Here is a 56,935-nt window from a genome sequence, read left to right on the forward strand (position 1 = left end):
GACCACGTGACCGTCCGCGTAATCCCCTTCGAACTGGACGACTTCGCCGACATCACAGCCGCCATGGTGTACGCCGGTGGCCCTGTCCCGAAGCTCGACACAGTGGTGCGCGACGGCCCTCACGGAGCGCTCTTCATCGACTCCGAAGCACAACTCGACGTCTTCCGAACACTCTTCCGTAGAGTTGAGGCAGTGTCGCTCGACCCCAAGCGGTCGCGTGACCTCATCCACAGGTTGACCAAGGAACTGTGAGGCGCTCGGTGACCAGCTCCGACAACTGGCGGAAGTCGTCCTACTCCGGCAGCGGCGACGGCAACGCTTGCGTGGAAGTCGCGAACCGCCGCACCCGCATAGCCGTCCGCGACTCCAAAGCCCCGGCCAGAGCCACCCTCTCCTTCCCGACCGAAGCCTTCACCGCCTTCCTCCAATCCGTTAAGGCCGCTCCCTGGCGGTGACGCTTCCTCCTGATCTGTCAGTCCAGCCGCCCGCGTTGATGGCCGTCTGAGATCCTGGGCGCCGATCGAGAGGCGCCGCAGGTTCCGAGCGGTCGGGCGTCTCCCTCTCGCTCGTCCGCAAGCTGGAGCAAGGAGAACGCAGCGATACCCGGCTGGAGACCGCACGTCGACTCGCGAGCGCGCTGAAGGTTCCGACCACGCGACTGATCGCCGAGCACGCAGAATCCGCCGTCGACAAGGGCGACTTGGATCGCTGGTGGCCCGTACGCACCGCCCTCGCAGTCTCTCCCCGGCCGGACGAACTCTCCGAAGAGCCGACCCTCGGCGGCCTGCGAGACGCCCTCCAGGCGACTGTGCCCCTGTTCGCCAAGGACCGCTTCACCGAGCTCGGAACAGCCCTCCCGCCCCTCCTGCGTGACGTCGAAGTACTCACCGAGGCGGACCCTCGCGGCCGACCGCTCCGCGCACGCCTGCTGGAACTCACCGGCTGGCTCATGGTCCAGACGCGGCAGTTCGACGCCGCCGAGCTGGCTCTGGAGCGGGCTCTGGACGACGCGACCGACCCGATACAGAGCGCTGCGACCGTCAACACCCAGTGCTGGCTTCTGCTACGTCAAGGGAGACTGAGGGAGGCCCGAGAGCTGGCTGCCCACTGGGCCGACGAAGTCGAGCCACGCATGTCCCGTGCGACACAGGCCGAACTGAGCACCTGGGGGTGGCTCTTGCTGCGCCTGTCGGCCGCGGCGATCCGTGACAACCGACCCGGCGAAGCCAGGGACGCCTTGAGACTTGCCAACTCGGCCGCCGTAGCCCTTGGCACCGAATGCACGCCGGAGGGCGACTTCCTGCGGACCTTCGGGCCGATCACGGTGGCCCTGAAGCGCACGGAGAACGCCATGGTGGCGATGCGGCCGGACAAGGTGCTCGGCCTGGCCGCGAAGATCCCCACAGGCTGCCTGGAGCCGAACTCGAACAACCGGAACCGGCACCTGCTCGACGTCGCCGGCGCCCAAACAGAACTCAGGCAGTACGCGGAGGCCGTGGACACCTTCCAGAAGATCCGCGAGGGCTCCCCGCAGTGGCTGCCGAATCAAAGGTACGCCCGCGACATCCTGGGCCGGATCGTGAGCAAACGACGGACCCTGACGCCCGAGATGCGCGAGCTCGCCGACTTGGTGCGACTGCCCGTGTGACGCCGTGTGGCACTTCCGACCGCCGACCCGTCAAAGTGCCATCGACGCGGGCCAGCGCGGTTCGTAGCGTCGAAGCATGGCGAATGAACTGGTACGCGAGGACGGGAACGGCTGGGTGGGAACGCCGAGGCTGCTCCCTTGGACGAACGAGGGCAAGCCTTGCCGGCTGTCGGCCGCGAGCGAGGGCGGCGTGCTCTCCGGATCGGCGGACGCCATGGAAGCCGTGCAGATGCGTGACAGTCGCGAGGTACTGGCCCACGCGCGGGGCCTGCTGGAGGACTCCCACAAGCTCGGCGCCCACGAACTCAAGTTCATCTCGTCTCGGCTGGCGGAGAGCCTGACCGATGTTCTTCGCGTCGCCGAGTCACGCGGCATCCGCATCGGAATCGTCGACGCGGACCCGGACGACGATGCCGAGGAACGGACGGACGAGGCGCTGACGTTCGGCGAGTAACTGCCGTGCAGTCTGAGGAGGCTCGCGTCGGGAAGGGGGCGACATCACTGGAGTGGTTCACTCCATCTCGGACCGCTCCCGCCGAGGCCGTGTGCACGGCGGATCTCAAGATGGCCGTACAGTCTCCCCGCTTCCGCGTTCGAGGTGCTCGTTGATGTGGTGCAGGCGTTGCCAGGCGGCTGGGTCGGTGCCGTCGCCAAGTGGGTAGTGCAAGGCGGGGCGAGTGGTTGGGCCGAGTCGGGTGGGGGTGTTGTTCGGCAGGGCGTTGCGGGCTTGGCTGATGCCGAGTTCGGCGACGGTGTCGGGGCCCAGGGTGAGAGAGACCGGGATCGGCGGCGGCTCGTAGTGGGCCGGAGTGGTCAAGTCCGCGCGTGCCGCACGTAGTTCGCTGATCATCGTGGCGAGGTTGTGCCTGCCCGCGAGGGATTCGGCGAGTTCGGGCAGCAGGTTGATCGGGGCGGTCTCGTCGGCGCCGTAGCCGAGCGCCAGGGTGATGTGCTCCTCTACGCCCTTCGGGGTGTGGGCGATGTGCACGGTGGCGATCGCAGGGCGGTCGCAGGTGCCTACGGCGACAGCCCAGGTTGGTTGGGAGCGGCGGGCGCGACTGCGGGCCAGGTCGGTCAATTGCCTTTGTGACCAAGGGACGTTGACCGGCTCGGCGGTGGACCAGCCGCTGGGCGGCGCGCCGGTGAGGGTCCGCCACGCGTCTTCCATGGCGCCGCCGAGCTGGAGGTGCTCGTGGGCGGGGTGGATGGTGCGGATGGACAGCAGCAACTGCCGTTCACCCCTGGTGTCGAGCGTGGGTCGGTATGCGTCCGCGATCCGGAGGCCGTTGTCGGCAGCCGGGGTGAAGCGCCCCTTCTGCCAGCGCAGTACGGCTCCGGAGAGGCCGTCGTAGTAGCCGTTCTCGGGGTGACGTACGACCCAGCGTGCGGGTATACGCTCCAGCACGGTGCGGGTGGGCAGGGTGAGCCGGGTACGGGGCGAAGTGATGAGGCACAGTTCCCGTCGACTCTGCCCTGTGGTCCGCAGCACCTCGGTGAGCCATGTCGTGGCGGCGACGACCGGACGGTCATGGATGACGACGGCGGCCGTTTCGGTGAGTACGTCCAGGTCGGTGAGTACGTCCACGCCGACGGGCGAGACAGGCACGTTGTCTGTGGTGGGGACCGTCACCACGTCGGTGTGCGCGGCCTCGGGCGGCCATGTGGTGCCTCCGAGCAGCGCGGTCAACCGGCCCGCGACGGAGCCTGCGAGCCGCACGGCCTCCGCGATTCCGGTGGTTGCCCGCACCTCGGTCCACCACACGGGCCCGTCCGCCCGAACCCCCGGCCCCAGCAACCGAGTTGTCTCGCCCGGCACCTGGAGGTAACGGGGAGCCTCGACGGAGACCACGAGCCGCCCGTCATCCGTGCACAACTGGGCAACGGCTCCTCCACCTGCCCGGTTCACACGCAGATCGGGACCACCGGCATGCAGTGCGGCCAGCAGGGACTTGGTGTCCGGCATGCGCGGGGTGAGAGCTATGACGTCCTGGGTCATGTGCTGCTTTCCGGCAGGAGATTCCCGGTGGGGATGGAAGCGAGGGAGATGGGCTCGTCAGTATCGTCCCGACAGTTCCTCCAAGGCGTCCAGAGATTCGGCTTCCCGAGGGCTGCCCTCGGTGATCAGGCCGAGTTCCGGATGCGATGGTCCCTGAGCCAGCCAGTTCAGTGCGGCAAGCGGGGAGAGCCCTTGGCTGTAGGCCTGTCGTAGACACAGCAGCCATCCCGCTCCCACCTCGAATGCCTCGTCACCGACTGCCGTTCGAGGTACGTAACCGGCGGCGGCATCGTCGACGGACGCCCAGACGAAGCCGAGCGTCCTCCCTTCCCGCTGAACTGTGAAGTACCGCACCGGGTGCTCGGTGTACGACTCGTACTCGTCCTCACACGGCGGAATGCGGCCGCTCAGCAAGCTTGCCCGGTTGAGCCCCTCAAACGTCCCCCAGGAATCGACGTAAGCGGGGCCCTCGCTTCTCAGGTCCTTGAATCCGGTCGAGCTCGGCGCCGCGTAGCAGTTCTCGTCTCCCGGTGTGGGGGAAGCCCCCAGTACGGCCGAGATGCTGTCCAGCGCGGCCGCGAGCCGGGGCGCGTTCTCCGCGTACACCTCGGGCTGCTCGCGATCGCGGGTGTCCATCGTCAGCCAGGCGTCGGAGTACGTCTCCAGTGTCACGACGAGCTGGTTACCGTCCCAGACCTCCACCTGGATGCTGAACAGCTTCTCCGCTCGATGTCTGACTCCCGATTCCAGCCAGTACCCAGGGCATTCGATCCGGATGGTGAGGACGAAGTCTCCCTCGAGCGCCTCGGCCTCTGCCATCGCCTGAGCGAGATCCGACCCCGGAGCCAGGGGATCCGGCCCAAGGTGCAGCCCGCTCGCGTCGAAGCGGACGTCACGCAGCTTGGCCCCGCTCCGAACCAGAATTCTGGCCTTTCCCTCGGGCGCGGCCAGGTTCCGCTTCGCCAGTTCGTCCCAGACCGTCACCGAGGTCTGAACGGCACGGGCGGGCCTGATTTCACCGCTGTCCGTCGCGAGTTCCCACGTCCAGTCGCCGACACGGGTGGTGGTGATCACAAGGACCCTTCTGGTCGGTCTTGCTTCCTGGCGGGATCACAAGGTTTCCATCACGTACGACGAGCTGCATCGTCGGCAGAGGTCAAGAAATCCGCACATCAGCGATGTATCGCTCTCCCGTCGGGAATGCTGCGATTCCTTGACGCTCTCTCATTCGCCGTCACCATCCCATGGGGACAAGCCCAAGGTGAGTTCCGCGCTGGCCAGCATGCGGGTGATCTCGATGGGAAGGCTGGAGAATTCCTGTCTCACCACATCGGCAGGGTCAACCCGATGTGTCTGCCCGTCGCGTCCTGTCGCCTCAACGACAAAGCGGTACCCGCGTGGTGCAGTGGGATCGTCCACCACCTCCCATCGCGCACCGTGCTTCTGGATGAGATAGTCGGCGACGTAGGACATCAGATCGGCATGCAGCGTGATCCAGTCTGACTGCTCGAATTCATCGAGCGGCGCGCGGGAAACATAGTCCTGGAGCGCTGGAATGAGACTCATCGGATCACGGCTGTACACATGAGATGGAATTCCGAGCATATCCGACACGTCAATGATGTTACGGCGCCCTTCCTCGATCCAGCCCTGGAGGTCTGGTTCCCTCGCCATCGCCACGTTGCACACCTTTCATAAGTTACCGCTGTTTAGGGGCCGGCCCGTACTCGACGAATATGATGCGAGCCTGGATTAGATATTTCCTCAGAGCCTCGGATGGCGGCGCATGCAGGAATACCCATCGCGGATCGAACTTAGGATCCTGACGCCGAAGCGTCAGGTCCTTGTTGATTTCCTCAATGATTCTTTTATCCAGAGGGACTTCACCCCTCACATTCCGAGTGCTGCCGTCTTTGAGTGTGACCGTACGCCATTCAAGATAGTGCTTTACTTCAATGGCCAGAGTGCGACCGCCCGGCATATCCACCGGAACGTCGACATAACGACCCATCGGTGCTCGTACAGGGTAGTAGGGATGGTCATGGGTCGGCACGCGGTAGTGTCGCTCAGGAGCACCGCCCACCATCTCGCGGAGGTAGTCCTCCGCGCCCTTGTACCGTGCTCGTGAGTGGCGCATGGCCCGCATCTGGCGAAGGGTGCGCTCGGCTGTGCCTGGGGGAAGCTCACGGCGGGTGACATTGCCCTCGCCCTCACTGTGGTGTTCGTGCGTTTCAGCCGAACTGTCGTCTTTGGTAGGCGGGTCGTGAGCCTCATGCGTACCCGCGGCATCGTGATCAGCGGAGTCGTGGCCGGGGCCGGAACCATGAGCGTCATGGCCGTGCCCGACTCCCGTGGAACCGCTTCTTCCTGCCCCGCCGGCGCCTCCGGACCGCTCGACGGCTCCTCTTCCGGCGGGCCTCCCAGAGTGGCCTTCACCGGAAGCCGCGTGGCCACCGGCCTCTCTGACTGTCTGCCCCGGCGGCTGACTGCTGCTGTATGCGGCGCCAGTGGCATGTTCTGCACGGGCGCCTGCCTCGGCGGCCTCGTGGGGTCGACTCGAATGGAGGGAAGCTTCCGTAGCGCCGTGTGACGAATGTGGTGGCATGTGCCGTGATGCGCCGCTGCGGTCGGTGGCTTCCGTCGCTCGGCCTCCGACGCCCGCGAGCTCGCGATCACGTGGCTGGGCAATCGAGACTCGGTCACCGGCAGCAAGTTCATGCCGGGCCAGGCTGGTATCGGGAGTGCCATCGGGTTTGAGGGCGATGAAGTTGCCGTCCTTGTCGACCCGGTAGCGGTTGCTGAGGTCGTCCAGGGCGCCGTCGGGGAATTTCGTCTTCGGCAGTTTCAGGTGTTCGCTGACGCGGGCCAGTGTCTCGGAGATCTTCGGCAGGTCCGAGAGGGCTCTCGCCGCTCTCGCGGTGCCGGAGATCGGGTCCAGGAAGTCTGCGGCCCTGGCGACGGTGCCCGCAGCCTCGGCGACCCTGCTTCCCCTGCCCAGCCAGGTGAGCGCCCCGGCGGTTCCCCCGACCACGGTGATGAGGTTGAACGTGGTGAGGCCATGAGCGCGTGCCGGGTCCTCGTTCCACATGTCGTAGGCGACGAACTGCTTCCCGAACTCCTTCGTGTACGCCTCGCTGCCGCGCTGCCAGTCCGACAGGTGGTCACCCAGGCCGACCGCGTCCATGCCGTAGGCGTAGGTGCCGACGGCGGTGCGCTTGAGGCGGTCCCAGGTCTCGTGCTGGGCCACGGAGCCGTTGACGCCCAGGAGGTTGTCCTCGAGGATGCCCAGGCCGATGAAGCTGCCCCAGAGGCCGTCCTTGACGAAGCCGTCCCAGGCCCAGCTCTTGATGCCGTGGCCCCACCAGTCCAGGCTCCAGCGCTCGTAGGTGCGGCCCTCCGCGCTGCCCCACGGCAGTTCCTTCGCGTCCTTCATCGTGGAGGCGCTCAGGCCGTACATACCGGGTGCGTGGCTGCCGTCGTCGACCACCCAACCAGGTCGGCACAGCGCCGGGCTGATCGCGTTGATCTTGGTGGCGGCGGTGCGTTCCGCCTCCTGGAAACCCGCGACCGCCACCGCCACGCCGTCCATCAAGGCCTTTTGCGCGTCGACCTTGTCCTGGTCATCCGTCCAGTCGTCGTCGCCCTCCACGCTGCCGACGAAGGCGATCGCCTTCTCCTTCAGACGCTCCAGGCGTTTCGCGTACGGCTTCGCTTCGCTGATGAAGGTGTCCAAGGCGTCGGCGAGGGATTCGATGTCGGCGGCGAAGTCGTCGGCCGTGTCCATCACCGGCTGGGTGGAGGAGAAGAGTTGGTCCGCCTCCGGTGCCTTGTAGTACGCGGCCGTCGCCTGGAACCGGGAATGGACGTCCTGGCCCTTGTTGCGGATGCCGATCGCATGTGTGCGTAAGGCGGTGACCGCCGTGGACAACTTGTCGAAGTCGCCGGTGTACTGGGGTATCTCGCCAGGGTTGATCACGTCGGTTACTTCCCGCCCCCGTGGTGGCTCTTCTGTTCGCCCACGGCCCGCAGTTCGGCCGGGGTGGGCGCCTTGACGGCCTCACGCTGAGCTTGAGCGGCCATGTCCAAATCCCCCGCGACGTATGCGGTGGTGGCCTTGACCGTCCCGTCCATCGTCTTCTGGATACGGGCCACCATGAACCGGATACGGCCTTCGGTGTCGGTCACGAAGTTCGCCACCGCCGCGCCCACCGGGCCCACCGGTACGGCACCGCAGTACGGACCGCTGATCGTGCCCGCGAACTGCACTGCCTCCTCCACGCTCCCCGCGTAGCCCTTGACGTCCTTGCCCAGGTCGTCTGCCGCAAGCCCCACCAACGACAGAATCGACTCCACCCCGCCCGGACTGATGTCCCACTTCGTCACGCCAACCCCCCGTGGTTCCTCCGTCGAAAGCTTCCTTCAGCGGCGCTGAGTGTCTCCTACACCACTGACAGAAGGACCTTCATCACTATCGGGCGACTTGTTGCATCTGCCATGTACTTCAAGCCAAACGCACCCCACTTGGAACACGACGGGGCCCGCCGTCCCCTGCGGACGGCGGGCCCCGGACATCGGCGGGAAGGGCGTGGGCGTCAGCCCGTCGTCCACCACACCGTCGTGTCCGCCGGGAGCTTCGTCTCGCCGTTCGCGATCGTCAGCTCCGTGCTGGCGAGCAGGATGTCGCCGTATGCCGGGGTCGTCACCGGCTCGTTCGTGGTGTTGGCCACGCAGACGAACTCGCCACGGCGGAAGGCCAGGACGCCCTCGGGGGCCTTGAGCCACTCCACGCTCTCGCCCGCGCCGAGGTCGGGGTGGTCGCGGCGGGCTGCCAGGGCCGTGCGGTACAGCTCCAGGGTGGAGCCCGCCACGCCCCGCTGCGCCTCGACGCTCAGGTCGCCCCAGCCTTCGGGCTGCGGCAGCCAACTGCCGCCGTCGCCGAAGCCGTACGAGGAGCCCGTGCGGGTCCACGGGATCGGTACGCGGCAGCCGTCGCGGAAGCCGTCCTGGCCTTCGCCGCGGGAGAAGGCGGGGTCCTGGCGGACGTCGTCGGGGAGGTCGACGACGTCGGGCAGGCCCAGTTCCTCGCCCTGGTAGAGGTAGGCCGAGCCGGGCAGGGCCAGCATGAGCAGGGTGGCGGCGCGGGCGCGGCGCAGGCCCCGGGCCGTGTCGCCCGCCTCGCGGATCTGGGTGCCGAGGGCGCGGTCGTGGGCGAAGCGGGTGGTGTGCCGGGTGACGTCGTGGTTGGAGAGCACCCAGGTGGCGGGGGCGCCGACGGGACGCATCGCATCGAGGGTGGTGTCGATGACGGCGCGCAGTTCGGCGGCGTCCCAATGGGTGCCCAGATACTGGAAGTTGAAGGCCTGGTGGAGTTCGTCGGGGCGGACGTAGAGGGCGGTGCGCTCGATGGTCGGGGTCCAGGCCTCGGCGACGAAGATCTGCCCGCCCGTCTCCCACCACCGCCCTTCTGAGGAAGGCCCTTCGGGCCCCTTTCGATTCGCGTACTCGTCGAGGATGGTGCGCCACTGGCGGTAGATGGCGTGGACGCCGTCCTGGTCGAAGAACGGCATGGCGTCGTTGCCCAGGAGCTTGAGCTGGTCGTGGGTGCCGAGGTCGGGCAGGCCGTCCGCCTTGACCAGTCCGTGGGCGACGTCGACGCGGAAGCCGTCGACGCCCATGTCGAGCCAGAAGCGCAGGATGGAGCGGAACTCGTCGCCGACGGCGGGGTGGTTCCAGTTGAGGTCGGGCTGCTCGGGGGCGAACAGGTGCAGGTACCACTCGCCGTCCGCGACCCTGGTCCAGGCGGGCCCGCCGAAGATGGACTCCCAGTCGTTGGGCGGGAGTTCGCCGTTCTCGCCCTTGCCGGGCCGGAAGTGGTAGCGCTCCCGCAGCGGCGATCCGGGGCCTTCCGCGAGGGCGCGCTTGAACCACTCGTGCTGGTCGGAGGAGTGGTTGGGGACGAGGTCGACGATGATGCGCAGGCCGTGTGCGTGGGCGTCGCGGATCAGCGCGTCGGCGTCCATGAGGTTGCCGAACATGGGGTCCACGGCGCGGTAGTCGGCGACGTCGTAGCCGGCGTCGGCCTGCGGCGAGGCGTAGAAGGGGCTGAGCCATACGGCGTCCACGCCGAGGTCGCGCAGGTGGGAGAGTCGGGAACGTACGCCCTCCAGGTCGCCCATGCCGTCGCCGTTGCTGTCGGCGAAGCTGCGCGGATAGACCTGGTAGATCACCGCGTCGCGCCACCAGTCGCGGTGGCCGGCGACGGTGGCGAGGCCGGTGTTCGGGGCCGGGTCGGTGGAGTGCTGGCTCATGGCGTCCTCAATGCGATGGGGTGTCCCCCGCCCGGACGGGGTCGTGGACGGGGGCGAATGTCGGGTCATGGGCGTCGAGTGGGCTGCGGTGACGGGGCGGCCACGGTGCCGGCATCTCCTGGGCAGGGGTGTCCGAGGATGACAGCGCCGCTGTCGGCGCGGCAACGGCGCACGGGAGCTTCGGGGTGCGAAGCCGGTCGGCCCTTCGTGCCACCCGCGGTCGCGGTCAGCCCTTCGTGCCGCCCGCGGTCAGGCCGGTCACCAGGTTCTTCTGTACGAGGTAGAAGAACGCGGAGACGGGTATCGCGACCAGCACGGCGGTGGCGGCCATGAGGTTGCGCTGGGCGTCGTGTTCGCTGATGAAGCTCTGCAGGCCGACGGCGAAGGTGTACTTGTCGCTGCTCAGCATGAACGTGGAGGCGAAGGCGACCTCGCCGAACGCGGTGAGGAAGTTGTAGAACGCGGCGACGGCGAGACCGGGCCTGGCCAGGGGCAGGATCAGGCGGACGAAGGTGCCGAACGGGGTGAGTCCGTCGACGCGTCCGGCCTCGTCGATCTCGAAGGGGATGGTGTCGAAGTAGCCCTTGAGCAGCCAGGCGCTGTAGGGCACGACGGTGGTGCAGTAGACGAGGATCAGGCCGATGTAGGTGTCGATGAGGCCGAGGTCCGAGAGGATCTGGTACATCGGCACGATCAGGACGGCGACCGGGAACATCTGGGTGACCAGCAGGACCCACATGAACTTGCGGTAGCCGGGGAAGCACATCCGGGAGACGGCGTAGCCGCTGGTGGCGGCGAGGATCACGCCGATGGCGGTGGTGCCGAGCGTGATGATGAGCGAGCTCTTGAGCCAGTCGAAGAAGTCGGTGTGCTGGAGGACGAACGCGTAGTTGTCGAACGTCATCTTGTGCCAGATCTGCCCGGGGTGCAGATAGTCGTCCTTGTCCGGGCCGAGGGACAGGAAGAACAGCCAGGCGACCGGGAAGAGCGCGATGAGGCTTGCCACGGTCAGCAGGGCGTGCGAGGCGACGGTGGCGAGCGGGCCGCGCTCGCCGCGGCGGCGTGTGCGGCGGCGCGGGGTGGCCTCGGGGGCCTGTGCGGCGGGGGTCTCGACGGTGGTGGTGCTCATGGGGACTCCTGCCTCAGATCGCGAGCTGCTGGTCGTTGCGGTTCAGCCAGCGGCGGTAGAAGGAGGTGAAGACGATCAGGATGGCCAGTAGCAGGATGCCGTAGGCGGCGGACTGCGCGAAGTCACGCGGCTGTTGTCCGAAGCCCAGGAAGTACGCCCAGGTGACCAGGATCTGGGCGTCGGGGGCGGTCTTGCCGAACAGCAGGAAGATGATGGCGAACTGGTTGAAGGTCCAGATGACGCCGAGGAGTACGACGGTGGAGCTGACGGAGCGCAGGCCGGGCAGGGTGACGTAGCGGAAGCGCTGCCAGGCGGTCGCGCCGTCCATCTCGGCGGCCTCGTACAGGGAGGTGTCGATGGCCTGGAGTCCGCCGAGCAGGGAGAGCATCATGAACGGCACGCCGCACCAGGTGTTGACCATGATCGCGGCGAACCGCTGCCAGAAGGTGTCCTCGAGCCAGGCCGGGGTGGGCAGGCCGAGCCAGTCGAGGGCGGCGTTGATCGCGCCGCCGTCGGCGAGCATGAAGCGCCAGCCGAAGACGGTGACGAAGGTGGGTACGGCCCAGGGCAGGACCAGGATCATGCGGTAGAAGGTGCGTCCGCGGAACTTCTGGTTGAGCAGCAGGGCGAGGCCGAGCCCCAAGGTGTAGTGCAGGCCGACGCACAGGACCGTCCAGGCGATCGTCCAGAGGAAGTGCGACCAGAAGCGGTCGTACGCGGTCTCTCCGAACAGGATGTCCTTGTAGTTGTCCAGGCCGACGAACTGGTACGTGGCGTCGATGTGGTTGACGCCGATCGTACGGGCGGTGTTGAGGCTGTTGGCGTCGGTGAGGGTGAGATAGAAGCCGTACACCAGGGGGTAGACCACGAGGGCGCCGAGCACGATCGCGACGGGCGCGATCATCGCGTACGCGTACCAATGCTTGTGGTAGCTCTGCTTCAGACGCCGGCCGAGGCCCGGCCGCGGCGCGCGGTCACCTCGGCGTTCGCCGGTCGCGCGGTCGATGGCGACTGTCATGTTCGACAACCTTCGTCAGGATCTGCTTATCGAGGCGGGTGGCCGGGCGTGGTGCGGCCGGCCGTCCAGAGGTCCGGGTGCGGCGGGCCGGTGGCCGCCGGATCCTTCCCCCCTTGGCTGGAGGATCCGACGGCCACGCGGGCTTACTTGCTGAAGTCCGGGACCAGCTTGCTGATCGCGGTCTCCGCGTTGCCCAGTCCCTTGTCCAGCGACTCCTTGCCGCCGGCCATCTTGGTCAGCTCGGTGTCGAGCGGGGCCCACAGCGAGCTGTACTCGGGCAGTTCGGGGCGCGGCTGGGCGGCGGCGAGCACGCCCTGGTAGCCGGCGATGCCGGGGTCGGCCTTGACCTTGTCGGTGTAGGCGTCGTCCCGCGTGGGGAGCGTGGAGTTCTTCAGGGCGATGGCCTCCTGGGTCTTGGCGGAGGTCATGAAGTTGACGAACTTCAGGGCCGCTTCCTGGTGGGCCTTGTCGGAGCCGGCGTAGACCGAGAGGTTGTGGCCGCCGGTCGGGGCGCCGGCCTTGCCGCTGGTGCCGCCGGGGACGGTGGCGATGCCGAGGTTGGTCTTGTCCTTGAAGGCGCTGCCCTTGTAGAAGTTCGTGATCTCCCAGGGGCCCTGGATGATCGCGGCGACCTTGCCGTTGACGAAGGCGTCCTGGATGTGGGCGTAGGCGTCGGCGGTGGTGTCGGCCTTGTGCAGGCCCTTGCCGGAGAACATGCCCAGCCAGGTGGCGTAGCCCTTCTTCGCGGCGGGCGAGTTGATGGTGATCTTCTTGGCGGTGGCGTCGACGGTGTCGGTGCCTTCGCCGTAGAGGGCGGTCTGGGCGTAGTAGGCCTGGGTGGCGGAGCCCCAGTAGCCGTCGACGCCGGTCTTGTCCTTGATCTTCGCGGCGGCGGTCTTCAACTCGGCCCAGGTGGTGGGCGCCTTGGTGATGCCGGCCTTCTCGAAGAGGTCCTTGTTGTAGACCAGGGCGAGGGTGTCGGTGACCAGCGGCACGCCGTAGGTCTTGCCGTCGTACTGGGCCTGCTTGATGAGGTTGGGCTGGAACTTGTCCTGGTCCGCGAGGGCTTCGGTGCCGTCGAGCGGCAGGAAGTAGCCCTTCTTGGCGAAGGCGGGCGTCCAGCCGACCTCGGAGCGCAGCACGTCGGGGGCGCCCTTGGAGCCGGCGGCGGTGTCGAACTTGTTCTGCGCCTGGTCGAAGGGGACGTCGACGTACTTGACCTTGATGTTCCGGTTGGCCTTCTCGAAGTCCTTGACCAGGGCTTCGTACGTCGGGGCCTCATTGGTGGCGTTGGAGGTGTCCCACCAGGTGATGGTGACCGGGCCGTCGGACTTGCTGTCGCTGTCGCTTCCGCCGCAGGCCGACGCCGTGAGGGCGACGGACGCCACCAGCGCGGTGGCCGCTATGCCACGCCGCATGAGTTCTCCTTGAGGGTTAAGCCCGTTGGGGGCGAGGAGACGTTCTGGCCGCCGCCCCCTGTGCCGACTTGAGACTTGCCGACTGCTCCCGCCTGCTCGTGTCAGGTCGGGCGGGTGGGAGGCCGCCGGGCGACGTGAACGTAACAGCGATGCAACCTGGGCGAAAGGGCTTGCAGAAAATTTGTGCAAGAAGGGCGGGTCGGTTATCGGTCCGTGATCCGGTCGGAAGGGGTTGTGGCTTGACGTCGTAGCTGTTCTGCGGGAAGTCCGGCACTTGTGCAAGACTCTGCAAGCTCTTGCCACACGTGCCGGACGGGAGAACCATCCCGTTGCAGAACCGATTACGGAACCGGTTGCCGAACCGACTGCGGAACCGGTTGCGGAACGTTGCAAGGCGAACGTCGACCAGACCACGTAGGGAGCGCGATGACGCAGCAACCCGCACCGGGCCGTTCGAGCGGGCGGGCCCGGCGTCCCTCTGGTGGGCAGCCCACACCACGGCCGGTACAGTCCGGTGCTGTGACCACACGGCTTGCCGACATCGCAGCTCAGGCGGGGGTCAGTGAGGCGACCGTCAGCCGGGTCCTGAACGGCAAGCCCGGTGTCGCCCCGACCACCCGTCAGTCCGTGCTGGCCGCCCTCGACGTACTGGGCTACGAGCGCCCGGTGCGGCTGCGCCAGCGCAGCGAGGGACTGGTGGGTCTGATCACCCCGGAGCTGGAGAACCCGATCTTCCCGGCGCTGGCCCAGGTCATAGGGCAGGCGCTGACGCGGCAGGGGTACACGCCGGTGCTGGCGACGCAGACGCCGGGCGGGTCCACGGAGGACGAGCTGACGGAGATGCTGGTGGACCGCGGGGTCGCGGGCATCATCTATGTCTCCGGGCTGCACGCGGACACCACGGCCGACATGCAGCGCTACGAGCGGCTGCGCGCGCGAGGGGTGCCCTTCGTCCTGGTGGACGGCTTCTCCCCGAAGGTGCAGGCGCCGTTCATCTCCCCCGACGACCGTGCCGCGATGACGCTGGCGGTCACGCATCTGGTGTCCCTCGGACACACCCGGATCGGACTGGCGCTCGGGCCCGAGCGGTTCGTGCCGGTGCAGCGGAAGATCGAGGGGTTCGTACACGCGATGGGAGAGCAGCTCGGTCTGTCGCCCGAGGACGTGCGGACGCGGCTGGTCCAGCATTCGCTGTACACCCTGGAGGGCGGTCAGGCGGCGGCGTCCGCGCTGATCGAGCGGGAGTGCACGGCGGTGGTGTGCGCGAGCGACATGATGGCGCTCGGCGCGATTCGCGCGGCGCGCCAGCGGGGGCTCGAAGTCCCCACGGACGTCTCGGTGGTGGGCTTCGACGACTCCCCGCTGATCGCGTTCACGGACCCGCCGCTGACGACGGTCCGCAAGCCGGTGCCCGCGATGGGGCAGGCGGCCGTGCGCACGCTGCTGGAGGAGATCGGCGGGACGCCCGCGCCGCACAGTGAGTTCGTGTTCATGCCGGAGCTGGTGGTGCGGGGTTCGACCGCTTCGGCGCCGGGGAGCCGGAGTCGTTCCTAGGAACGACGCGCGGCGTCCGTAAGGTGGAGAAGATCTGGCTTGAACCCTTCCAAGAGGTGATCGGCCGAGAAAGGCTTGTCTGGCAGACTCTGTCCCTATGGGTGACAGGACCGTGGCGGAGTGGGAGGGCCGACAGCGGAAGGCCGCTCCCCCACCCGGCGCGGGCACGTCGGTGCGAGGGCACGTGGGGCCGTTCCTCCTGGCCCGGCTGCGCAGGCCCCGTCGTCCGCGCTTCTGGTTCGAAATCCTGCTGATCGCGGTGAGTTACTGGACCTACTCACTGATCCGCAACGCGGTGCCGGAGCAGCGGGCCGAGGCGCTGCGGAACGCGGACTGGCTGTGGCGGCTGGAGAACCACCTGGGGATCGCCGTCGAGGACTCGGTCAACCACGCGCTGAACTCGGCTACATGGCTGATCGTCGGGATGAACTACTACTACGCGACCCTGCACTTCGTGGTGACGCTGGGCGTTCTGGTGTGGCTGTACCGCAGCCATCCGGGGCGGTACACGGCGGCGCGGCTGGCCCTGTTCGCCACGACGGCGGTCGCGTTGCTCGGCTACTACCTGTTCCCGCTGGCGCCGCCGCGGCTGATGAACGGCGGCGGCTTCATCGACACCGTGGTGGTGCACCAGACCTGGGGCTCGATGGCGTCGGGCGATCTGAAGCACATGTCGAACCAGTACGCGGCGATGCCCTCGATGCACATCGGCTGGTCGCTGTGGTGCGGTCTGACCCTCTACGCGCTGGCGCGGGTGCCGTGGGTACGGGTGCTCGGGCTGCTGTATCCGCTGGCGACGCTCTCGGTGATCGTGGCGACGGCCAACCACTTCTGGCTGGACGCGGTGGGCGGCATGCTGTGTCTGTCGTTCGGCTTCGCCACGGCGCGGCTCTGGTACGGCGCGCTGCCGTACACGCTGCCGCGGGCGGCGGGCGCGCCCGCGTTGCTGCCCGCGAAGGTATGAGGGGCCGCGCGGGGTGAGGGGGCCGCGCGGGGTCATGGGGCCGCGTGAGGTCAGGGAGTCGCGTGGCGTGACGTGCGGTCAGGCTTCGTAGAAGAGTTCCTCCACGACCGTCCGTGCCCTTCGGGTCGTGCGCCGGTAGTCCTCGAGCATGTCGCCCACGTGTCCGGGTCCGTAGCCCAGATACCGGCCGACGGCCGCGAGTTCCCTGGTCTGGGAGGGGAAGGTGTCGCCCGCGCGCCCGCGGACCAGCATCACGGCGTTGCGGACGCGGGTGGCCAGGATCCAGGCCTCGTCGAGGATGGCGGCCTCCTCGGCGGGGATCAGGCCGGCGGCGCAGGCGGCGGCGAGGGCGGGGCGGGTGCGGGTGGTGCGCAGGCCCGGTTCGGCCCAGGCGTGCCGCAGTTGGAGGAGTTGTACGGTCCATTCGACGTCGGACAGACCGCCCCGGCCGAGCTTCGCGTGGAGGGTCTTGTCGGCGCCGCGGGGCAGCCGTTCGGACTCCATCCGGGCCTTGAGCCGCCGGATCTCCAGGACGGCGTCGTCGCCGATGCCTTCGGCCGGGTAGCGCAGGGGGTCGATCAGGTCGATGAAGCGGCGGCCCAGCTCCTCGTCCCCGGCAACGGGTTCGGCCCGCAGCAACGCCTGTGCCTCCCAGACCAGCGACCAGCGGCGGTAGTAGGCGGCGTACGAGGTCAGGGTGCGCACGAGGGGGCCGGACTTGCCCTCCGGTCGCAGGTCGGCGTCGATCAGCAGGGGCGGGTCGGTGCTCGGGAGTTGGAGCAGTCGGCGCATCTCGGCGACGACCTTGTTGGCGGCGTCGGCCGCCTCCCGCTCGTCGACGCCGTCCTGGGGCTGGTGGACGAAGAGCACGTCGGCGTCCGAGCCGTAGCCCAGTTCGTGCCCGCCGAAGCGGCCCATGCCGATGACCGCGAACCGGGTGGGCAGGGTGTCGCCCCAGCCCGCGCGGACGACGGCGCGGAGCGTGCCCGCGAGGGTCGCGGCCGTCAGGTCCGAGACGGCGTCGCCGACCAGGTCCACGAGGGCGCCCTGGTCGGGTCCGGTCGGGGTGTCCGCGCTGTCGTAGGAGCCGACGATGTCTGCGGCGGCCGTACGGAACAGTTCGCGCCGTCGTACGCCGCGGGCCGCCGCGACGGCCTGTTCGGCGTTCTCGGCGCGGCCGACGGCCGCAAGGACCTCCTGCTCCAACTGGGCGCGTCCGCGGGGTTCGAGCCCGGCGCCGTCGCCGTCGCCGAGCAGGGCCACCGCCTCGGGTGCGCGCATCAGCAGGTCGGGGGCGAGGCGGCCGGCGGAGAGCACGCGGGCGAGGTTCTCGGCGGCGGCGCCCTCGTCCCTGAGCAGCCGCAGATACCAGGGGGTCTTGCCGAGCGCCTCGGAGACCCTGCGGAAGGTGAGCAGGCCCGCGTCCGGGTCGGCGGAGTCGGCGAACCAGCCGAGGAGCACGGGCAGCAGGGTGCGCTGGATGGCGGCCCTGCGGGTGACGCCGGAGGCGAGCGCCTCCAGGTGGCGCAGGGCGGCGGCCGGGTCCTCGTAGCCGAGGGCGATCAGGCGTTCGCGGGCCGCCTCGGGGCTCAACCGGGCTTCGCCAGGCGCGAGTTGGGCGACGGCGTCGAGCAGGGGGCGGTAGAAGAGCTTCTCGTGCAGGCGGCGTACGACGCCGGTGTGCCGCCGCCATTCGAGGGTCAGTTCGCCGATGGGGTCGGTGCGCAGGCCGAGCGAGCGACCGAGGCGCCGCAGATCGCCCTCGTCCTTGGGCAACAGGTGGGTACGGCGCAGCCGGTAGAGCTGGAGGCGGTGCTCCAGGGAGCGCAGGAAGCGGTAGGCGTCGTCGAGTTGGACGGCGTCGACGCGTCCGATGTAGCCGCCGGCCGCCAGGGCCTTCAGGGCGTCGAGCGTGGTGCCGCTGCGCAGGGAGGTGTCGGCGCGGCCGTGGACCAACTGGAGGAGCTGTACGGCGAATTCGACGTCCCTGAGTCCTCCCGGGCCGAGCTTCAGTTCGCGTTCGACCTCACCGGCGGGGATGTTGGCGATGACCCGGCGGCGCATCTCCTGGACGTCGGGGACGAAGTTGTCGCGCTCGGCGGCGTGCCAGACGAGGGGGGCGAGGGTGGCGACGTAGCTCTCGCCGAGGTCGCGGTCGCCCGCCACCGGGCGCGCCTTGAGCAGGGCCTGGAACTCCCAGGTCTTGGCCCAGCGTTGGTAGTAGGCGAGGTGGCTGCTGAGGGTGCGGACGAGGGGGCCGTTGCGGCCTTCGGGGCGCAGGTTGGCGTCCACGGGCCAGATGGTGCCCTCGACCGTGACGTCGGAGCAGATCCGCATCATGTGCGAGGCGAGCCGGGTCGCGGCCTGGAGGGCCTTGATCTCCTCGGTGCCGCCCGCGGCTTCGCCGACGAAGATGACGTCCACGTCGGAGACGTAGTTCAGTTCGTGGCCGCCGCATTTGCCCATCGCGATCACCGCGAGCTTGCAGCAGGCGTCGTCGTCGGGGGCCGCGGCGCTCGCGAGGGCGAGGGCGGCGCGCAGGGTGGCGGTGGCAAGGTCGGCCAGTTCGGCGGCGGTCTCGGCGACGTCGATGGTGCCGCACACGTCGCGCGCGGCGATCGAGAGCAGACAGCGGCGGTAGGCGACGCGCAGCGAGACGGGGTCGTGGGCCTGGGCGAGCTGGCGTTCGAACTCCGTGACGCCGGGGTGGAGGTCCCGCTGCTCGTAGGTGACCAGCGCGTGCCAGTCGCCGGGGTGGCGGGTGAGGTGGTCGGTGAGCGCGGCGGAGGCGCCGAGGATCCCGAGCAGCCGGTCTCGCAGGGGCTTGGCCGAGATCAGCGTGTCGAGCAGCTCGTGCCGGGCGGTGGCGCCGGGCTGCGCCTCCACCAGCCGGACCAGGCCGTGCAGCGCGAGATCGGGGTCGGCGGTCGCGCCGAGGGCGTCGAGCAGGACGGGGTCGGTCCTTATCGACGCCAGCTCGGCGCTGTCCAGGAGCCGCTCGGCGGCGGAGGGGGCGGTGAAGCCGTGCCGCAGCAGCCGGGTGAAGGTGCTGCTCCTACGCCCTGGCACCGTCATCTGGGCCTCCCGCCGAATCGCACACGTCCTGGCCAGAGCCTAGTTGTACTGTCCCGATGATGCCGGGCCCCCGCCACGGGGCCCGGCATCGAGTACGTCGACCGCCTTACAACACCGGCAGGTTCTTGCGCAGTTCGAACGCCGTGACCTCGCTGCGGTACTCCTCCCACTCCTGGCGCTTGTTGCGCAGGAAGAAGTCGAAGACGTGCTCGCCGAGCGTGCTCGCGATCAGGTCGCTGTGCTCCATCAGCGTGAGGGCCTCGCCCAGGTTCTGCGGCAGCGGGTCGATGCCCATCGCGCGACGCTCGCGGTTGGTCAGCGCCCAGACGTCGTCCTCGGCGCCCGGCGGGAGTTCGTAGCCCTCCTCGATGCCCTTCAGACCGGCGGCGAGCAGGACCGCGTAGGTCAGATACGGGTTGGCGCCCGAGTCGATCGAGCGGACCTCGACGCGCGCCGAACCCGTCTTGCCCGGCTTGTACATGGGCACGCGCACCAGCGCCGAGCGGTTGTTGTGGCCCCAGCAGATGTACGACGGCGCCTCGCCGCCCGCGCCCGCGGTGCGCTCGGAGCCGCCCCAGATGCGCTTGTAGGAGTTCACCCACTGGTTGGTGACCGCCGAGGCCTCCGCCGCGTGCCGCAGCAGGCCCGCGATGAACGAGCGGCCGACCTTGGAGAGTTGGTACTCCGCGCCGGACTCGTAGAACGCGTTCCGGTCACCCTCGAACAGGGACAGATGGGTGTGCATCCCGCTGCCCGGGTGCTCCGAGAACGGCTTGGGCATGAACGTCGCCTGGACGCCCTGCTCCAGCGCGACCTGCTTCATGACCAGGCGGAAGGTCATGATGTTGTCGGCCGTGGAGAGCGCGTCGGCGTAGCGCAGGTCGATCTCCTGCTGGCCGGGGGCGCCCTCGTGGTGGGAGAACTCGACGGAGATGCCCATCGACTCCAGCATCGTGATCGCCTGGCGACGGAAGTCCTGGCCGACGCTCTGCGGGGTGTAGTCGAAGTAGCCGGAGTTGTCGGCCGGGGTGGGCGGGGTGCCGTCCAGGGGCTTGTTCTTCAGCAGGAAGAACTCGATCTCCGGGTGGGTGTAGAAGGTGAAGCCCAGGTCGGAGGCACGGGCGAGGGCGCGCTTGAGGACGTATCTCGGGTCGGCGAAGGACGGGGAGCCGTCGGGCATGAGGATGTCGCAGAACATCCGGGCCGTACCCGGCGCCTCGGCGCGCCACGGCAGTATCTGGAAGGTCGAGGGGTCCGGCCTGGCGATCATGTCGGACTCGTAGACCCGGGCGAAGCCCTCGATGGCGGAGCCGTCGAAGCCGATGCCCTCGTCGAAGGCCTGCTCCAGCTCGGCGGGCGCCACGGCCACCGACTTCAGGAAGCCCAGCACGTCCGTGAACCACAGACGTACGAACCGGATGTCGCGCTCCTCCAACGTCCGGAGCACGAACTCCTGCTGCTTGTCCATCTTCCGCTTCCCCATCCTTGCTGGTCAGACCGCCTGTGTCCGCCGTCGTCACGGGAGCCGGCCGGGCACCTGGGCATCACACCACACCAGCGTTTCACGTGCATTGCGGTGCCCTGTCGCCCATCTTGCCCCCTCTCGCCCGTGTCCGTAACGGTCCGTCGCGCCCCCGCAAGGGCCGGATGGCACTTTCCCCACGTGAGCGATCCCACCCGCCCATAAGTTGCATCTGAAATACCACTTTCCATACCGTCTGATGCAGACGATCGACCACAGACGATCGACTGAGTCATCCAGGAGTGACGATGCTGTCCGAGCAGTCCGCGGCGACCGTCCGCGCCACCCTTCCCGCCGTCGGCGCGGCCATCGGCGAGATCACCAAGTCGTTCTACGGCAAGATGTTCGACGCCCACCCCGAGCTGCTGCGCGATCTGTTCAACCGCGGCAACCAGGCCTCCGGCGCCCAGCAGCAGGCGCTCGCCGGTTCCATCGCCGCCTTCGCGACCCACCTGGTCGACCACCCCGACGAGCGCCCCGACGTGATGCTCAGCCGCATCGCCCACAAGCACGCCTCGCTGCACATCGTCCCCGAGCAGTACCCGATCGTGTACGAACACCTGTTCGCCGCCATCGCGGAGGTGCTCGGCGACGCGGTCACCCCCGAGGTCGCCGCCGCCTGGAGCGAGGTCTACTGGCTGATGGCCAACGCCCTGATCGCCATCGAGAAGCGGCTGTACGAGCAGAGCGGGCAGACGGAATGGCGTGAGTGGAAGGTCGTCGAGCGGATCGAGGAGACCCCCGACGTCGCCACCTTCAAGCTGAGCCCGGTCGACGACGCGCCGGTGCCCGACTCCCGCGCGGGCCAGTACGTCTCGGTCGGCGTCCACCTCGCGGACGGCGCCCGGCAGATCCGCCAGTACAGCCTGACCGCGGCCCCCGGCTCGTCGGTACGGCAGTTCGCCGTCAAGCGGGTGCTCGGTGACGCCACGACCCCCGACGGCGAGGTCTCGAACCACCTGCACGCCCACGTGCACGAGGGCGACGTCCTCCAGCTCTCCGCCCCGTACGGCGACCTGGTCCTGGACGCCACCGACGCGCCCCTGCTGCTCGCCTCCGCCGGTATCGGCGTGACCCCGATGATCGCGATGCTGGAGCAGCTCGCCGAGTCCGGTCACCGCGCCCCGGTCACCGTGGTCCACGCCGACCGCACCCCCGCCACGCACGCCCTGCGCGGCGACCACGAGGCCTTCGCCGCCAAGCTGCCGGACGCGGCCGTGCACTTCTGGTACGAGCAGGACGCCCCGGAGTCCGCGCACACCGGCCGGGTCGACCTGACCGCCGTGCCGGTGGCCTCGGGCACGCACGCCTACCTGTGCGGTCCGCTGCCCTTCATGCGCGCGGTGCGCGCCCAGCTCATCGAGAAGGGTGTGGCGCCCGCCGACATCCACTACGAGGTCTTCGGGCCGGACCTCTGGCTCGCGTGAGCGACCCTCGCACCTGACCCATCGACGTCCGCCGTGTCCTGTGACGCGGCGGACGTCGCGCGTTCCCCTGTTCCGGGCAAGGACGGCGAGCGGTCAGGGCTGCCTGCGGGAGATCTCCAGCAGCAGGGGGCCGGTCGGCGCCGCGGCCACGTCCTCGATCGTCAGCGGGTCCAGCGAGACGAAGAACGCCTCCTGGGCCTGGCGCAGCGCGCCGCGCAAGCGGCATCCGGAGCTGAGCGGGCAGGGCGCGTTGGTGACGCCCTCGCAGTCGACCACGTCACCGCCGCCCTCGAAGGCGCGGACGAGCCCGCCTATCGACGCCGTACGGCCCGCCTCGGTGAGCGCCAGCCCACCGCCCCGGCCGCGCCGGGCCTCCAGCAGCCCCCGGTGACGCAGATCGGCGACCACCTTCGCGGCATGCGTGTACGGCACGTCCATGTGCGCCGCCACCTCACGGGTCGTGGGGGTCGAGCCGTCGGCGACGGCGAGCCGCATCAGGACGCGCAGCGCGATGTCGGTGGAACGCAGCAGCCGCATGCGTTCAGCCTAATGCCCGCATCAAATAATGGACATCTGTGGTTCAAGTTATCGACAGGTAAGCCGCTTCTTCGGTCATTCCGTGTCTCCCGCTCCCCCGGCTCTCCCCTTCCCACTACCATCGGCGGGCCCGTCCGTCCCTCTCCTCTCCCCAAGGACTCGCCATGGACAGCGCCCCCCAGCCCGGGACCGGCCCCGCCGAGCGCGCCCGCAAGCACCGCAACCGGACCCTGACGATCGGGGCCACCATGGCCGTCGTCGCCGGTCTCGCCGTCGGCGGTGTCGTCCTGGTCGACGCGCAGTCCGGGGGCAAGGCCGCCGCGGCGAGCGACGCGAAGCCGGGCGGTTCTCCGCAGGCGGGCAGCCCGATGGCGGGCGACCCTGCGGCGAGCGGCACGAAGACCTCGGGCCACTTCGTCACGGGCGCCGACGGCGTGAAGACCTGGAAGGGCACGCTGGGCCGCAACCACACCACGAACCCGGTGACGTACCCCATGAAGCCCCCGGTCGGCGGCGACCACCACCCGGTCTGGCAGAACTGCAACGGCGACGTCTATCCGAAGCCGGTGGCCGACGTCCACGCCGTGCACGCGCTGGAGCACGGCGCGGTCTGGGTCACGTACACCAGCAAGGCGTCCAAGGCGGACGTCGACGCGCTCGCGGCCAAGGTCAGGAAGACCCCGTACACCCTGATGAGCCCGGTCGAGGACCAGAAGGACCCGCTCATGCTCACCGCCTGGGCCCATCAGCGCACGGTCGAGAGCGCGACCGACCCGGCCGTCGACGCGTTCTTCGGCCGGTTCGTCCAGGGCCCCCAGACGCCCGAGCCCGGCGCCACCTGCAGCGGCGGGGTGACCCGATGAGGCACCTCGGCTGGATCGCCGGGGCCGCGACGGCAGCGCTGGTCGCGGCCGGGGCGGTCACCTACGCGATCGCCGAGGACGGCGGCGGTTCCGGCTCCACCACGAAGGCGCCCACCGCCGACTCCGCGGACGCGGGCTTCGCGCGGGACATGGCGGTCCATCATCAGCAGGCCGTCGAGATGTCGTTCGTCGTCCGCGACCGCACCCGCGACGAGGACGTGCGCAGGCTCGCGTACGACATCGCGCAGACGCAGGCCAACCAGCGCGGCATGCTGCTGGGTTGGCTCGATCTGTGGGGGCTGCCCAAGGTGTCCCCCGACCCGCCGATGACCTGGATGGGCATGGGCGGCACGGCCTCCGGCAAGGACGGCGCGCTGATGCCGGGCATGGCCACCAACACCGAGCTGAAGAAGCTGGGTTCGCTGAGCGGCAAGCAGGCCGAGATCCTCTACCTCCAGCTCATGACCGACCATCACCGGGGCGGCGTCCACATGGCCGAGGGCTGCGCGACCAGGTGCACGGTCGGCGTGGAGAAGAGGCTCGCGCAGGGCATGGTCGACTCCCAGCGCTCGGAGATCGAGCTGATGACGACCATGCTCAAGGAGCGGGGAGCGAAGCCGCGCGCTCAGGGATAGTCGGCGCCCAGGCGGCACACGGGCCCAAGAGGGAGCCGTCGAAACTACCCCAAACTCCCGCCACCGACAGTCACTTGAGCCTTCCTTGGCCTTTCCATTCCCCTGACATGAACCGTTCATCGCCAGAGTGGCCCCACCGCGTGATCTCTTCACCGCGCCCACGTCGCGCGGCGCTCTCCGCGGATCAGCGACGGACCACGACATGCGACGAACCGCATCGCAGGGGGTTTCATGAGATCCAATCGTGCCAAGGCGCGCGCCGGAGTGAGCCTGGCGGCCACGCTGCCGCTGCTCGCCGGTGCTCTGGCGCTCGGCATACCCGCGGCCCACGCCGCGGACAACCCCGGCCGGGCCACGCTCGCGGGCACCAAGCCCACGTGGGCGACGGCCACGGCGGACCGGGGCGCCACGAGCGACGCCACCAAGGTCACCGCCCGGGTCTATCTCGCCGGTCGCGACGCGGCGGGTCTGACCGCCTACGCGACGGCCGTGTCCGACCCGAAGTCGCCCCAGTACGGCAAGTACTTGAGCGCCAAGGAGGCGCAGCGGCGCTTCGGCGCCACCAAGGCGCAGATCATCGCGGTGACCGAGTGGCTGACGGCGTCCGGTCTGAAGGTCACCGGCACCACGGCGCACTACCTCACCGTCACCGGTGACGCGACCGCCGTGCAGAAGGCGTTCGCCGCCAGGCTGCACAACTACACCAAGGGCAACCGGACTTACCGCGCCCCGGAGCGGGCCGCGTCCGTGCCCGCCGCGCTCCGGGACGCGGTCCTCACCGTCTCCGGTCTGGACAACGCCCCGCACAAGGCGAGCCACAAGGACACGCTGCCGCCGCCGGACGCCGTGTTCCGCAACTCCGGCCCGTTCTCCTCGTACTACGGCTCGAACACGGCCACCACGCTGCCCAAGGCGTACGGTCAGCACGTCCCGTACGCGGTCAGGGGCTACACCGGCAAGCAGCTCCGTGCCGCGTACGGCGCGCGCTCGGCGACCGGCAAGGGCGTGACCGTCGCGATCACCGACGCGTACGCCTCCCCGACCATCGCCCAGGACGCGGCGGCCTACGCCAAGAAGAACGGCGACGCGCCCTACAAGAAGGGGCAGTTGACCCAGGTCCTGCCGGACGACTACACGAAGACCGAGGAGTGCGGGGCGGCCGGCTGGTACGGCGAGGAGACCCTCGACGTCGAGGCCGTGCACGCGGTGGCTCCGCAGGCGAACATCGTGTACGTCGGCGGCGCCTCCTGCTACGACGACGACCTGCTCGACTCGCTGAGCAAGGTCGTCGACAGCCACCTGGCGGACATCGTCTCCAACTCGTGGGGCGACCTCGAGTCCAACCAGACCCCGGACCTGGCCGCGGCCTACGACCAGATCTTCCAGCTCGGCGCGGTGCAGGGCATCGGCTTCTACTTCTCCTCCGGTGACGACGGCGACGAGGTCGCCAACACCGGCACGAAGCAGGTCGACATGCCGGCCAACTCGGCCTGGGTGACGGCGGTCGGCGGTACCTCGCTGGCGGTCGGCAAGGGCGACAAGTACCAGTTCGAGACCGGCTGGGGCACCACGCGTGCCGCGCTGTCCGCGGACGGCAAGAGCTGGACGGACTTCCCCGGCGCGTTCAACTCGGGCGCGGGCGGCGGCACCAGCCGGACCGTGCCGCAGCCTTCGTACCAGAAGGGCGTCGTCCCGAACGCGCTCGCCAAGGCGAACCGCCCGGCCGGCAACCGCGTCGTCCCGGACATCGCGGCGGTCGCCGACCCGAACACCGGCTTCCTCGTCGGCCAGACGCAGACCTTCCCCGACGGGTCGCAGCAGTACTCCGAGTACCGCATCGGCGGCACCTCGCTCGCCGCTCCGGTGATCGCGGCCGTCCAGGCGCTCGCCCAGCAGGAGCGCGGCAAGCCGATCGGCTTCGCCAACCCGGCGCTGTACCAGCGCTACGGCTCGAAGGTCTACCACGACGTGGTGGACAAGCCGAACGGCAAGGAGTACGCGGTCGCCCGCGTCGACTTCGCCAACACCTACGACGCCTCCGAGGGTCTGCTCACCTCGGTGCGCAGCCTCGGCAAGGACAGCTCCCTGAAGGCCGTCCGCGGCTACGACGACGTCACCGGGGTGGGCTCGCCCGCTCCCGGCTACGTCGAGTCCTGGCGCCGTCACTGAGCACCGGCCGACCGGTGTGCCGCGTGTGCCCGTCCCTCGTACCTCGGGGGCGGGCGCCCGCGTCTTCGGGGCACCGTCCGCGGGATGTCCCACGCGGGATGTCCCACGCGGGATGTCCCACGTGGGGTGCCCCACACCCCATTGTGTCGCTCTGACGATTACTGGCGTCTAGACTGGTCGGGTGCCTCAACTACGTCTCGCCCTGAATCAGATCGACTCGACCGTCGGTGATCTTGCCGCCAACGCCGAGGCGATCGTCCGCTGGACCCGGCACTCCGCCGAGCGCGGAGCGCATCTGGCGGCGTTCCCCGAGATGGCGCTGACCGGATACCCCGTCGAGGACCTGGCCCTGCGGTCCTCCTTCGTCGAGGCCTCGCGGGCGGCCCTGCGGGACCTCGCCGCGCGGCTCGCCGACGAGGGGCTCGGGGAACTGCCGGTGATCGTCGGCTATCTCGACCGCAGCGAGAGCGCCCAGCCCAAGTACGGCCAGCCCGCCGGTGTTCCGCAGAACGCCGCGGCGGTGCTGCACCGCGGGCGGATCGCGCTCACCTTCGCCAAGCACCACCTGCCCAACTACGGCGTCTTCGACGAGTACCGCTACTTCGTGCCCGGCGACACGATGCCGGTCGTGCGGCTGCACGGCGTCGACATCGCGCTGGCCATCTGCGAGGACCTGTGGCAGGAGGGCGGCCGGGTCCCCGCCGCGCGCAGCGCGCGGGCCGGGCTGCTGCTCTCGATCAACGCCTCCCCCTATGAGCGGGACAAGGACGACACGCGTCTGGACCTGGTCCGCAAGCGGGCGCAGGAGGCCGGGTGCACCACCGCCTACCTCGCCATGATCGGCGGGCAGGACGAGCTGGTCTTCGACGGGGACTCGATCGTCGTCGCACCGGACGGCGAAGTGATCGCGCGGGCGCCGCAGTTCGCCGAGGAGTGCGTGGTCCTGGATCTCGACCTGCCGGCGGCGGAGGACGCCCCCACGGGCGTGGTGGACGACGGTCTGCGCATCGACCGGGTGGTGCTGTCCGAGGACCCGCTGCCGGCGTACGAGCCGGAGCGGACGGGCGGGCAGGCCGAGCGGCTGGAGGACGACGCGGAGGTCTACTCGGCGCTGGTCGTGGGCCTGCGCGCGTATGTGACGAAGAACGGCTTCCGGTCCGTGCTGATCGGCCTGTCCGGCGGCATCGACTCGGCGCTGGTCGCGGCGATCGCGTGCGACGCGGTGGGCGCGGAGAACGTGTACGGCATCTCGATGCCGTCGAAGTACTCCTCCGAGCACTCCAAGGACGACGCGGCGGAACTGGCCCGGCGTACCGGCCTGAACTTCCGTACCGTCCCCATCGAGCCGATGTTCGCCGCGTACATGGACTCCCTCGGCCTGACCGGCCTCGCGGAGGAAAACCTCCAGTCCCGGCTGCGCGGCACGCTGCTGATGGCGGTCTCCAACCAGGAGGGCCACATCGTGCTGGCGCCCGGCAACAAGTCGGAGCTGGCGGTGGGGTATTCGACGCTCTACGGCGACTCGGTGGGCGCGTACGGCCCGATCAAGGACGTGTACAAGACGTCGATCTTCCAGCTCGCCCAGTGGCGCAACCGCGCCGCCGAGGAGCGCGGCGAGACCCCGCCGATCCCCGAGAACTCGATCACGAAGCCGCCGAGCGCGGAGCTGCGACCGGGTCAGGTCGACACGGACTCGCTGCCCGACTACCCGGTCCTGGACGCGATCCTCGACCTGTACGTGGACCAGGACAAGGGCGCGGACACGATCACGGCGGCGGGCTTCGACCGCGACCTGGTGGTGAAGACGCTCCGCATGGTCGACACCGCGGAGTACAAGCGCCGCCAGTACCCGCCGGGCACGAAGATCTCGGCCAAGGGCTTCGGCAAGGACCGCCGCCTGCCGATCACGAACAGGTGGCGCGAGCACATGTAACGCCGTACAGGCTCGACGCAGAACAGCGAGCAGCCCGCCGACGGGGGAAGATCGGCGGGCTGCCGCGGGCCCCGTACGGGGCCGGGGGAACCGCGCGGCCGGGCGGTGCGAGGCGGCGCGCGGCAGGTCGGCTACCGCCGGGCGGCTGCCGCCCGGCGGTGGACTGCTCAGTGGACCGAGTGCTCCTCGAGCGGGAACGTCCCGCCCACGACCTCCTCGGCGAACGCCTTCGCCGCGTCACCCATGACCTGGCGCAGATCGGCGTACTTCTTCACGAACTTCGGCACCCGGCCGCCGGTCAGCCCCAGCATGTCGGTGCCCACCAGGACCTGCGCGTCCGTCTCCGGGCCCGCGCCGATACCGACCGTCGGGATGTGCAGGACGCGCGTCACCTCGGCGGCCAGCTCGGCCGGGACCAGTTCGAGGACGACCGCGAACGCGCCCGCGTCCTGCACGGACTTCGCGTCCCGCAGAAGCTGCGCCGCGGCCTCCTCGCCGCGCCCCTGCACCCGGTAGCCCATGGCGTTGACCGACTGCGGGGTCAGCCCGATGTGCGCCATGACCGGGATGCCGGACTCCACCAGCAGCTCGATCTGGCGGTGCGAGCGCTCGCCGCCCTCCAGCTTCACGGCGCCGACACCGGCCTCCTTGACCAGGCGGGTGGCCGAGCGCAGCGCCTGCACCGGGCCCTCCTGGTACGAGCCGAAGGGCAGGTCGGCGACGATCAGGGCGCGCTGGGTGCCCCGGACGACCGCGGCGGACAGCACGGCCATCTCGTCGAGGGTGACGGGCACGGTGGTCTCGTACCCGAGGTGGCAGTTGCCCGCCGAGTCACCGACGAGCATGACCGGGATCCCGGCCTCGTCGAACACGGACGCGGTCATCGCGTCGTACGCGGTGAGCATCGGCCACTTCTCGCCGCGCTCCTTGGCGGCGGTGATGTCGCGTACGGTGATGCGGCGGGTGCTCTTCCCTCCGTACAGCGCCTTGCTGCTGTCGGACGGCTTGAGCGCGCCCTGCGCGGGCTGCATCTGGGCAGCCGGAAGCTGCGTCATCGCAACGGCTCCTTCTGTCATCTCGAGGCACCCTCACGGTGTCCCCGGATCACCTCCATGGTGGCACCTCGTGCCAGGCGGGGCCAGGGCGGGGGACGAGAGCGTCACCCAGAACGAGGTCCCATACGGTCCCGTACAAGTGTTCGCAAGGTCTCGGTAAAGGATTTACGATACGAGACGGTTCCGTATCGTAATACCCCTACGCTCAAGCGCATGACATCTCCTGCTGCCCCTGTCGAACGCCGGGTTCCCGAGGCGATACACCGGCGACGGTGGGCCATCCTCGGTGTGCTGATGCTCAGCCTGCTGATCGTGGTGCTCGACAACTCCATCCTGAACGTCGCCATCAAGACGATCTCCACTCCGGCACCGACCGGACTCGGCGCCACCCAGAGCGAGTTGGAGTGGGCCATCAACTCCTACACGCTCGTCTTCGCCGGACTGCTGTTCACCGCGGGCCTGCTCGGCGACCGCCTGGGCCGCAAGAAGACGCTGCTGGCCGGTCTCCTCGTCTTCGGCGTGGGCTCGGCGCTCGCGGCCGAGTCCGGCTCACCGGTCCAACTCATCGCGTTCCGCGCGGTCATGGGCCTCGGCGCCGCCTTCGTGATGCCCGCCACGCTCGCGATCCTGATGAACGTCTTCGAGCGCGAGGAGCAGCCCAAGGCCATCGGTATCTGGGCCGGCAGCGTCGGCCTCGCCATCGCCATCGGACCGATCACCGGCGGTGTGCTCCTCGACCACTTCTGGTGGGGCTCCGTCTTCCTGATCAACGTGCCCATCGTGGTCATCGCGCTGGGCCTGATGCTCTGGCTGGTCCCCGACTCCCGCGACCCCAACCCGGGCCATGTCGACCCCGTCGGCGTCGTCCTGTCGGTCGTCGGCCTGGTGCTGCTCGTCTACGGCATCATCAAGGGCGGCCAGCTCGCCGACTTCACCGACCTCACGGTGCTCGCCACCATCGCCGCCGGTGTCGCCGTGCTCGTGTTCTTCGTGGTGTACGAGAAGCGCAGCGACCACCCGTCCATCGACGTCACGTACTTCAAGAACAAGGTCTTCTCCGCCGCCATCACCGCGATCGCGCTGGTCTTCTTCGCACTGATGGGCGTGACCTTCTTCTCCGTCTTCTACACCCAGAGCGTGCGCGGCTACACGCCGCTGCAGACCGGTCTGCTGATGCTGCCGCTGGCCGCCGCGCAGATGATCTTCGCGCCGCGCGCCCGGCTGCTGGTCGACCGGTTCGGCAACAAGGCCACGACCACCGCGGGCATGGTCCTCGTCGCCGCGATGCTCGCCGCGTTCGCGACACTGGAGGCGGACACGCCGATCTGGTTCCTCGAGGTCATGTTCTTCCTCATGGGCACCGGCATGGCCCACATCATGACCCCGACCAGCGTCGTCATCATGCAGGCGCTGCCCCGCGAGAAGGCGGGCTCCGCGTCCGCGCTCAGCAACACCTTCCGCCAGGTCGGCGGCGCGCTCGGCATCGCGGTCCTCGGCTCCGTGCTGTCGACGGCGTACCGCAACGGCATCCAGGACAAGCTCGGCCCGCTCCCGGCGGACGTGCGCCACACCGCGGGCGAGTCGATCGAGGCGACGCTCGGGGTGGCCGCGAAGCTCGGCCCGAACGGCAAGGCCCTGGTCGGCCCGGCCAACGACGCGTTCCTGCACGCCATGCACACCACGGCCCTGTGGGGCACGGGAGTCGCGCTGCTCGGCACGCTCGTGGTGGCCCTGTACCTGCCCGGCAAGCAGCAGCCCGCGCACCGTACGGAGCAGGGTGAGACGGAGGAGACGGAACTGGTGAGCGCGGAGAAGTGAGGCAGGCTTCGGCCGGGCACCCGGGGGCGGGGTGTCCGGCACGGCACAGGGGGGCAAGAATCATCCCAGTGCAGCATGGACGGAGTCGAAACGTGAGCCTTGCCGACAGCGGCCCCCGGCAGGACTGCCCCGTACGCGGACGCCCCCGCAGCGAGGCCGTCGAACGGGCCATCATCGACGGCGTGATGAAGCTCATCGAGGACGGGGTGCCCCTCGCGGACCTGTCCATCGAGCGCATCGCCCGCACCGCCGGTGTCGGCAAGGCCACCATCTACCGCCGCTGGAGCAACAAGGACGACCTCTTCATCGACGCGGTGCGCTCCGCCGAGCCCGAGGACCCCGAGCTGCCCGGCGTCTCGATGCGCGACGACCTCGTCGTCCTCCTGGAGTACCTGCGCAGGCGCGGCCTCGCCAGCCGCACCTCGGCGCTCCTGCACAACGCGCACGTCCAGATGAAGTCCAACCCCAAGATCTGGGCCGCGTACCACGCGTGCGTCGTCGCCCCCCGGCGCCGGCTCGGGACCGAGGTCCTGCGCCGCGGGCAGAAGAACGGCGAACTGCGCGAGGACGTGGACGTGGAGCTGATGAACGACATCATCGTCGGCCCCATGCTCGTACGCTCCGTGCTGCGCCCCGACTCCGAACTGGAGGAGGGCCTCGCCGAGCGGATCGTCGACACGGTCCTGGAAGGCCTGCGCCCCGTCAGTTCGTAGCCCGGTGCCCCGTGTCCCGTGCCCGGTGCCCCGTGCCTCGTGTCCCGGTGGCCCGACAGATCTTGTACGCGTTTCGTCACAAGAGTCCGGCTCGGGAGAGTGTGCGGAACTCCGGGCACCGCCTTCTTCGTCCTCGTGCCCGTACGGCCGTCATGGACGGCAGGATGGAACGTGATCATCCCCTAGGGTCTACCGGTGGGGACGACGGTGTGCACGGCAGGCTGTGAGGCGACGGAATGGCGCAGGCGTACATGACGGAGACGGGCAGCGGCGGACAGGGACCGGACCGCCGAGGGTCCTGGCTCCGGCGCCTGACCGACACCCTGCGCGGCGACCGGGGCATCTGGCGTCGCGGCACCGTCCTGGCCGCCGTCGCGGTGATCCTCGCGCTGGTGATGCTGCTGCACGCCCGTATCCCCAACCGGGTCGGCAACCTCGGCAGCCTCAACGAGACGTTCCTGCCCTGGCTCGGGGTGCTCGTCCCACTGCTGCTGATCCTCGCGCTGGTGCGGAGATCGGCCACCGCGCTGATCGCCGTCCTGCTGCCCGCAGTCATCTGGCTGAACCTCTTCGGCGGGCTGGTCGGCGACAAGACCGCCACGGGCGGCGAGTTGACGGTCGCCACGCACAACGTCAACGCGGAGAACCCCGACCCCTCCGACACCGCCCGCGACGTGGCCGCCTCCGGCGCGCAGGTACTGGCCCTGGAGGAGCTGACGCCGTCCGCGGTGCCGGTGTACGAGAAGGCGCTGGCGTCGACGTACCGCTACCACGCGGTCGTCGGCACGGTCGGGCTGTGGAGCACGTACCCGATGACCGGGGTCAAGGCCGTCGACATCAAGCTGGGCTGGAAGCGGGCGATGCGGGCCACCGTGGCCACGCCGAAGGGAGAGGTCGCCGTCTACGTCGCCCATATGCCCTCGGTACGGGTGAAGCTGGCGGCCGGGTTCACCGCGCGGCAGCGGGACACCAGCGCGGAGGCGCTCGGCGAGTCCATCGCCGACGAGCGGCTCGACAAGGTGATCCTGCTCGGCGACCTCAACGGCACCATGAACGACCGCTCGCTCAAGGGCGTCACCTCGCAGATGCGCTCCACGCAGGGCGCGGCGGGCAGCGGCTTCGGGTTCAGTTGGCCCGCGGCCTTCCCGATGGCGCGGATCGACCAGATCATGGTCCGGGGCATCGAACCGGTCAGCTCATGGACCCTGCCACGGACCGGGAGCGACCACCTGCCGGTCGCGGCGCGGGTGAAGGTCGACACCTCGGCGTCCTGACCGCTTCACCCCCGCGGGGTCGTTTGTTCCCCGTTCGAACATAAGATGAGTCGTCCATAAGAGTGGGCCGTCCGGATCGTCCTCCGCTCCTCGCGAGTGATCATCGCTTCTCGCAAGCGACCTTCACTCCTCGCGAGCGATCCTTCGCTCCCCGGAGCGACCGCACTCCTCGCACGCCCCCTCGCTTCCTCGAACGACCCTCGAAAGACGAAGGCCCCCATGCCCCTGGCCCTGCTCGCCCTCGCCGTGGGCGCCTTCGGTATCGGCACCACCGAGTTCGTGATGATGGGCCTGCTGCCCGGCGTCGCGAGCGATCTGCACATCTCCATCCCCACCGCCGGGCATCTGGTCTCGGCGTACGCGCTGGGCGTGGTGATCGGCGCGCCGCTGCTCGCCGCGGTCACGGCCCGGATGCCGCGCCGTACGGTCCTGATCGGCCTGATGGTCCTGTTCGTCCTGGGCAACGCGCTGTCCGGGCTCGCCCCCGGCTACCACGGGCTGCTGGCCGCGCGGTTCCTGAGCGGTCTGCCGCACGGCGCGTTCTTCGGCGTGGGCGCGGTCGTCGCCACCCACCTCGTCGCGCCCGAACGCAAGGCCCGCTCGGTCTCGTTGATGTTCCTGGGCCTGACGGTCGCGAACATCGCGGGCGTGCCGGTGGCGACGCTGGCGGGCCAGCATCTGGGGTGGCGGGTCACGTTCCTGGGCGTGAGCGCCGTGGGCGTGGCCGCGATCGTCTCCCTGTTCCTCCTGATCCCGAGGGACGACGCCCCCGCCCCGGCGGGCGGCCTGCGGGGCGAGTTGGCGGCGCTGCGGTCCCTGCCGGTCTGGCTGGCGCTCGGGACGACGGTGGCGGGCTTCGGGGCGCTGTTCTCGGCGTACAGCTATGTGACGCCGATGCTGACGGACGCGGCGGGATACGCGGACAGCAGTGTCACCCTGCTGCTGGCCCTGTTCGGGGTGGGCGCGACGATCGGCAACCTCGCCGGCGGGCGGCTCGCGGACCTCTCGCTGCGAGGCACGCTGCTCGGCGGCATGACCGCGCTGATGGCCGTGCTGTGCCTGTTCCCGCTGCTCATGGGCGCCCCGTGGAGCGCGGCGCTGGCCGTGACGCTGCTGGGCACAGCGGCGTTCGTCACCGGCTCGCCGCTGCAACTGATGGTCATGGAGAAGGCGTCGGCGGCCCCGTCCCTGGCATCCTCGGCGAACCAGGCCGCGTTCAACCTCGCCAACGCGGGCGGTGCCTGGATCGGCGGCCTCGCTCTGGCCGCGGGCTTCTCCGTCACCTCCCCGGCCCTGGCGGGCGCGGCCCTCGCGGCGCTGGGCCTGGCGGTGGCGGGCCTCGCCTACGCGGTCGACCGCCGCACCGCTCCTCAGCCGGGCCCGGAACGCCTGGTGGCGACCCATGTCCCGGAGCCCACGGAGAGCGTGCGCGGCTGAGCGCCGGGCATGCTCCGGACGGACTGCCGGTGGCCCGTCCGTCGGTGGCCCGTAGACGGATCGTCGGCGGTTCGTCGGCGGGTGCGGCGGCTGTAGGTGACCTGTCGGCGGTCTGTCGGCGGCGGCTGGCACCGTCATCGGCATGACACGCATCGACAACACTCCCCACGACGCCGTATCGGACGCGGCCGTCACCGTACGGGGGCTGGTCAAGCACTACGGCGAGACCAAAGCGCTGGACGGCGTCGACCTCGACGTGCGCGAGGGCACCGTCCTCGGGGTGCTCGGGCCGAACGGCGCCGGGAAGACCACCCTCGTCCGCTGTCTGTCCACCCTCATCACCCCGGACGCCGGGCAGGCGACGGTCGCGGGCTACGACGTCGTCCGCCAGCCCCGGCAGACCCGCCGCGTGATCGGTCTCACCGGCCAGTACGCGTCGGTGGACGAGAAGCTCTCCGGCTACGAGAACCTCTACATGATCGGCCGGCTGCTCGATCTGTCCCGCAAGGAGTCCCGCGCACGGGCCGACGGCCTCCTGGAGCGGTTCTCGCTCACGGAGGCGGCCAAGCGCCCGGCGTCCACGTACTCCGGCGGTATGCGCCGCCGCCTCGACCTCGCCGCGTCCATGATCGGGCACCCCGCCGTGCTGTACCTGGACGAGCCGACCACCGGTCTCGACCCGCGCACGAGGAACGAAGTGTGGACCGAGGTCAAGCGGATGGTCGCCGAGGGCGCGACCGTACTGCTCACCACCCAGTACATGGAGGAGGCCGAGCAGTTGGCCTCCGAGCTGACCGTCATCGACCGCGGCAAGGTCATCGCGGGCGGCCGGGTCGACGAGCTGAAGGCCAGGGTCGGCGGCCGTACTCTGCGCATCCGCCCGGCCGACCCGCAGGAGCTGCGCCCGACGGCCACGGCGCTCGACGAGTTCGGCCTCACCGGGATCGGCAAGGCGACCGCGGACACCGAGACCGGCACCGTCCTCGTCCCGATCCTCAGTGACGAGCAACTGACCGCGGTGGTCGGCGCGGTCACCGCCCGCGGCATCACGCTCGCCGGTATCACCACCGAACTGCCCAGTCTGGACGAGGTGTTCCTGTCCCTGACCGGTCACAAGATCAGCAGCCCGCAGGACGACGCGTCCGCTGCCCGCGAGGAGGTCGCCGCATGAGCGCCGCCACTCTCACCAGCCCCGTGACCGTCGGCGAGGGCCGGATCGGACTGCGCGGCAATCTACGCCACATCGGTGCCCTGATCCGCCGCAACCTGCTGTGGATCCGGCAGGACCCGGAGTCGATGTTCGACGCGGTCCTGATGCCGATCGTCTTCACCCTGCTGTTCGTGTTCGTCTTCGGCGGAGCCATCGCGGGCACCGACAACCGCGAGGCCTACGTCAACTACGTGGTGCCCGGCCTGATGGCGATGATGGGCATGAACATCGCCATGGGCGTCGGGACCGGCTTCAACCAGGACTTCCAGACGGGCGTGATGGACCGCTTCCGGTCCCTGCCGATCGCCCGCTCCTCCGTCCTGATCGCGAAGATCGTCGTGGAGCTGGCCCGGATGCTGGTCGCCATCGCGATCCTGCTCACGGTCGGCTTCCTGCTCGGCCTGTCCGTCTCGAACGTGCCGGGCCTGTTCGCCGCCATCGGTCTGGCGGCGGTGTTCGGCTTCGGGATCATGTGGATCTTCCTGACCATGGGCGTGGTGATGAAGAACGCCCAGGCCATCCAGGCGATGGGATTCCTCGTGCTGATGCCCTTGCAGTTCGGCTCGTCGATCTTCGCGCCGACGGACACGATGCCCGGCTGGCTCCAGGCCTTCACGGACTACAACCCGCTGTCGTCGCTGGCGGACGCCGCCCGCGGTCTGATGAACGGCGGCCGGCCGATCGCCCACGACGTGCTGGTGACCGTGATCTGGTCGGTGGTCCTCACGGCGGTCATGGCCCCCATCGCCATCCGCAAGTACACGACGAAGAGCTGACCGGGCACCGGCATCACCGGTCCGCGTCAGACGAGGGCGACGGCCTCCGCCAGGGAGAGCCCGTCGCCCTCCGCGTACGCGGCCTGGTACGCCGTGTCGCCCAGCACGGCGCGGGCCGCCGCCTCCGCCTTGGCACGGGCCTCCCGCTCCGCCGGGGGCTGGACAAGGCCGGGCGGCAGCAGACCGTCGGCGACGGCCAGACACCGGGCCGCGTCCGAGGCCCGGCTGCCGCCCTCCACACCGCTCAGCGCGATCGCGGCGCACGTCAGATGCGTGGAGGCGATGTACGGCGCGACCATCTGGCTCATCCGGTCCTCGGCCCGCGTGAGTGCGGCGCGTACCTTGACCAGGGCCTGCGGATACCGGCCGTCCATCGTCTCCAGCCAGGCTTCCACGCCGAGCACGAGGCCCTGGAAGACCACGAAGCTCACGGCCGCGAAGTCCCTGCGCAGCAGCCGGATCTGCTCGCGCGCCTCGGCCACCCGGTCGGTGCGGCTGAGCCACATGGCCAGGAAGATCCGGGCGGCGGGCATGACGTCGCTGAACGAGCCATGGCCCTCGTCGATGACCTGGCGCAGCAGCCGCTCGCCCCGTTCGCTGTCCCCCGCGTCGAGCAGGATGTTGCCGAGGCGGGCGGTGAGGACGGCCTTCTGGGAACGGGCGCCGAGCTGTTCGGCGTACTCCCCGGCGGCCTCGTAGTCGGCGGCGGCGAGCGCGTACTCGCCGCGCCGCTCATGGGCCTCGCCCCGCGCGGACAGGGCCTCGGCCACGCCCCAGGCGTCCCCGATGCCCCGGAAGATCTCCAGCGATTCGTCCGCGTCCCGGCTCGCCTCGCCCGCCCACTCGGTGCGGTTGGCGAGGAGGTTGGCGCGCAGTTGAAGCGTATGGGCCAGCTCCCAGGTGGTGCCCCGTTCCCGGCAGGTACGGACAGATGCGTCCACGACCACACGCAACCGGTCCATATCGGCGGTGAGCATGACGGCGAAGATCCAGATGAAACCGGGCATACGACAGGTCTGCTGCTGGCCGGGGCGGTACGTCTCGCTGATGACGCGCAGCTTCTCCTTGGCCTCGGCCGTCTCCCACGCCTGGAGATCCATGTCCATACAGGCGAGATGGGTGAGATGGGCACCGCGGCGAGCCTCTTCGAGGATCTCCGGGCGCATCGGCGGTGGGCTGTCGGTGCACCCCTCGGTCAGGTCGGGCACCTCGCGGGCGGGCGCGGCGAAGGGATCGGGCCCGAGGGCGATGACGGCACCCGCCCAGGTGCGGGCCTCGGTGCGCAGGTCCCGCATCTGCCAGTACCAGCCCAGCGAGTGCAGCAGGCACAGCGCCTCGTGCTCGTCGCGGGCGGCGACCGCGCGGCGCAGGGCGGTGCGCACGTTCTCGTACTCCACCTGGAGCCGTTCGATCGCCGCGCGTTGGGCCGAGGAGCGCAGCAACGGGTCGGTGGTGCGGGCGAGTTCGCGGTAGTACGTGAGATGGGCGCGCTCGGCCTCGGGCCGCTCCCCGGACTCCTCCAGCCGCTCGCCCGCGTACTCGGCGACGGTCTCCAGGAGTCGGTAGCGCATCTCCCCGCCGCCCGAAGGGGCCGCCACCACCAGGGACTTGTCGACCAGGGAGGCGAGCCCTTCCAGTGCGGCGGGCCCGCACACGGCCTCGGCGGCGGTGAGGTCGCAGCCGCCGGAGAAGACGGACAGGCGGCGCAGCACGGCACGTTCGTCGGCGTCCAGCAGGTCCCAGGACCAGTCGACCACGGCCCGCAGGGTCTGCTGCCGGGGCAGCAGGGTGCGGGCGCCGGAGGTGAGCAGCCGGAAGCGGTCGTCCAGCCGGTCGGCGATCTGGCGCGGGGAGAGCATCCGCAGCCGGGCGGCGGCCAGTTCGATGGCGAGCGGCAGTCCGTCGAGGCGGCGGCAGATCTCCGCGGTGGCCAGGGCGGTCTCCTCGTCGGCGTCGACCCGGAAGCCGGGCCGGGCGGCGGCACCGCGGTCGGCGAGCAGCTTCAGCGCGTACGGCTGCGGCAGCGGCTCGACCGGGCGCAACAACTCCCCTGGCACGCCGAGGGGTTCGCGGCTGGTGGCGAGGACGGTGAGCCCCGGACAGCGTTCGAGGAGGTGCTCGACCAGGCGGGCGGCTGCCTCCACGACGTGTTCGCAGTTGTCGAGGATGAGCAGCATGCGGCGCCATGCGCAGTGCTCGGCGAGCCGGTCGAGCGGGGCGTCGTGCCGCTCGGCGACGACGCGCATCTCCTCGGCCCCGGCGCCGCGCAGCACGGTCTCGCGCGCTCCGACGGCGGTGAGCACGGCCTCGGGCACGGCCTCGGGGTCGTCGACCGGCGCGAGTTCGGCCAGCCACACCCCGTCCGGCGCGGTGTGCGCCACGGCCTCGGCGGCCTCCTGCGACAGCCGGGTCTTCCCGGCGCCACCGGGCCCGAGCAGGGTGACCAGCCGGGCGGTGGCGAGATCACCGCGGATGGTGTCGATGTCGGCCTCGCGTCCGACGAAGGAGGTCAGCCGGGCGCGGAGATTGCCGGGCGGCGCGGGCGCGAGGGCGGTGTCCGCGCCCGGCGCCCGCCGGGGCGCGGCCACGTCCTGTATCGCTTCCGGCCCCTGGAGCAACTCCGCGTGCAGGGCGCGCAGTTCGGGCCCCGGGTCCGAGCCGAGCCGGTCCGCGAGCAGCTCTCGTACGTCCTCGTAGGCGGCCAGTGCCTCGGCCGGGCGGCCCGCGTCGCGCAGCGCGCGCAGCCGCAGCGTCTGGAGGGACTCGTCCAGGGGGTGGAGGTCGGTGAGGGCGGTCAGCTCGGGCAGGTGCTGCTCGCCGTGGCCGAGGGCGAGGGCCGCGGTGAGCCGGGCGCGGCGCGCGTCGAGACGGCGGGTCTCCCAGCGGGCCGCCTCGGCGGTGCGGTCGGGGAGGGCGGCGAGGGCGGGGCCCTGCCACAGGGCGAGGGCGTCGTCGAGGACGGCCGCGGCCTTCGCAGGGTCGCCGTCGCCCAGTGCGCGCAGGCCCTCCGTGGTGAGCCGCTCGAAGCGGTGCAGGTCGATGTCGTCGGGGGCCGCGGCCAGCCGGTAGCCGCCGTCCGCGGACTCCACGACATGCGGCCCGAGGGTCCGGCGCAGCCGTCCGACCAGTGCCTGGAGGGCGCCGGTGGCGTCGGCGGGCGGGTCGCCGTCCCATACCTCGTCCACCAGGAGGGCGGCGGGTACGGCCCGGCCGGCCCGCAGGGCCAGCACGGTCAGCAAAGCACGCAGCCGCGCCCCGCCGACCGGTACGGGCGTGCCGTCGTCGCGGAGTGCCTGGGTGGTGCCGAGGATCCGATAGCGCACAGGGGGCATTGTCTCCGGTGACATCAGGGGCGGTCACGGGGTTATCGCCTGCTCGGAGCCTGCCCGGAGTCTCCCGCCCCCGTCGCGAGACCTCGGTCAGGGTGTTCCGGCCCGGTTCGGACAGCCGGAGTGGACGCGCTTCAGGCAGCCGGAGCGGACTCGCTCCGCTCCGCCTGTTCCGCCTTGCCGCGCCGCACGTAGTACCAGGCCATGTTGGACGAGACACCCACGAGCAGCACCCAGACGATGCCCAGCGGCCAACTGCCCTGCGCGAACGAGACGACCGCGGCGACCACGGCGAGCACGCAGACGGCGAGGGCGTAAAGGGCGAGGCGGGGCATGGGAACGGCTCCTGTCGGGGGACACTGCGACGTGCTACGGCACCAGTGTCCCCCATGCTCATACGTCGGTGACGCGGAGCCCCGCATGTGCCTTGTAGCGGCGGTTCACGGAGATCAGGTTCGCCACGAGGGACTCCACTTGATGGGCGTTGCGCAGCCGCCCCGCAAAAACGCCCCGCATGCCCGCGATCCGCGCGGCCAGCGCCTGCACGATCTCGACGTCGGCGCGCTCCTCACCGAGGACCATCACATCGGTGTCGATCCGGTCGAGTTGCGGGTCCTGGAGCAGGACGGCGGACAGGTGGTGGAAGGCGGCGGTGACCCGTGAGTCCGGCAGCAGGGCGGCGGCCTGCTCGGCGGCGCTGCCCTCCTCCGGCTTGATCGCGTACGCGCCCTTCTTGTCGAAGCCGAGCGGGTTGACGCAGTCGACGACGAGCTTGCCGGCCAGTTCCGCGCGCAGGGAGTCGAGGGTCTTGCCGTGGCCCTCCCACGGCACGGCGACGATCACGATGTCGCTGCGCCGGGCGGCCTCGGCGTTGTCGGCGCCCTCGACACCGTGGCCGATCTCGTCGGCGGCGGCCCGAGCGCGCTCCGCGGCCCGCGAGCCGATGATCACCTGCTGGCCGGCCCGAGCGAGGCGGTAGGCGAGGCCCTTGCCCTGCGGGCCGGTGCCGCCGAGCACGCCGACGACGAGCCCGGAGACGTCGGGAAGGTCCCAGGGGTCCTTGGCGGGGGCCTTCTGTGCACTGTCGGTTGAGGTCATGGGCCGACTCTACGTGGGCGTGCGCAGGCCGGGGGAAAACCGGTTGCCCCTGGGCTCGCGGGCATCTGAGCATGGCTCCTCGTGACCGAAGACCCCGCCACCCCTGCCCCGACCTCCGTACCGACCGGGAAGGACGGCGATACCGGCGACACGTCCGTGGCGTCGCCCGGTGGCCTCCGGTCCCGGCTGGGCAGGCTGCTGCCCGACCTCGCGCCCTGGCACGCGTCGGCGGACTTCCGGCGGATGTGGCTGGCCGGGCTGATCACCAACTTCGGTACGTTCCTCACCTTCGTCGCGGTGCCCGTGCAGTTGAAGGAACTGACCGGCTCCACGGCGGCCGTGGGGGCGGTCGGTGCCGTCGAGGTGATCCCCCTGATCGTCTTCGGCCTGTACGGCGGCGCGCTCGCCGACGCGTACGACAAGCGGAAGCTGATCGTCTTCACCGAGGCCGGGCAGGGCGTGCTGTCCCTCGCGCTCCTGGTCAACGCGCTGCTCCCCCGGCCCGCGATCTGGCCGCTGTACGTCGTCGCGGCGCTGTCCGCCGCGCTCAGTGCCGTCCAGCGGCCCGCGCTCGACGCCCTCGTCCCGCGGATCGTGCCGCACGAGCACCTTCCGGCCGCCGCCTCGCTCAACTCGCTGCGCTGGACGATCGGCGGGGTCGCGGGCCCGGCGCTGGCCGGGGTGATCGTCGCGTACGCCGGGTTCGGCACGGCGTACGGCGCCGATGCGCTGACCTTCGTGGTGTCGGTCGTGCTGGGCCTGAGGCTGGCCGCCTCCCCCGCGCACCACGAGGCCGCGAAGCCGTCGCTGCGGTCGATCGCCGAGGGCGCGCGGTACGCGTGGGGCCGCAAGGAGCTGCTGGGCACCTATGCCGTCGACCTGGCCGCGATGGTCCTCGCGATGCCGCTGGCGATCCTGCCGTTCCTCGCGGACGAGCTGCACGCCGAGTGGGCGCTGGGGCTGATGTACGCAAGCATCCCGGCAGGATCATTGCTCATGTCGCTCGCAAGCAGATGGACGTCGCGGATCCACCGGCACGGGCGGATGGTGGCGTTCGCCGCGGCCGGGTGGGGGCTCGCGATCACGGTGGCGGGGCTCGCCCCGAACATCTGGCTGGTGCTGCTGTGCCTCATGCTCGCGGGCGGCTTCGACATGATCAGCGGGATCTTCCGGGGCGCGATGTGGAACCAGACAATCCCGGACGAACTGCGCGGCCGACTGGCGGGCATCGAACTGCTGTCGTACTCGATCGGCCCGCAGATGGGCCAGGCCCGGTCCGGCGGCATGGCGGCCTGGACGGGCGTCCGCGCGTCGGTGTGGTCGGGCGGCCTGCTGTGCACGGGGGTGGTGGCCCTACTGGCCCTGTGCCTGCCCGCGCTGATGACCTACGACAGCCGTACGAGCGCGCATGCGGCGCGGGTGAAGGCGGAGCGGGAGGGGGCGACGGCGTGAGCGCGGGGCGTGAGCCGACTGTGCCCGTGCCGCAGCCGCCGCCCGGCGCTCAGCCGCCGTTCCGTTCACCCTCCGGCCGTTCACCCTCCGGGGGAACGTCGTGCCACCGGGGGTCGGTCTCCCACTCGAGGTTCCGCTCGCGGGCCGTCTCCATCGCGCGGCCCGCCTCCTCACGGGACGAGTACGGCCCGAACCGGTCCTTGCCGGGGCACTCGGGCCCTTCCTCGATCTTGCGATGCTCCAGGCAGTAGAACCACTCGCCCGGCTTCCCCACAGTCCGCTTCTTGAACAGGGGCATGACCAACTCCTCTCACCACCGCCATGATCCCCCATCACCCGTGGATAGACTCGCAGTTATGTCTGGCCACTCGTTGCTCGCTCCCGGGGAGCTGTCCCCGCCTCGTTCCGTACCGGGGAACATCCGCCGCCCCGAGTACGTCGGCAAGCCCGCGCCGAAGCCGTACTCCGGCCCGGAGGTGCAGACCCCGGAGACCATCGAGGCGATGCGGATCGCCGGGCGGATCGCCGCGCAGGCCATGGCGGAGGCGGCCAAGCACATCGCGCCGGGCGTGACCACGGACGAGCTGGACCGGGTGGCGCACGAGTACATGTGCGACCACGGCGCCTACCCCTCGACGCTCGGCTACCGCGGCTTCCCGAAGTCGCTGTGCTCGTCGATCAACGAGGTGATCTGCCACGGCATCCCGGACTCGACGGTGCTGCGGGACGGCGACATCATCAACCTCGACGTGACGGCGTACATCGGCGGCGTCCACGGCGACAACAACGCCACGTATCTCGTCGGTGAGGTCGACGAGGAGTCCCGGCTGCTGGTCGAGCGCACCCGCGAATCCCTCAACCGCGCGATCAAGGCCGTCCGGCCCGGCCGCCAGATCAACGTCATCGGCCGTGTCATCGAGTCCTACGCCAAGCGCTTCGGCTACGGCGTGGTCCGCGACTTCACGGGCCACGGCATCAGCACGTCGTTCCACTCCGGCCTGATCGTCCCGCACTACGACAGCCCGCACGCCACGACGGTGATGCGCCCCGGCATGACGTTCACGATCGAGCCGATGCTGACCCTCGGCAGCTACGAGTACGACATGTGGGACGACGGCTGGACGGTCGTCACCAAGGACCGCAAGCGCACGGCCCAGTTCGAGCACACGCTGGTGGTCACGGAGACGGGCGCGGAGATCCTGACACTGCCGTAGGGCCGGGGCGGGCCGCGGGGTTCGTCGGACGTGATGGAGGTCGATCGGGCCGCGCCGTTACTGGTGGTGAGTTCGAGCCGACAGCGACCTGACGGGTCGTCCGTCACGTCGATGTCCTTACCGCCGTGACTGGCGTTGGCGGTCACGCGGTGGTCGGCCCGCGACGTGCCGCCCGGTGATCCGGCCGCTGAAGGTCCGTGTGCCTCTACCGGGCCGGACACGTCGTTCATCTCGACCTGTCCGGCCTGTCATGTCAGGTGGGGAACTCTCCGAGCCAGTCGTGCTGGAGGAGGTGTTTGGGCAGGTACTCGGACTCGACCTGGATGGAAAGCTTGCCGTCGTAGGCGAGGCAGGCGATGGCGAGGGGACCGAGGGCGATGCTGCCGTCGATGTCCTTCTCCCTCTCCTCGTTCAAGGTCCAGTACATCTTGTGGAGTTGCAGCGCCTCCACCAGGGCCGTGCGGAACCCTTCTTCATCCTTGCGTACGAAGTGGTAGAAGAGGTTGATCGGCGGATAGAGCTGGCCGTCGAGCAGGTCACGTGGGGCGATCCGGGCCACGGAGGGGTCCGATGCCTGAAACGTGGCGGTGAGCTTCTCGACGAGGCCCGGCCGACGCAGCCAGTACGTCTGCAGGGTGTCCACCCAGTGGTAGATGTACTCGTCGTACTGCCCCTCCGGAGCCCGCAGCCGCTCCAGCGGAATCTCACACAGTTCAGTCATCCGTTGCCGTTCACGGCAGATGACGGCCAGCCAGAACGCAGTGAGCCAGGTACCTGCGCGGGCAGTTGAGAGTGGGCCGGTCGCTGCAAGACTGCGCATCTTGTGATGAATGCGGCACTGGACGGTTCCTTCGCTCACGCTCGTCACTGAGAAGAGCGCCGAGCCCAGTTGCATTGCGTTGGTTGCGACCTCCCATGTCTCAAGTGCCGCAGCCTCCGGATCGATGACGCAGTGAGCACGCGGTGATGCCTTTAAACAAGTGCTCGTTGATTTGCTCCGCGATCCGTTCGACTTCGGGTCCTCCCGGTAGTTCACGTCGGGCAACGCGCACGGACACGGAAGTATCCCTTTCTCAGACCTCGAAATCGCCTCCCCCCCGGCACGTTCCAGGAGATACTTCGGAGGCACTCGGACTCCACCTCGATAGGGAATCCAGCGTCATAGCGAGGCAACCAAGGGCTGCGCCCCATCAGGCCGTTCGCCAGATTCCATTTCGCTGAGATTCTATGCGTCCAGCGCGTCTAGTCCGGCGGGATCGAGGGAAGTGCAGGGCTTGGACGAGAGGTGTTCTTGCCATGTCATTACTCGCAGGCTCTGGTTGCTAAAGTTGAACGTACGGGTTTCATCAGCAATGACCTCACCGCCTCGCTCGTATAGTGTGATTAGCGGCTCAAACGGATCTTCCAAGTCTGGCAGCTTCAGGTGAGTGTCACGCAATGTCGCCCAGCGCAACGCGAAACGACATACATCTTCGGTGGAAATGCCGCCTATATTATGTTCGATGTATGTCTCGAGTTTCGTTGATAGTTCAGGTGACACTTGCACCGACGGCGCGATGCGTTCCGCAATGTCAAAGCAGGGCCACTTTCGAGTACCGCCGAGCTCGTTCGCCCACAACATCACGCCTTCTGACTGGAGAGTTCCGTTCATGCACCACTCACGGACCGGGCCGTTCTCGACACCACTCTCGTATGTGATGAGGCTGATGAGTGCACCGTGCTGATATTCCACGACCTCCCCCCATGAAGAGAGTGCCACGATAGAAGAGACGCTCGCCCTCGTCTATGGTCGCGTCAGGATCGTCAATATCAATTCGGTGCAGGGTCATCAGAGAATCAGTTCTTGGGGTCAGCCGGATCCTTCAAGAAGCACCCATAACCGAAATCATCGAACCTCTCGCAGGCAACCGCGACCCCGGGCCGGAATCATGAAGGGTCAGGCGGAGGCCGTTCGTCACTCGGGCGGCGTCGGTTGATCAGACCGATCCTCGAACAAGTAGGCGTACATACACTGAAGGTATTCGTAGAGAGATTCTTCCCCAGGGAACTCGATGTTGGTCAGGCGCTCGTAGTCCCCAACAGAAAGGCTCCTCTCACTCAAGACTTGAGAGAGACCTTCCCTTACCTGTTCGACATAGGAATCATTGCAAGCCAGTAGGGTAGGTCGCAGATATCCACTGGTGTCGTAGGCCTGCTCCAAGCGAAGGTAGATCGTGATGAACTTCTCCAGTTGCTCATTCATCCCCTATTTCCTCTACGGGTGACGGCCAGTGGCCGGGTCGGCGAACATGGTGTGCAATCTCCAATTTCCATTCTCGAACCTGTAGACAGGTATGATGCTGCCACCCTGGAAGTCTACGGGCAGGGATTCTCTGGGATTGGCTGGATCTCGATAGAAACCACTGAGGCGCTTGTATCCTTCAGGCCCGAGAACTTGCTCGATCGATGCCGTTTGAGGGAATTCCCCGGTACGTGCAATCTCATCTCGGAAGTAGCGGTCGGCCGTAACCATATCCTCCGCGTTGTCAAAGCGTGTGGCGAATGCCCCCACTCTGTGGGCGCGACCACTCACACCGTCAACGGTGGTACCCGTCAGTGGATCTATGTTGTTCTCGGACTTGAAGAGTCCAGGGTAATTCGAGTTCGGTCCGTAGACCCTCGGATTCCCCTGAGCGTCATGCGCCACCGTACCAAGACGATCCCTCAGGGCATCGTCCGACGGATAGAGGTGGCGTCCTGGAGCGTGTCCCTCCCCGCCGAGACGGTCGTCGAGCTCCGCGATGCGGTTGTCGACCGTCTCAGGATCCAGGGAGGAGTGGCTTCCGGAAGTCCGATGGGGAGTCTGCTGGACATACCCGTCTCCGACTGGCGAGGGTGCTGGATTTCCGCCCCCCTGCGCTGGGCTTGAACTCGAGCCTTCGTGGTGGCTGCCGTCGGCGTCGTGCGAACTGGTACTGGAATTAGAGCTTGAATGGGAAGCCTGTTGGGAATGGCTTCCAGAGCCTGAAGTCCCATGGGACGCCGCGTTATCGGCAGTGCTGTGGCTAGCGGCTGGCGAGCCTTCAGAGCGGTGACCGCCACTCGGCGAATGACCCGCCCCGCCCCCAGCCGAGGTGTTTCTCCCTGATCCAACCTCATCAGCAGCCGAATTTGTCGCTGCGTGCGCACCCACGAGCTGAGGCTTCCGCTCGTGAGTCCTCACCTCTGCCGGAGAGTGTGGCGCAGCGTCTATTCGGGATCGATCGGCGGCCGACACCTCGGCAGCGGCCTGGTCGGCGTGTTGGCGCAGGCTGCCGTCTGGGTTGAGGACGTGGCCTTCGTCGGTGAGGTAGACGACCTTGCCGGTGGTGTCGAGGTAGGGGATTGCTGTGTCGGGGATGGTGGGGGAGCGGAGGGCTTCTGCCTGTTTGAGGAGGTCGGCTGTTGTGCCGGTGTGGAGGTTCTTGAGTGTGGTGAAGGTGTCGCCGACCTTGGTGAAGGTGAACTTGCCTGCCTTGCCGATGTACGTCATGGGGTCGACGGCGCGGCTGAACTTGCTGACCGCTGACACGGTGCGTACGGCCGCGCTTGCTTTGCTCGCGCCCGAGGCGGCTGCTGCGCCGCTGCCGCCGGTGAACACGGCGGTCAGTCCGTTGAAGGCGACTGCGCCGGTCGCGCGGGCGGGGTTGGTCTTCCAGGTGTCGTAGGCGACCAGGGCCTTGCCGGTCTCCTTCATCGCGGTGCGTGAATCACGCAGCCAGGAAGGGAGTTTGTCGTCGGAGGCCATCCAGAAGGCCTCGCCCGCGACCGGGATGAGGGTGATGACCAGGCCGGTGCCGAGCTTGCCCAGGTTCGTCCACGCATCACCGGCCGCGTCCCAGCCGTCGGTGCCGACCAGGGTGCCCAGGCCCTTGATGGTGCCCCACACCCCGTCGACGATGAACCCGTCCCACACGGCGCTCTTGAGCGTATGGCGCACCCAGGCCCAGCCCTCGTACTCACGCTCCGCCGGCGCACCCCAGGGGGTTTCCTCCGCGTGGTCGAGGTCGTCGGCCTTGTAGCCGTACATGTTCTTGCCGTGGGAGCCGTCGTCGACGGTCAGCAGCTCGCCGCCGATCAGCGCCATGATCTTGTCGTAGGCCCTGCGTTCGGCTGCCTGGAACGCGGTCACGGTGTGGTTGACGCCCTGCCACAACTCCAGGTTGTGGTCGATCTTGCCCTGGTCCTTCTTCCAGTCGTCGTCCCCGGCCACCGAGTTCACGAACGCGGTCGCTTCCGCCTTCAGCGTGTCGAGCCTCTTCACCAACGGCTCGACCTCGATGCTGTAGTCCAACAGGGCGCCTGCGACCTTCTCCAGATCGTCGGCGAACGCGTCGGACTTCTGCTGCACCGGGAGCGTGGTGGCGAACAACTGCTCCGCCTCGGGCGCCGAGTAGAACGCCGACAGATGCTGGAACGTGGTGTGCACATCGGAGCCGGACGCCCGTAACTGGCCCGCGTCCGCCGCCAGCAGCATCACATCAGTAGCCAGGGCGTCCAGGTCGCCGATGAAGTGCGGTATGCCGGACGGCTCGATCATCTCCATTTCGTCGGCCACCGTCACTGCCCCTTCGCACCCTGGCCCGCCCCGCCCGTCCGGCCCGCGCCGGGAAGGTCCACCTTCGGTTCCTTGGCCGCCTCACGCTGCGCGTTCGCGGCCTGCTCCAGGGAGCCGACCGTGTACGCGTACGTGGCCTGGCCCGCCCCGTTCAGCGAACTCGACGTGCGCTTGGCGATGTATTCCAGGTCGTGGCCCCAGTGCTTCAGGAACTGCGCCAGCCCAGAGCCGACCAGCCCCGCCGTGCTCGCGTACGGACCGTAGGCCTGGTAGGTCAGCGTGCCCGCATCGGACGCGGCAGCCTCCAGATTGCCCTGCATCGCACTGCCCGCGTCCGACATGTTCTTCGCGAAGATGCCGCAATCCGACAGCACCTTGTACACTCCGGCCGCATCGACGTCCCACCCCGTCACGACACACCCCTCAACCCCGTAGACGGCGCGAGCGTGGGCGGCCCGCGCCAGTAGATCGCGTAACTCCGCTTACATCAGCCGATGTTGTTGACGGCGGCCCGCGCCTTGGCGAGCGTGGCCTGGGCGGTGGCATCGTTCTTCTCCAGCGTCGTGCGCACCAGTTGGATGATGTCGCGGACCTCGCCTGCGGCCTTGTTCCAGCGGACTTCCTTGCCGTGGTACTCGTCCGAGACACCGTCGGCCTGGTAGTCGGCCATCGCCGTCTTCACCGCACGGTCCCGGTCCCCGAGCACCGTCTCCAGACGGCCGATGATGCCCTGCAGACCGCCCTGCACCTCCGCCGAAGCACCCGTGTCGTACGAACGCCGGTCCGAAGTCGCCATGATGATGAATCCCCCCGAGTCTCAGCCGTGGAAGCGAGCCGCGTCGAAGTTCGCGGTGCTCATGTTCTGATGCGCGTTGTCCGACTGCTCCTGGTCACCCGTGCCGAACGCGGTGTCCATACCGGACTGACCACCCAGGATCGAGGACAACGAACCGTTCAACGCTGCCGTGATCTCATCCGCACGCGACTTGAACGAATCGAACGCCGCCTTCCCCTCACCGTTGAACTTCCCCTCCAACGGCTGCGCCGCAGCGATCAACTGCTGGATCAACGCACCGAGATCGTCACTCGACCCACTCGTGCTCCGGGTCAACGTCGACAGAGTCGTCGACCCCATATCGAACTTCATGCTCCCCGCACCCCGTTCACCAGCGTCAGTGTCTGAGTCGTCAACTGGACGACGCACCGCGGCCCCCACTGGTTCCACGGGCATCGCAAGCCTATTCGCACAGGCTTGCGCAACAGGTGTTGCGGGTGCAAACCTCTGCTTGAGGTGGTGGTCGGATTCACGCCATTGAGGTGGTTGCACCGCTCAGGGCCTCCTCACCCGACGCCCTACCCTCCGCGCACCGCCAGCGGCGCCGCCGCGTGCACGCGCAGGGCCGGCCCCTCGTCCAGCGTCAGTACCACGGCCGGGCCCGCGGACGCGTACTGCTCGTGTCGCACACCGAGAACAGTCCGCCACCCACCCCACACCCGCACCTGCTGCCCGGTACGGACCAGCACGGCCGCCACTTCGCGTGCGATGGGCTCGGCGAGGAGGCCGGGAGCCTTGAGCTCTGCGAACACCGTCTTCCCGATCCCGCCTACGCGCTCCTCATATCCCCAACGCTCCGCGAGCGCCTCGACAAGCAACAGCCCCCGCCCGCCGGTCTCGTCCTCACCGGGCTCCCGAACCTCGGGCCTCCCACCACCCGCGTCACTCACCTCCAGCCGCAACACCCCTTCCGCAGCCAGGTACACGATCCGCACACCCACCTGCCGCCCTTTGGGCACGGGTACGCGCAGCGCGTTGGTCACGAGTTCGGAGATCACCAACTCGGCGTTGTCGACCACCTCTTGGGCAACGCCACGGTCGGCGAGCACGGCGTGCAGCAGCGCTCTTGCTCGGGGGACACTGCGGCGGCTTCGCGGGAGTCGAACTGTGACGTCGTTCAAACCTGAGTTGTCTGCCATGGCGCGCTCCCAAACGGTCGATCGCAATAAATGGAGTACGTGTACTGCCACTTGGCCTCGAAGGCCCACAACCTGTAGCGATCCACAGCATATGGATCCGCGCAACATTGCATGGAATTACATTGCTTGCTTCACTCCTTCGAGTAACGCTCGCTGCTCCCTGGGCTGCACCTCTGGTAAGGAGTTGCTCATGGCTACTGTCAGACCGTCCACTGTGCTGGGGCGCCAACTCGGCGACGAACTCAGGAAGCTTCGCGAAGCCGCAGGCGTCTCTATGGCGCAGGCAGCGGAGGCACTCGACTGCACCAAAGGGAAGATCAGCCGCATCGAAAACGGCCATGTCCCCGTGCGAACACCCGATCTGATGGCTCTCATGCACGCGTACCGGATGGAAGGGCCCGAGTCGCAGCAGCGTCTCCTGGCACTCGCTCGCAGGGCCAACCGGCGGCGCAGGGAAGGTTGGTGGCACCAGTACGCATCGCTGCTCAGCGACACATACGTCGATCAGATCGAGATGGAGTCCATCTGCGAGAGCATCCGGACCTACCAAGTGCAGTTGGTTCCGGGCCTCTTGCAGACGGAAGCGTACGGTCGAGCTGTGACTGTCGCGTCCCGCGCCTGGCAGACCGCCGAGGAGATCGATCGATTCGTACGAGTGCGGATCGCCCGTCAAGAACGGCTCACCAGCGAGAATCCCCTCGAGTACTGGGTGGTGCTGTCGGAAGGAGCCCTCCGTCAGCAGGTGGGCGGCCCCGACGTCATGAGGGCACAGTTGCAACACCTGATGAACATGGCACAGCAGCCCAACATCACGATCCAGGTACTCCCCTTCTCGCGCGGGGCGCACTCAGGCATGTTCGGCCCGTACCTGCTGCTCGCGTTTCCACAGATGACCTCACTCGACCTCGTTCTCACCGAGACCCCGACCGGCAACATCTGGATAGAGCGAGAGGCGGAAGTAGCCTGTTACCAAGCGCTCTTCGACGATGCTCGGATGGCATCCTTACCACCGACGGAATCACTCACGCTGATCCAACGTGTCGCCAAGGAGTACGGGTCATGAGCAACGGAAGCTTGACCAAAACCGCGTTCAGCACTGCGATATGGAGAAAGAGCAGCTACAGCGGCGGACAGGGCGACTGCCTCGAACTCGCCCACGGCATCCCCGCCCTGGCCCCCATCCGCGACAGCAAGAACCCCACCGGCCCGGTCATCCCCTTCAGCCGCCACGCCTGGCACGCCTTCATCACGCACCTGAGCTGAGAAGTCCACACTGCCACCTGCGGAATCGCTCGCACTCATCCGTCGCACTGCCGAGGAGTTCACCCCATGAACCACGATCGCCGCACGTCCCCCTTCTCAGAAGCAGCGATTTGGCGCAGCAGCAGCTACAGCGGCGGACAGGGCGAGTGCCTCGAACTTGCCCACCACGTCACCGACTTCGCCCCCATCCGCGACAGCAAGAACCCCACCGGCCCGGTCATCCCCTTCAGCCGCCACGCCTGGCACACCTTCGTCGCGCACCTGGGCTGAGAAGCGCCCTCGCGCTCAGCGCTCCAGCACCACCCGTCCCCCCACCTCCACCCACCCCTCCGGCTGCGGTGCCGTAAGGATCTGGGAGCCCGTTCCCTGGTGGATGTTGAGGGCGCGGCCGAGGCGGGTCGTGAGGAGGATGGCTGCCGCGCCCGTCGCCTCGTCCTCGTCGATTCCGTCGTCACGGCCCGGGAAGGCGCGGGCTCGTACGCGGCCCGCCGACTCGTCCTCCCACGCCCAGGCGTAGATCCACTCCCCGGGTGGGGGAACAGCCAGGGCGTCCACCTCGGCGGGCGTCGCGTACTGGCGCAGGGTGCGCGGCGGGGCCCACTCCGGGCGGGCCTCGATCCAGGTGAACTCGCCGTCCTGGCGGGCCCCGACCACCCCGGCGGGCGTGGTCAGTTCGGGCACGTCCAGGAGCCAGGCCGTGCCCACGCAGGGGTGGCCGGCGAACGGCAGCCGCAGGGTGGGGGTGTAGATGTCGACGGCTCCGCGCTCGGGGTCGTCCACGAACACCGTCTCGCTGAAGCCGAGCTTCAGGGCCAGCGCCTGCCTCTCGCTCCGCTCGGGGAGGGCGGAACCGTCGCGGACGACGCCGAGTTCGTTGCCGTATCCGCCACCGGGCCCGCAGAAGACACGCAGTACGTCGTAGTCGGTCACGCAGGCATTCAAGCCCACATCCGTCACCTCGCCGAGACCAGTGAGACCTGAATCACGACCCCTCCGGGTATGACTTAGGGCAGCCTCGGCTAAATTAGGCATGCCTTACCGAACCCCTTCCGTGGAGCACGCATGCGAACCGTCCGCCTCGCCACCGTGGCTGCCGTCACCGCAGCCGCCCTGACCGCCGTCACGGCCTGCACCGCGAAGAGCGACGCGAAGGGTGGTGAGGCGATCACGGTGATCGCCGCCGACTCGACCTGCGAGACCTCCACGAAGTCCGTCCCGGCGGGCCAGGTCACGCTGAAGATCGAGAACAAGGGTTCGAAGGCCACCGAGGTCGAGATCGTCTTCCCGGACGACCGGATCGTCTCCGAGAAGGAGAACATCGGCCCGGGAACCAAGTACACGCTGACCGCCGAGGTCAAGGCCGGTGAGTACGAGATCGCCTGCCGCCCCGGCATGAAGGGCCACGGCGTACGGCAGAAGCTCACGGTCACGGGCGGCGGCAAGACGGCCGAGCGGGACCCCAAGCTGGACAAGGCCGTCGCCGAGTACCGCGCCTACGCCCAGGAGCAGGCCGACGAGACGCTGCCCCGCGTCGAGACCTTCGCGAAGGCGATCAAGGACGGCGACCTGGCGGGCGCGAAGAAGGCGTACGCCCTCTCCCGCCTCGGCTGGGAGCGCACCGAGCCGGTCGCCGAGTCCTTCGGTGACATCGACCCGAAGGTCGACGTTCGCGCCGACGGCCTGGAGCAGGGCCAGAAGTGGACCGGCTGGCACCGCCTGGAGAAGGCGCTGTGGGCGGACAAGAAGATCGGCGCGACGGAGAAGAAGCTCGCCGACCAGCTCGTGACCGACCTCAAGGACTGGCAGAAGCGGGTCGGCACCGCCGACATCACGCCGACGTCCATGGCCAACGGCGCCAAGGAGCTGCTGGACGAGGTCGCCACCGGCAAGGTCACCGGTGAGGAAGAGCGCTACTCGCACACCGACCTGGTCGACTTCAAGGGCAACGTCGAGGGCGCGCAGAAGGCGTACGACCTGCTCAAGCCGGTCGTCCAGAAGAACGACCCGGAGCTGGCGAAGGAGCTCGACCAGCAGTTCACCGCGCTGAACAAGCTGCTCGACACCTACCGCTCCGGCAAGACGTCGTACGACTTCGTCTCCTACGACAAGGTCGGCAAGGAGGACCGCAAGGAACTCTCGGACGCGGTGAACGCGCTCGCCGAACCGCTGTCGAAGCTCGCCGCCGCGGTCGTGAAGTAGCAGGCGGGGCAGCAGGAAGCACGGAGTAGGGAGCAGGGAGCATGACGGAGACGACCGAACCCGATGAGACCGGCCCGGAGGGCTCCTCCCCGGCTCCCTCCCGACGCGCGCTGATCGGCTGGGGCGGAGCGGGCCTCGCGCTCGGCGCCGCCGTGGCGGGCGGTGCGGTCGCGGTGGTCCGGCCGCACGAGGCCGCGGCGTCGGCCGACGCCTCGACGGGCGGCGAGGTCGCCTTCCACGGCGCGCACCAGGCGGGCATCGCGACCGCGGTGCAGGACCGGCTGCATTTCGCCGCGTTCGATGTGAAGACCACCGACCGCGCCGCGTTCATCCGGATGCTGAAGGACTGGACCGAGGCCGCGCGGCGGATGACCGCGGGCCGGACGGTCGGCGAGGGCGCGTTCGGGCTCGCCGAGGCTCCGCCCGACGACACCGGTGAGGCCCTCGGGCTCAAGCCGTCGCGGCTGACGCTGACCATCGGCTTCGGGCCGTCGTTCTTCGAGAAGTTCGGCCTCGCGGACAAGCGTCCGGCCGCGCTCGTGGACCTGCCCCACTTCCCGGGCGACAACCTCGACAAGTCCCGCACCGGCGGCGATCTGTGCGTGCAGGCCTGCGCGGACGACCCGCAGGTCGCCGTGCACGCGATCCGCAACCTCGCCCGTATCGGCTTCGGCAAGGTCGCCGTCCGCTGGTCCCAACTCGGCTTCGGCAAGACCTCGTCGACGACCCCGGACGCCCAGACGCCGCGCAATCTCTTCGGGTTCAAGGACGGCACGAGCAACATCGCGGGTACGGAGACGGACCGGCTGAAGAAGTTCGTGTGGGTCGGCGAGGGCGACGGACCGGACTGGATGTCGGGCGGCTCGTACCTCGTCGCGCGGCGTATCCGTATGAACATCGAGACCTGGGACCGGACCTCGCTGCAGGAGCAGGAGGACGTCTTCGGGCGGGACAAGGGCGAGGGCGCCGCCGTCGGCAAGGCGAAGGAACACGACAAGCCGTTCCTGAAGGCGATGAAGCCGACCGCGCACGTCCGGCTCGCGCACCCCGACGCCAACGGCGGGATCACCATCCTGCGCCGCGGCTACTCCTTCACCGACGGCACCGACGGTCTCGGCCGCCTGGACGCAGGCCTGTTCTTCCTGGCCTACCAGCGCGACCCGCGCCAAGGGTTCATCCCGCTGCAGCGCAAGCTCGCGGCGTCCGACGCGCTCAACGAGTACATCCAGCACGTGGGTTCAGCCGTCTTCGCGGTCCCGCCCGGCGTCCGTGACAAGAACGACTGGTGGGGCCGGACCCTGCTCACCGAGGAGGCCTAGGCCGTGTTCTCCAACTATCTGATCGGTCTGCGCGAGGGGCTGGAGGCCAGCCTCGTCGTCTGCATCCTGATCGCCTATCTGGTCAGGACCGGCCGCCGGGACGCCCTGAAGCCGATCTGGACCGGCATCGCCATCGCGGTCGCCATCGCGCTCGGCTTCGGCTGCGCCCTCGAATTCGGCTCCCAGGAGCTGACGTTCCAGGCGCAGGAGGCCCTCGGCGGCTCCCTGTCCATCCTCGCGGTGGGCCTGGTGACCTGGATGGTCTTCTGGATGCGGCGCACGGCCCGCAACCTCAAGTCCGAGCTGCACGGCAAGCTCGACACGGCCCTGCGCACGGGCACGATCGCGCTGGTCCTCACCGCGTTCCTGGCCGTCGGCCGCGAGGGCCTGGAGACCGCGCTGTTCGTGTGGGCGTCGGTGCACGCGGCGAGCGACGGCACGCCGCGCCCGCTGATCGGCGTCGCCCTGGGTCTGGCCACCGCGGTCCTGCTGGGCTGGCTGTTCTACCGCGGCGCCCTGAAGATCAACCTCGCGAAGTTCTTCACCTGGACCGGCGCCATGCTGGTCGTCGTCGCGGCGGGCGTGCTCGCCTACGGCGTCCACGACCTCCAGGAGGCCGATCTGATCCCCGGCCTGACGACGCTCGCCTTCGACATCAGCGACACGATCCCGCCGGACAGTTGGTACGGCACCCTGCTCAAGGGCGTCTTCAACTTCCAGCCCGACCCGACGGTCCTTCAGGTCACGGTGTGGGCTCTGTACCTGGTCCCGACGCTCGCGGTGTTCTTCTCCCCGGTAGGGTTCGCCTCCGGAAAGGGGAAGGTGAAGGTCACTGATGAGCAGGGATCGCGGGGATCACAGCCCTCGAACGCTTCGTAGCCGCGGCCGGTTCGCCCTCACGGCGACGGTGGTCGTCGTGTCGGTGACGGCGAGCGGTTGTGTGGTGGTGCACGGCGAGCGAGAGGTCGTACCGACGGCGACTCGGGCCGAAGCCGCCCGCGCGCTGAGGGACTTCACCACCGCCTACAACAAGGCGGACAAGGCGTACGACCCGTCCCTGGACAAGGACCGGGTCACCGGCCCGCTCGCCGCCATCGACGGCGGCAAGTTGGCGGCGGGGCACCGCAACAGCCCCCGCGGCAACGCGAGTCATGTCCCGCTGAAGCTCACCGACGCCAGGTTCACGATCCCCGAGAAGGCGGGCTGGCCGCGCTGGTTCGTCGTCGACGCCCGTGCCAACAAGGGCAGCGCGGACGCCCGTTGGCTGCTCGTCTTCACCCGCGCCGCGGCGAACGACGTGTGGGCGGTGTCGTATCTGACCATCCTCGCGGCGGACGACGTACCGACGTTCAAGAAGGACAAGGACGGCTGGGCCGAGCCGGTGCCCGCGAACGACGCGGCGCTGGCCGTACGGCCGCAGAAGCTCGGCGCGGCGTACACGGACTATCTCAAGGACGGCGGGGACGCGTTCGCGTCCGGTACCCACACCTCGCAGTGGCGGGAGACCCGGCTGAAGAACGCGCGCAAGCCGGGACTTGCCCGGCAGTACATCGACGAGCCGCTGACGAACGGCGACTTCGCCCCGGTGGGACTGCGCACCACGGACGGCGGCGCGCTGGTCTTCTTCGCCACGCGCCACTACGAGAAGCAGACGGCCGCGCAGGGGGTGAACATCCCCGTCGATCCGAACACCAACGCGCTGCTGAAGGGCGAGGTACGGCAGTCCCTGACGCGGGAGTTCGTCTCCAACCAGGCGGTGCTCGATCCGGTGAAGGGGGAAGTGAAGTTCCTCAGCCGGGTGCAGGGGCTGACGGGGGCCGAGGGGGAGTAGGGCGGTGCGCTGCCGGGGGTCAGCCCCGGTGCGGCCAGGCCGCGAGTTCGCTCTCGCCTCCGGCGTGGCGCGCGCACGCGTCCGTCAGCGCCTCCAGCAGGTTCAGCGGATCGGGCAGTGCGTGCTCCGGCCCGCGTACCCACTCCACCGTCAGGTCACCGGGCAGCCGCGCGGGCGGCAGCAGCACGTACGAGCCCCGGC

The 56,935-nt window shown here is 69.1% G+C and carries 53 protein-coding genes (2 of these 53 cut by a window edge); 26 read left to right on the forward strand and 27 right to left on the reverse strand.

Features of this window, described 5'->3' with window-relative positions; all coding sequences use genetic code 11:
* From NGF19_RS03730 to NGF19_RS03745, 4 genes are all read left to right on the forward strand, one after another.
* Nucleotides 1-252: the final stretch of a helix-turn-helix domain-containing protein gene (locus NGF19_RS03730; protein WP_252422114.1), read on the forward strand. Its footprint begins 600 nt before the window's first position; the window shows 252 of its 852 coding nt (coding positions 601-852); its start codon lies off the left edge, out of view; it ends in the stop codon at nt 250-252.
* A gap of 8 nt (nt 253-260) precedes the next feature.
* Nucleotides 261-455 carry a DUF397 domain-containing protein gene (locus tag NGF19_RS03735; protein ID WP_252422115.1) on the forward strand — a complete coding sequence of 65 codons (195 nt, stop codon included), beginning with the start codon at nt 261-263 and terminating at the stop codon, nt 453-455.
* Nucleotides 456-700: 245 nt separating this feature from the next.
* Complete coding sequence (locus NGF19_RS03740; protein WP_252422116.1) at nt 701-1,648, forward strand: transcriptional regulator; 948 nt, start codon at nt 701-703, stop codon at nt 1,646-1,648.
* A 76-nt stretch (nt 1,649-1,724) separates the two neighbouring features.
* Nucleotides 1,725-2,102: a hypothetical protein gene (locus tag NGF19_RS03745; protein ID WP_252422117.1), complete on the forward strand. Its 378-nt coding sequence runs from the start codon at nt 1,725-1,727 to the stop codon at nt 2,100-2,102.
* 105 nt (nt 2,103-2,207) lie between these two features.
* Here NGF19_RS03745 and NGF19_RS03750 read toward each other — a convergent pair whose 3' ends face one another.
* The 9 genes from NGF19_RS03750 to NGF19_RS03790 all read right to left on the reverse strand — a co-directional run bounded on the left by NGF19_RS03750 (nt 2,208) and on the right by NGF19_RS03790 (nt 13,517).
* Nucleotides 2,208-3,644 (reverse strand): DUF6177 family protein, encoded by a 1,437-nt coding sequence (locus NGF19_RS03750; RefSeq protein ID WP_252422118.1) that lies wholly within the window; start codon nt 3,642-3,644, stop codon nt 2,208-2,210.
* A 57-nt stretch (nt 3,645-3,701) separates the two neighbouring features.
* On the reverse strand, nt 3,702-4,718 hold the full coding sequence (locus NGF19_RS03755) for a hypothetical protein (RefSeq protein WP_252422119.1): 1,017 nt from the start codon (nt 4,716-4,718) through the stop codon (nt 3,702-3,704).
* A gap of 150 nt (nt 4,719-4,868) precedes the next feature.
* On the reverse strand, nt 4,869-5,318 hold the full coding sequence (locus NGF19_RS03760) for a hypothetical protein (RefSeq protein WP_252422227.1): 450 nt from the start codon (nt 5,316-5,318) through the stop codon (nt 4,869-4,871).
* Nucleotides 5,319-5,343: 25 nt separating this feature from the next.
* On the reverse strand, nt 5,344-7,620 hold the full coding sequence (locus NGF19_RS03765; protein ID WP_252422120.1) for a hypothetical protein: 2,277 nt from the start codon (nt 7,618-7,620) through the stop codon (nt 5,344-5,346).
* Between the two features lie 5 nt (nt 7,621-7,625).
* Nucleotides 7,626-8,027 (reverse strand): DUF6507 family protein, encoded by a 402-nt coding sequence (locus NGF19_RS03770; protein ID WP_252422121.1) that lies wholly within the window; start codon nt 8,025-8,027, stop codon nt 7,626-7,628.
* A gap of 209 nt (nt 8,028-8,236) precedes the next feature.
* Complete coding sequence (locus NGF19_RS03775; RefSeq protein WP_252422123.1) at nt 8,237-9,952, reverse strand: glycoside hydrolase family 13 protein; 1,716 nt, start codon at nt 9,950-9,952, stop codon at nt 8,237-8,239.
* A gap of 226 nt (nt 9,953-10,178) precedes the next feature.
* Nucleotides 10,179-11,081 (reverse strand): sugar ABC transporter permease, encoded by a 903-nt coding sequence (locus NGF19_RS03780; RefSeq protein ID WP_252422124.1) that lies wholly within the window; start codon nt 11,079-11,081, stop codon nt 10,179-10,181.
* A gap of 13 nt (nt 11,082-11,094) precedes the next feature.
* Nucleotides 11,095-12,099, reverse strand: a complete 1,005-nt coding sequence (locus NGF19_RS03785) for a carbohydrate ABC transporter permease (protein ID WP_252422125.1) — start codon at nt 12,097-12,099, stop codon at nt 11,095-11,097.
* Between the two features lie 143 nt (nt 12,100-12,242).
* Nucleotides 12,243-13,517 (reverse strand): extracellular solute-binding protein, encoded by a 1,275-nt coding sequence (locus tag NGF19_RS03790; RefSeq protein WP_252422126.1) that lies wholly within the window; start codon nt 13,515-13,517, stop codon nt 12,243-12,245.
* Nucleotides 13,518-14,036: 519 nt separating this feature from the next.
* Here NGF19_RS03790 and NGF19_RS03795 point away from each other — a divergent pair.
* Together NGF19_RS03795 and NGF19_RS03800 are read left to right on the forward strand one after the other, a co-directional pair.
* The gene (locus tag NGF19_RS03795; RefSeq protein ID WP_308288444.1) at nt 14,037-15,071 is read left to right on the forward strand and encodes a LacI family DNA-binding transcriptional regulator; all 1,035 of its coding nucleotides are present in this window, start codon (nt 14,037-14,039) and stop codon (nt 15,069-15,071) included.
* A gap of 97 nt (nt 15,072-15,168) precedes the next feature.
* Entirely contained in the window at nt 15,169-16,035 is an 867-nt protein-coding gene (locus NGF19_RS03800; protein WP_252422128.1) for a phosphatase PAP2 family protein, read from the forward strand.
* 78 nt (nt 16,036-16,113) lie between these two features.
* On the opposite strand, the gene NGF19_RS03805 is transcribed toward NGF19_RS03800, so the two are convergent.
* On the reverse strand, nt 16,114-19,110 hold the full coding sequence (locus NGF19_RS03805; RefSeq protein WP_252422129.1) for a bifunctional [glutamine synthetase] adenylyltransferase/[glutamine synthetase]-adenylyl-L-tyrosine phosphorylase: 2,997 nt from the start codon (nt 19,108-19,110) through the stop codon (nt 16,114-16,116).
* A gap of 106 nt (nt 19,111-19,216) precedes the next feature.
* On the reverse strand, nt 19,217-20,578 hold the full coding sequence (glnA2, locus tag NGF19_RS03810) for a gamma-glutamylpolyamine synthetase GlnA2 (RefSeq protein WP_252422130.1): 1,362 nt from the start codon (nt 20,576-20,578) through the stop codon (nt 19,217-19,219).
* A gap of 302 nt (nt 20,579-20,880) precedes the next feature.
* On the opposite strand from glnA2, the gene NGF19_RS03815 reads away from it, so the two are divergent.
* Nucleotides 20,881-22,059: a globin domain-containing protein gene (locus NGF19_RS03815; protein WP_252422132.1), complete on the forward strand. Its 1,179-nt coding sequence runs from the start codon at nt 20,881-20,883 to the stop codon at nt 22,057-22,059.
* A 93-nt stretch (nt 22,060-22,152) separates the two neighbouring features.
* On the opposite strand, the gene NGF19_RS03820 is transcribed toward NGF19_RS03815, so the two are convergent.
* On the reverse strand, nt 22,153-22,596 hold the full coding sequence (locus tag NGF19_RS03820) for an RrF2 family transcriptional regulator (RefSeq protein ID WP_252422134.1): 444 nt from the start codon (nt 22,594-22,596) through the stop codon (nt 22,153-22,155).
* A 164-nt stretch (nt 22,597-22,760) separates the two neighbouring features.
* On the opposite strand from NGF19_RS03820, the gene NGF19_RS03825 reads away from it, so the two are divergent.
* From NGF19_RS03825 to NGF19_RS03840, 4 genes are all read left to right on the forward strand, one after another.
* The gene (locus NGF19_RS03825; RefSeq protein WP_252422135.1) at nt 22,761-23,459 is read left to right on the forward strand and encodes a thioredoxin-like domain-containing protein; all 699 of its coding nucleotides are present in this window, start codon (nt 22,761-22,763) and stop codon (nt 23,457-23,459) included.
* Nucleotides 23,456-24,094, forward strand: coding sequence for a DUF305 domain-containing protein (locus NGF19_RS03830; RefSeq protein ID WP_252422136.1), 639 nt, complete (start codon nt 23,456-23,458; stop codon nt 24,092-24,094). The genes NGF19_RS03825 and NGF19_RS03830 overlap by 4 nt, the downstream gene beginning before the upstream one ends.
* Before the next feature lie 231 nt (nt 24,095-24,325).
* A complete protein-coding gene (locus NGF19_RS03835; protein WP_252422137.1) occupies nt 24,326-26,263 on the forward strand; it encodes a S53 family peptidase in 1,938 nt (645 codons plus the stop codon).
* A 181-nt stretch (nt 26,264-26,444) separates the two neighbouring features.
* On the forward strand, nt 26,445-28,196 hold the full coding sequence (locus NGF19_RS03840; protein ID WP_252422138.1) for an NAD+ synthase: 1,752 nt from the start codon (nt 26,445-26,447) through the stop codon (nt 28,194-28,196).
* Nucleotides 28,197-28,363: 167 nt separating this feature from the next.
* Here the strand turns inward: NGF19_RS03840 and panB are convergent, their stop codons facing one another.
* Entirely contained in the window at nt 28,364-29,251 is an 888-nt protein-coding gene (panB, locus tag NGF19_RS03845) for a 3-methyl-2-oxobutanoate hydroxymethyltransferase (RefSeq protein ID WP_252422139.1), read from the reverse strand.
* A 213-nt stretch (nt 29,252-29,464) separates the two neighbouring features.
* Here panB and NGF19_RS03850 point away from each other — a divergent pair, with 213 nt between their 5' ends.
* The 6 genes from NGF19_RS03850 (at nt 29,465) to NGF19_RS03875 (ending at nt 36,479) form a co-directional block, all read left to right on the forward strand.
* The gene (locus NGF19_RS03850; protein WP_252422140.1) at nt 29,465-31,069 is read left to right on the forward strand and encodes an MFS transporter; all 1,605 of its coding nucleotides are present in this window, start codon (nt 29,465-29,467) and stop codon (nt 31,067-31,069) included.
* A gap of 92 nt (nt 31,070-31,161) precedes the next feature.
* Nucleotides 31,162-31,782: a TetR/AcrR family transcriptional regulator gene (locus NGF19_RS03855; protein ID WP_252422141.1), complete on the forward strand. Its 621-nt coding sequence runs from the start codon at nt 31,162-31,164 to the stop codon at nt 31,780-31,782.
* Between the two features lie 236 nt (nt 31,783-32,018).
* Nucleotides 32,019-33,056: an endonuclease/exonuclease/phosphatase family protein gene (locus tag NGF19_RS03860; RefSeq protein WP_252422142.1), complete on the forward strand. Its 1,038-nt coding sequence runs from the start codon at nt 32,019-32,021 to the stop codon at nt 33,054-33,056.
* Nucleotides 33,057-33,275: 219 nt separating this feature from the next.
* The gene (locus NGF19_RS03865; protein ID WP_252422143.1) at nt 33,276-34,493 is read left to right on the forward strand and encodes an MFS transporter; all 1,218 of its coding nucleotides are present in this window, start codon (nt 33,276-33,278) and stop codon (nt 34,491-34,493) included.
* A 142-nt stretch (nt 34,494-34,635) separates the two neighbouring features.
* Nucleotides 34,636-35,664: an ATP-binding cassette domain-containing protein gene (locus NGF19_RS03870; protein WP_252422145.1), complete on the forward strand. Its 1,029-nt coding sequence runs from the start codon at nt 34,636-34,638 to the stop codon at nt 35,662-35,664.
* On the forward strand, nt 35,661-36,479 hold the full coding sequence (locus NGF19_RS03875; RefSeq protein WP_252422146.1) for an ABC transporter permease: 819 nt from the start codon (nt 35,661-35,663) through the stop codon (nt 36,477-36,479). The genes NGF19_RS03870 and NGF19_RS03875 overlap by 4 nt, the downstream gene beginning before the upstream one ends.
* Nucleotides 36,480-36,505: 26 nt before the next feature.
* Here NGF19_RS03875 and NGF19_RS03880 read toward each other — a convergent pair whose 3' ends face one another.
* The 3 genes from NGF19_RS03880 to npdG form a co-directional block, all read right to left on the reverse strand.
* Complete coding sequence (locus tag NGF19_RS03880) at nt 36,506-39,811, reverse strand: AfsR/SARP family transcriptional regulator (RefSeq protein ID WP_252422147.1); 3,306 nt, start codon at nt 39,809-39,811, stop codon at nt 36,506-36,508.
* A gap of 131 nt (nt 39,812-39,942) precedes the next feature.
* Nucleotides 39,943-40,143, reverse strand: coding sequence for a hypothetical protein (locus NGF19_RS03885; protein ID WP_252422148.1), 201 nt, complete (start codon nt 40,141-40,143; stop codon nt 39,943-39,945).
* Between the two features lie 58 nt (nt 40,144-40,201).
* Nucleotides 40,202-40,906 carry an NADPH-dependent F420 reductase gene (npdG, locus tag NGF19_RS03890; RefSeq protein ID WP_252422149.1) on the reverse strand — a complete coding sequence of 235 codons (705 nt, stop codon included), beginning with the start codon at nt 40,904-40,906 and terminating at the stop codon, nt 40,202-40,204.
* 156 nt (nt 40,907-41,062) lie between these two features.
* On the opposite strand from npdG, the gene NGF19_RS03895 reads away from it, so the two are divergent.
* Entirely contained in the window at nt 41,063-42,358 is a 1,296-nt protein-coding gene (locus tag NGF19_RS03895; protein WP_252422228.1) for an MFS transporter, read from the forward strand.
* Between the two features lie 49 nt (nt 42,359-42,407).
* On the opposite strand, the gene NGF19_RS03900 is transcribed toward NGF19_RS03895, so the two are convergent.
* On the reverse strand, nt 42,408-42,656 hold the full coding sequence (locus tag NGF19_RS03900; RefSeq protein WP_252422150.1) for a hypothetical protein: 249 nt from the start codon (nt 42,654-42,656) through the stop codon (nt 42,408-42,410).
* A 58-nt stretch (nt 42,657-42,714) separates the two neighbouring features.
* Between NGF19_RS03900 and map the strand changes: the two genes are divergently transcribed.
* Complete coding sequence (map, locus tag NGF19_RS03905; RefSeq protein WP_252422151.1) at nt 42,715-43,572, forward strand: type I methionyl aminopeptidase; 858 nt, start codon at nt 42,715-42,717, stop codon at nt 43,570-43,572.
* A 253-nt stretch (nt 43,573-43,825) separates the two neighbouring features.
* On the opposite strand, the gene NGF19_RS03910 is transcribed toward map, so the two are convergent.
* The 8 genes from NGF19_RS03910 to NGF19_RS03945 form a co-directional block, all read right to left on the reverse strand.
* Complete coding sequence (locus tag NGF19_RS03910) at nt 43,826-44,701, reverse strand: immunity 49 family protein (protein WP_372505564.1); 876 nt, start codon at nt 44,699-44,701, stop codon at nt 43,826-43,828.
* A gap of 96 nt (nt 44,702-44,797) precedes the next feature.
* Nucleotides 44,798-45,304, reverse strand: coding sequence for a toxin-antitoxin system YwqK family antitoxin (locus NGF19_RS03915; protein ID WP_252422152.1), 507 nt, complete (start codon nt 45,302-45,304; stop codon nt 44,798-44,800).
* A gap of 222 nt (nt 45,305-45,526) precedes the next feature.
* Entirely contained in the window at nt 45,527-45,814 is a 288-nt protein-coding gene (locus tag NGF19_RS03920) for a hypothetical protein (protein ID WP_252422154.1), read from the reverse strand.
* A 12-nt stretch (nt 45,815-45,826) separates the two neighbouring features.
* Nucleotides 45,827-48,148, reverse strand: coding sequence for a hypothetical protein (locus NGF19_RS03925; RefSeq protein WP_252422156.1), 2,322 nt, complete (start codon nt 48,146-48,148; stop codon nt 45,827-45,829).
* 2 nt (nt 48,149-48,150) lie between these two features.
* Entirely contained in the window at nt 48,151-48,561 is a 411-nt protein-coding gene (locus tag NGF19_RS03930) for a DUF6507 family protein (protein WP_252422158.1), read from the reverse strand.
* A gap of 74 nt (nt 48,562-48,635) precedes the next feature.
* Nucleotides 48,636-48,944, reverse strand: coding sequence for a pore-forming ESAT-6 family protein (locus NGF19_RS03935; RefSeq protein ID WP_252422159.1), 309 nt, complete (start codon nt 48,942-48,944; stop codon nt 48,636-48,638).
* Between the two features lie 21 nt (nt 48,945-48,965).
* Nucleotides 48,966-49,295 carry a hypothetical protein gene (locus NGF19_RS03940; protein WP_252422160.1) on the reverse strand — a complete coding sequence of 110 codons (330 nt, stop codon included), beginning with the start codon at nt 49,293-49,295 and terminating at the stop codon, nt 48,966-48,968.
* A gap of 206 nt (nt 49,296-49,501) precedes the next feature.
* A complete protein-coding gene (locus tag NGF19_RS03945; protein ID WP_289734068.1) occupies nt 49,502-50,122 on the reverse strand; it encodes an ATP-binding protein in 621 nt (206 codons plus the stop codon).
* A 190-nt stretch (nt 50,123-50,312) separates the two neighbouring features.
* On the opposite strand from NGF19_RS03945, the gene NGF19_RS03950 reads away from it, so the two are divergent.
* From NGF19_RS03950 to NGF19_RS03960, 3 genes are all read left to right on the forward strand, one after another.
* A complete protein-coding gene (locus NGF19_RS03950; RefSeq protein WP_252422162.1) occupies nt 50,313-51,185 on the forward strand; it encodes a helix-turn-helix domain-containing protein in 873 nt (290 codons plus the stop codon).
* A complete protein-coding gene (locus NGF19_RS03955) occupies nt 51,182-51,385 on the forward strand; it encodes a DUF397 domain-containing protein (RefSeq protein WP_252422163.1) in 204 nt (67 codons plus the stop codon). The genes NGF19_RS03950 and NGF19_RS03955 overlap by 4 nt, the downstream gene beginning before the upstream one ends.
* Nucleotides 51,386-51,451: 66 nt before the next feature.
* The gene (locus NGF19_RS03960; protein ID WP_252422164.1) at nt 51,452-51,655 is read left to right on the forward strand and encodes a DUF397 domain-containing protein; all 204 of its coding nucleotides are present in this window, start codon (nt 51,452-51,454) and stop codon (nt 51,653-51,655) included.
* Nucleotides 51,656-51,670: 15 nt separating this feature from the next.
* On the opposite strand, the gene NGF19_RS03965 is transcribed toward NGF19_RS03960, so the two are convergent.
* Entirely contained in the window at nt 51,671-52,315 is a 645-nt protein-coding gene (locus NGF19_RS03965) for a PhzF family phenazine biosynthesis protein (protein ID WP_252422165.1), read from the reverse strand.
* 132 nt (nt 52,316-52,447) lie between these two features.
* Between NGF19_RS03965 and efeO the strand changes: the two genes are divergently transcribed.
* Genes efeO through NGF19_RS03985 form a run of 4 tightly spaced genes read left to right on the forward strand, consistent with a single transcriptional unit; the run spans nt 52,448 to nt 56,734 of the window.
* Nucleotides 52,448-53,584 carry an iron uptake system protein EfeO gene (gene efeO, locus NGF19_RS03970; protein ID WP_252422166.1) on the forward strand — a complete coding sequence of 379 codons (1,137 nt, stop codon included), beginning with the start codon at nt 52,448-52,450 and terminating at the stop codon, nt 53,582-53,584.
* A 41-nt stretch (nt 53,585-53,625) separates the two neighbouring features.
* The gene (gene efeB, locus NGF19_RS03975; RefSeq protein WP_252422168.1) at nt 53,626-54,903 is read left to right on the forward strand and encodes an iron uptake transporter deferrochelatase/peroxidase subunit; all 1,278 of its coding nucleotides are present in this window, start codon (nt 53,626-53,628) and stop codon (nt 54,901-54,903) included.
* A gap of 3 nt (nt 54,904-54,906) precedes the next feature.
* The gene (efeU, locus tag NGF19_RS03980) at nt 54,907-55,782 is read left to right on the forward strand and encodes an iron uptake transporter permease EfeU (RefSeq protein WP_252422170.1); all 876 of its coding nucleotides are present in this window, start codon (nt 54,907-54,909) and stop codon (nt 55,780-55,782) included.
* Nucleotides 55,739-56,734 (forward strand): SCO2278 family lipoprotein, encoded by a 996-nt coding sequence (locus NGF19_RS03985; protein WP_252422172.1) that lies wholly within the window; start codon nt 55,739-55,741, stop codon nt 56,732-56,734. Before efeU ends, NGF19_RS03985 begins: the two co-directional genes overlap by 44 nt.
* Nucleotides 56,735-56,753: 19 nt before the next feature.
* On the opposite strand, the gene NGF19_RS03990 is transcribed toward NGF19_RS03985, so the two are convergent.
* On the reverse strand, nt 56,754-56,935 hold the final stretch of the coding sequence (locus tag NGF19_RS03990; protein WP_252422173.1) for a bifunctional DNA primase/polymerase. The gene runs 550 nt beyond the window's last position; 182 of the gene's 732 nt are visible here — the last part of the coding sequence; its start codon lies off the right edge, out of view; its stop codon occupies nt 56,754-56,756.

Source organism: Streptomyces macrolidinus (assembly GCF_023887685.1).
GTDB classification, from domain to species: Bacteria; Actinomycetota; Actinomycetes; order Streptomycetales; family Streptomycetaceae; genus Streptomyces; species Streptomyces macrolidinus.

Bases quoted from the DNA above. Each gene is read 5' to 3' on its own strand.
- NGF19_RS03745 (WP_252422117.1), top strand. From the start codon at position 1,725: ATGGCGAATGAACTGGTACGCGAGGACGGGAACGGCTGGGTGGGAACG.
- NGF19_RS03750 (WP_252422118.1), bottom strand. From the start codon at position 3,644: ATGACCCAGGACGTCATAGCTCTCACCCCGCGCATGCCGGACACCAAG.
- NGF19_RS03760 (WP_252422227.1), bottom strand. From the start codon at position 5,318: ATGGCGAGGGAACCAGACCTCCAGGGCTGGATCGAGGAAGGGCGCCGT.
- NGF19_RS03775 (WP_252422123.1), bottom strand. From the start codon at position 9,952: ATGAGCCAGCACTCCACCGACCCGGCCCCGAACACCGGCCTCGCCACC.
- NGF19_RS03780 (WP_252422124.1), bottom strand. From the start codon at position 11,081: ATGAGCACCACCACCGTCGAGACCCCCGCCGCACAGGCCCCCGAGGCC.
- NGF19_RS03785 (WP_252422125.1), bottom strand. From the start codon at position 12,099: ATGACAGTCGCCATCGACCGCGCGACCGGCGAACGCCGAGGTGACCGC.
- NGF19_RS03790 (WP_252422126.1), bottom strand. From the start codon at position 13,517: ATGCGGCGTGGCATAGCGGCCACCGCGCTGGTGGCGTCCGTCGCCCTC.
- NGF19_RS03800 (WP_252422128.1), top strand. From the start codon at position 15,169: ATGGGTGACAGGACCGTGGCGGAGTGGGAGGGCCGACAGCGGAAGGCC.
- NGF19_RS03805 (WP_252422129.1), bottom strand. From the start codon at position 19,110: ATGACGGTGCCAGGGCGTAGGAGCAGCACCTTCACCCGGCTGCTGCGG.
- glnA2 (WP_252422130.1), bottom strand. From the start codon at position 20,578: ATGGACAAGCAGCAGGAGTTCGTGCTCCGGACGTTGGAGGAGCGCGAC.
- NGF19_RS03815 (WP_252422132.1), top strand. From the start codon at position 20,881: ATGCTGTCCGAGCAGTCCGCGGCGACCGTCCGCGCCACCCTTCCCGCC.
- NGF19_RS03820 (WP_252422134.1), bottom strand. From the start codon at position 22,596: ATGCGGCTGCTGCGTTCCACCGACATCGCGCTGCGCGTCCTGATGCGG.
- NGF19_RS03825 (WP_252422135.1), top strand. From the start codon at position 22,761: ATGGACAGCGCCCCCCAGCCCGGGACCGGCCCCGCCGAGCGCGCCCGC.
- NGF19_RS03830 (WP_252422136.1), top strand. From the start codon at position 23,456: ATGAGGCACCTCGGCTGGATCGCCGGGGCCGCGACGGCAGCGCTGGTC.
- NGF19_RS03835 (WP_252422137.1), top strand. From the start codon at position 24,326: ATGAGATCCAATCGTGCCAAGGCGCGCGCCGGAGTGAGCCTGGCGGCC.
- panB (WP_252422139.1), bottom strand. From the start codon at position 29,251: ATGACGCAGCTTCCGGCTGCCCAGATGCAGCCCGCGCAGGGCGCGCTC.
- NGF19_RS03850 (WP_252422140.1), top strand. From the start codon at position 29,465: ATGACATCTCCTGCTGCCCCTGTCGAACGCCGGGTTCCCGAGGCGATA.
- NGF19_RS03860 (WP_252422142.1), top strand. From the start codon at position 32,019: ATGGCGCAGGCGTACATGACGGAGACGGGCAGCGGCGGACAGGGACCG.
- NGF19_RS03865 (WP_252422143.1), top strand. From the start codon at position 33,276: ATGCCCCTGGCCCTGCTCGCCCTCGCCGTGGGCGCCTTCGGTATCGGC.
- NGF19_RS03870 (WP_252422145.1), top strand. From the start codon at position 34,636: ATGACACGCATCGACAACACTCCCCACGACGCCGTATCGGACGCGGCC.
- NGF19_RS03875 (WP_252422146.1), top strand. From the start codon at position 35,661: ATGAGCGCCGCCACTCTCACCAGCCCCGTGACCGTCGGCGAGGGCCGG.
- NGF19_RS03880 (WP_252422147.1), bottom strand. From the start codon at position 39,811: ATGCCCCCTGTGCGCTATCGGATCCTCGGCACCACCCAGGCACTCCGC.
- NGF19_RS03885 (WP_252422148.1), bottom strand. From the start codon at position 40,143: ATGCCCCGCCTCGCCCTTTACGCCCTCGCCGTCTGCGTGCTCGCCGTG.
- npdG (WP_252422149.1), bottom strand. From the start codon at position 40,906: ATGACCTCAACCGACAGTGCACAGAAGGCCCCCGCCAAGGACCCCTGG.
- NGF19_RS03900 (WP_252422150.1), bottom strand. From the start codon at position 42,656: ATGCCCCTGTTCAAGAAGCGGACTGTGGGGAAGCCGGGCGAGTGGTTC.
- map (WP_252422151.1), top strand. From the start codon at position 42,715: ATGTCTGGCCACTCGTTGCTCGCTCCCGGGGAGCTGTCCCCGCCTCGT.
- NGF19_RS03920 (WP_252422154.1), bottom strand. From the start codon at position 45,814: ATGAATGAGCAACTGGAGAAGTTCATCACGATCTACCTTCGCTTGGAG.
- NGF19_RS03935 (WP_252422159.1), bottom strand. From the start codon at position 48,944: ATGGCGACTTCGGACCGGCGTTCGTACGACACGGGTGCTTCGGCGGAG.
- NGF19_RS03940 (WP_252422160.1), bottom strand. From the start codon at position 49,295: ATGAAGTTCGATATGGGGTCGACGACTCTGTCGACGTTGACCCGGAGC.
- NGF19_RS03945 (WP_289734068.1), bottom strand. From the start codon at position 50,122: ATGGCAGACAACTCAGGTTTGAACGACGTCACAGTTCGACTCCCGCGA.
- NGF19_RS03950 (WP_252422162.1), top strand. From the start codon at position 50,313: ATGGCTACTGTCAGACCGTCCACTGTGCTGGGGCGCCAACTCGGCGAC.
- NGF19_RS03955 (WP_252422163.1), top strand. From the start codon at position 51,182: ATGAGCAACGGAAGCTTGACCAAAACCGCGTTCAGCACTGCGATATGG.
- NGF19_RS03960 (WP_252422164.1), top strand. From the start codon at position 51,452: ATGAACCACGATCGCCGCACGTCCCCCTTCTCAGAAGCAGCGATTTGG.
- efeO (WP_252422166.1), top strand. From the start codon at position 52,448: ATGCGAACCGTCCGCCTCGCCACCGTGGCTGCCGTCACCGCAGCCGCC.
- efeB (WP_252422168.1), top strand. From the start codon at position 53,626: ATGACGGAGACGACCGAACCCGATGAGACCGGCCCGGAGGGCTCCTCC.
- NGF19_RS03985 (WP_252422172.1), top strand. From the start codon at position 55,739: ATGAGCAGGGATCGCGGGGATCACAGCCCTCGAACGCTTCGTAGCCGC.